Source organism: Kitasatospora sp. NPDC059795 (assembly GCF_042732175.1).
GTDB lineage: Bacteria > Actinomycetota > Actinomycetes > Streptomycetales > Streptomycetaceae > Kitasatospora.
This window is the reverse complement of the sequence record NZ_JBHWID010000007.1, coordinates 167,539-221,615: the sequence shown is the minus strand read 5'-3', so window position 1 is coordinate 221,615 and position 54,077 is coordinate 167,539. Positions and strand designations below refer to the sequence as shown.

The following is a 54,077-nucleotide window of genomic DNA, read 5'->3' as shown; positions in this document are numbered from 1 at the left end:
CCGCCCCGGCAACGGACGGCCCGCCCCGGTGGCAACCGCGCCGTCGGCGAGGCCGCGCCACCCGGATGCGTGCGCCCGCTAGCAACCTGCTTGCAATTGCAAGCAGGGCGGTGCAGACTGCGGGCATGGCGTCACTGAACGTGGGCTCGCTCGGCGAGTACATCCGGGAGCAACGGCGGAACGCGCAGTACTCGCTGCGGCAGCTGGCCGAGGTCGCCGGGGTGTCCAACCCGTACCTGAGCCAGATCGAGCGCGGGCTGCGCAAGCCCAGCGCGGAGATCCTTCAGCAGATCGCCAAGGCGTTGCGGATCTCGGCGGAGACGCTGTACGTACAGGCCGGGATTCTGGAGGAGCGGGACGAGCAGGGGCCGGGCCTGCGGGCCGCGATCCTCGCCGACCCGCAGATCAACGAGCGGCAGAAGCAGGTCCTGCTGGCGGTGTACGAGGCCTTCCTGAAGGAGAACCAGGCCGCCCGCCCGGCCGCCGCCGCCCACCCGACCGACCCCGCCCGCCCGACCGACCCCGCCTGACGCGGGCGCACCCCGACCGGAGGACCGACATGCCGATCAGCGACGAGCTCAAGAAGACCCTCACCGACCCCACCCCGCTGTACGCCCTGGCCGGCGCCGGCGACCTCGCCTACGAGAAGCTGCGCGAGGTCCCCGGCCAGCTGGAGGCGCTCGCCGCCGACCCCAAGGGCACCCAGGACAAGGCCGCCGCCGCCCTGCAGGACGCCGGCAGCAGGCTGGTCGAGGCCCAGGCCAAGGTCACCGGCGCGGTCACCGCGCTGCCCGCCGACGTCAAGGAACTCCAGGCCAAGGCCCAGGAGTTCGCGATGCAGCAGGTCGGCCGGGCGCTGGACTTCGCGGTCAAGGCCAAGGAGGTCTACGACGAACTGGCCGTCCGCGGCCGCACCGTGGTGGACGCCGCGAGCACCGCCCGTCCGGGCGCCGACCCGGCCGCCGAGGTCGAGGTCGAGGTCGGGGTCGAGGAGGTCGTGCTCGCCGAGGTCCTGGTGGACGAGCCCGCCGTCGAGGCGAAGCCGGCCGGTGCCAAGGCCGCGCCGAAGCCCGCCGCGCCGAAGTCCGCCGCGAAGAAGCCCGTCCGCGCGCACAAGGCCGCCGCTGCCGACGCCGCGGACTCCGAGTGACGGTCCTCCCGTGACGAGTGCGGGGAACGGCACACTGCCGAAGGCCGTTGAACCGGGCGCGGTCCGTGCCAGGATGGAGGAGAGAGTGAGGAGCACCAGGTGCCGTTCCTGTACATCGATCTCCTGAACCCGTTCTGGTGGCTGGCCACGGCGATCATCGGCTACAAGGCGTTCGCGTTCGTGGACGCGGCGATCCGGCGCGAGGACGCGTACCGGGCCGCCGACAAGAAGACCAAGGGGTTCTGGCTGGTCGTGCTCGGCCTCTCGCTGGGCGCGGACCTGCTGTTCGGCGCCAACCCGCTCACCGGCCTGCTGGTGCTGGTCGGCCTGGTCGCCTCGATCGTCTACGTGGTGGACGTCCGCCCCGCGATCAAGCTGCTCGGCGACGGGCGCGGCCGCGGCCGCAACCCCGGGCCGTACGGCCCCTGGTGAGCCACCGGGCACAACGAGAAGGGGCGGTCCCGTTCGGGGCCGCCCCTTCCGCATGTCCGACGGGCCGTCAGCCCATGATCACCGGCGTCGGGTTGCGCTCCAGCAGCAGCACCGCGACATCGTCGGTCAGCGCCCCGCCGTTCAACTCCTCGACCTCGGCGATCGCCGAGTCCACCAGCCGGCCCCTGGTCAGCCCGGCGGCCTGGTGGTCGGCGATCAGCTCGATCAGGCCCTCCTGGCCCAGCCGCGGCGAACCCGCCCCGACCTTCCCCTCGACCAGGCCGTCGGTGTACAGCAGCAGCCGCCAGCCGGTGGCCAGCCCCAGCCGCAGCGCCGGCCAGGTGGCCAGGGCGGCGTCGCACGGCAGCAGGCCCAGCGCCGGGCCGGCCTGCTCGGACGGCAGCAGCACCGGAACGGCGTCCGGCCCCAGCAGCAGCGGCGCCGGGTGCCCGGCCAGGAACAGCTCCGCCGACTCCGGCGTGCCCTGCTCGCCCGGCGCGTCCAGCACCACCATGCAGAGCGTCGCGAAGATCTCGTCGCTGCGCCGTTCGTACTCCAGGACGTGCTGGAGGGTGGTCAGCAGGTGCTGGCCGCTGAGCCCGGCGAACACCAGGGCCCGCCAGGCGATCCGCAGCGCCACGCCGAGCGCGGCCTCGTCCGGGCCGTGGCCGCAGACGTCGCCGATCACCACGTGCACCCGGCCGTCCTTGGTGCGGACGGCGTCGTAGAAGTCGCCGCCGAGCAGGGCGCGGCGGCGACCCGGGCGGTAGCGGCGGGTGAAGGACAGGCCCGCGCCGTCCAGCAGCGGGGTGGGCAGCAGGTGGCGCTGCAGGCGGGCGTTCTCCTGGCCGCGGATCTCTGCCTCCACCAGTCGGCGCTGCGACTCGTCGGCGCGCTTGCGCTCCACCGCGTAGCGCAGCGCGCGGGCCAGCAGCGGGCCGTCGGTGTCCTGCCGGACCAGGAAGTCCTGGGCGCCGGCGGCCACCGCGGCCGCGCCGAGTCCGGTGCCCGCGGTGTCGGTGAGGACCACCACGGCGGTGTGCGGGGCGCGCTGCAGCAGCTCGCGCAGCGCGTCCAGGCCGTCGCTGCCGGGCGGCAGTTCGCCGGGCGGCAGTTCGCCGGGCGCGCCGAGGTCGAGCAGCACGCACTGGAAGTCGGGGTACCGGGCGCCGCGCCGCCCGGCGCCGGGCGTCGGCGGCAGCAGGGCCAGCGCCGCGCGGATGCCGTCCACCCGGTGCAGTTCGGCGTGCCCGCCGAGCTCCTCGGCCAGCGACTCGAACAGCCGGTGCTCCGGCCCGTCGCCCTCGATCACCAGCACCCGGAAGTCCGTGGCCGCGGCCCGGGCCGGCTCGCCGCCGCCCGCGGGGGTGCTGCGCGGATGCGGTATCGCCGCGGCCCGCTGCTGCGTGCCGGGTCGGCTCTGACTGCGCTCGGCGGACCCGGCGTGGTCGGTCGCGTCGGGTGCCCGCCCGTCTCCCGTAGCGGGCATCGGTCGGTCCTTCCTTTCCCCGACAGGCCAACGGCCGGTGTCCGTCCACGGTGCCCGTGTGGCACCGGGCATCGGGGAGCTTCCCGCGACCATAACGTGATCTCCGAGGATTTCTTCGCCTGAGCGGCGGCGATGTGGTTATTGCCACGCGTGCGGTGGCCGGATTTCGTAGGGTTTCCGCCACCACAGAACCGGAGTTGACGGGAGTTGAGCAGCGGTGATGCGGATCACGCTGGTGCAGGGTGACATCACGGAGCAGGAGGTGGACGCCGTCGTCAACGCCGCCAACAGCTCGCTCCTCGGCGGCGGCGGGGTGGACGGGGCGATCCACCGCAAGGGCGGACCGGAGATCCTCGCCGACTGCCGGAAGTTGCGGGCCTCGCACTACGGCCAGGGCCTGCCGACCGGCCGGGCGGTGGCCACCACCGCGGGCCGTCTCCCGGCGCGCTGGGTGGTGCACACGGTGGGGCCGGTCTTCCGACCGGAGGACCGCCGGCAGCGCGCGGAGCTGCTGGCCTCGTGTTATCGGGAATCCCTTCGGGTGGCGGCGGAACTGGGGGCGCGGACGGTGGCGTTCCCGGCGATCTCGGCCGGGATCTTCGGCTGGCCGGTGGACGATGCCGCCCGGATCGCCCTGACGACCGTGGCCGAGGCGGCCCCCGACCTGGACGAGGTGCGTTTCGTGCTGTTCGGCGCCGAGACCTATGAGGTGTTCGCGGGGGTGCGGGACGAGCTGGGGGCGTAGCTGAGCAGGGGCGCTGACCGGCGCGCAGGGGGCGCGCGACGGCGCATTCGGGCGCTCCCCATGGTGGCGCGCCAGGGCGTCAACACGCCAGGGGTATTCGATAACTCGTTCGAGTGAACTGCCGAACGGATGACCGGACTTGGGCGGAGACCGTACCCAGCCCAGCCCAGCCCAGCCCGGCCCAGCCCAGCCCGGCCCAGCCCAGCCCAGCCTGGCCCCGGTCTCGCCCGGCCCGGACCCGGCAGCGCTCAGCGCGGTGCCAGCGCCGCCCAGTCCACCGTCAGCTCGCCCTGCCGCCGCCGGGTCGGCCCGTCCCGCAGCGGCCAGTCCGCGGCCAGCGCCGCGCACGCCGCCGCCCAGCGCTGCCGCGCCCCGAACGCCCCCAGCGGCGCGGCCGCCGCCCACGCCCGGTCGAAGTCCCGCAGGAAGGTGTGCACCGGCCGCCCCGGCACGTTGTGGTGGATCAGCGCCTTCGGCAGCCGCTCCGCCAGGTCCGAGGGCCGCTCCAGACTCCCCAGCCGGGCCGCGAAGGTCACCGTCCGCGGCCCCTCCGGGCCCAGCGCCACCCACACGTGCCGCCGCCCGATCTCGTCGCAGGTGCCCTCCACCAGCAACCCGTCCGGTGCCAGCCGCCCGCACAGCCGCGACCACACCTCGGCGACCTGGTCCTCGTCGTACTGCCGCAGCACGTTCGCCGCCCGGATCAGCTGGGCCCGCGCCCCGCCGGGCAGCGGCACCTCGAAGCCGCCGCGCCGGAACTCCAGCAGCGGCGGATCGGCCATCGGCAGCGCCGCCGCCACCCGCGCCGGGTCGATCTCGATGCCCACCACCCGGACGTCCGCCCGCACCGCCCGCAGCCGCGCCGCCAGCTCCACCGCCGTCCACGGCGCCGCCCCGTACCCGAGGTCCACGGCGACCGGCGGGGCCGTCGCCGCCCGCAGCGCCCGACCCAGGGTGTACGCGATCCAGCGGTCCATCCGCCGCAGCCGGTTGGTGTTCGTCGTCCCCCGAGTGATCGTCCCCACCGGCCGGCTCGACCGGCCCCGGGACGACGGCATGTCGCTTGCGGCCATGGTCACCAAGCGTACGCAGCGTCCCGGTGCCCCCGTCCACCGGCGGGAACACGGGTGGGAACGCGGGCCGGAACACCGGCCGGAACGCGGGCCGGAACGCGGGCGGGAATACGCGGGCGCGACGACGCGGTTGGGATGCTTGACGTCCATCCGCCCGCAGCTCCCGGCCGCGGGCGGCGGCGCGTGAACGGCCGGAAAACGGCCCGGACGCACCGACAGCACCACCGAGACAGGCGACGGGCAGCGCCCAGGGAGGCTTCCGCAGGTGACCGACCACCTCGTCCGCATGCCCCGCGGGGCGGCCCCCTCGCGTCCGCGCCGCCCCCGCCGGATCGCGATGCTGAGCGTCCACACCTCGCCGCTGCACCAGCCGGGCACCGGCGACGCCGGCGGCATGAACGTGTACATCGTCGAGCTGGCCAAGCGCCTCGCCGACCTCGACATCGAGGTCGAGGTGTTCACCCGGGCGATCAACTCCGACGACGCGCCGACCGTGCAGCTCGCCCCCGGCGTGCTGGTCCGGCACGTCACGGCCGGGCCGTACGAGGGCCTGCTCAAGGAAGACCTGCCCGCCCAGCTGTGCGCCTTCACCCACGGCGTGCTGCGCACCGAGGCCGGTCACCGCCCCGGCTACTACGACCTGGTGCACTCGCACTATTGGCTGTCCGGCCAGGTCGGCTGGCTCGCGGCGGAGCGCTGGGGCGTGCCGCTGGTGCACACCATGCACACCATGGCGAAGGTGAAGAACGCGGCGCTCGCCGAGGGCGACACCCCCGAGCCGCCCGCCCGGGTGATCGGCGAGACCCAGGTGGTCGGCGCGGCCGACCGGCTGATCGCCAACACCGCGGAGGAGGCCGCCGAGCTGGCCCACCACTACGCGGCCCGCCCCGAGCAGCTCGCCGTGGTCCACCCCGGCGTCAACCTCGACGTCTTCCGCCCCGGCGACCGCGCCGCGGCCCGCCACCGGCTCGGCCTGCCGCAGCACGCCGCGGTGCTGCTGTTCGCCGGCCGCATACAGCCCCTGAAGGCGCCGGACGTCCTGCTCAAGGCCGTCGCCCGGCTGCTGGAGCGCCACCCGGAGCTGCGCGAACGACTGGTGGTGCCGGTGGTCGGCGGCCCGTCCGGCACCGGCCTGGCCCGCCCCGAGAGCCTGCACAAGCTCGCCGCCCAGCTCGGCATCAACGACGTGGTGCGGTTCCGCCCCCCGGTCGGCCAGCAGCAGCTCGCCGACTGGTACCGCGCCGCGACCGCCCTCGTGATGCCCTCGTACAGCGAGTCGTTCGGCCTGGTCGCCCTGGAGGCGCAGGCCTGCGGCACCCCCGTGGTGGCCGCCGCGGTCGGCGGCCTGCCGGTCGCGGTCCGCGACGGCCGCACCGGCACCCTGGTGCCCGGCCACGACCCGGACGCCTGGGCGCAGGCCCTGCTGCCCTACGTCACCGACCCGGCGCTCGCCCGCGCCCGCGGCGCGGCCGCCGCCCGGCACGCGGCGGCGTTCGGCTGGCTGACGGCGGCCGGCGCCACCGCCGAGGTCTACGCAGGCGCGATGGCCTTCCGCGCGCGCCACCTCTGACGCCGCCTCGTCCGCGCGCACGGCGGGACCGGCCGCACGGCGTGATCGGCCGCACCGCGGGACCGGCCGCACCGCGGGACCGGCCGTACGGCGTGACCGGCCGCACGGCGTGACCGGGGCGACACCCCGCAGGGGCGCACCGCCCGTTAGCGTGGGGTCATGGCCGCCAAGGACGACGCACTGCCCCTCCTCCGTGCCGCGCTCGACGAGGCCGGTGTGGCCTGGGAGCCGGCCGCCACCGACCCGTACACGCTGGTCGCCACCCTGCCCGGCACCCGCAAGCTGTCCACCGCCTGCGCGCTGCGGGTCGGCGACCACACCCTGTCGGTGAACGCCTTCGTGATCCGCCGCCCGGACGAGAACCACGAGGGCGTCTACCGCTGGCTGCTGGAGCGCAACACCCGCCTGTTCGGCGTGGCGTACGCGATCGACCGGCTCGGCGACGTCTACCTGGTGGGCCGGCTGCCGCTGGAGGCCCTGACCGCCGACGCCGTGGACCGGCTGCTGGGCACCGTGCTGGAGAACGCCGACGAACCGTTCAACACCCTGCTGGAACTCGGCTTCGCCACCGCGATCCGCCGCGAGTGGGAGTGGCGCACCAAGCGCGGCGAGTCCACCCGCAACCTCACCGCCTTCGCCCACCTGGCGAGCGAGAACCCTCCCGCCGACAGCTGAGCCCGGTATCCTCCCGCCCGGGGAGGATACCGATGGACAACGAACACGCCGCCGCACAACGGAAGTTGGCCTGGCTGGAGACCGAGATCGGCGGCGAACTGAAGGAGCGCCGACGCCGTCGCGACTGGGACCGGCGGCGGGCCCTGAGCCTGCAACTGGCCACCGTCAGCCTGTCGGCGCTGATCACCGTGCTGCTCGGCCTCAAGGTCGACCAGCCGCTCGCCGACCGGCTCGCCGGCACCGCCCTGGCCTGCGGCGCACTGGTGACGGTGCTGGCCGCCTGGGCCGCGTTCTTCGGCTACCGGACGCTGTGGATCCAGCGCACCGAGACCGTCCAACGGCTGTCCACGCTGCGCCGCCGCCTCGACCTGCTGAAGGCCGAGTGCGGCGACACCCCCGCCGACCCCGCACAGGTGGCGGAGCTGGTGGAGGAGTACCAACGGATCCTGGCCGACGACCACGACAGCTGGGTGCGGCTGCGGCAGGCCGGCAGCGGCGACGCCGGGTCGTGAACGGCCGTCAGACCGCCGTGGCGACCGGCTCGGCGGCCTGCTCGGCCACCTGCTCGACCGGCCGGTGACGGCCGATCGGCAGGAACGCCGCGGCCGCCAGCGTCCCTGCGGCCGCGCACCCGCCCCACAGCGCCCAACTGCCCCCGTACTGCAGCAGCAGGCCGCCGGCCATCGGCCCGACGAAGGACGCCAGCGACCAGGACAGCGAGTACACGCCCTGGTAGCGGCCGCGGGCCCGGGCCGGGGACTGCTCGGCGACCAGCGCCATCATCGTCGGCGTGCTGACGATCTCGCCGAGCGTCCAGACCACCACCGTCATCGCGTACAGCGCGACGGACGAACCCGCCACCGCCGTCAGCCCGAAGCCCCAGCCGGTCAGCAGTGCGCCCGCCGCCAGCAGCGCGGTGCGGTCGCGGCCTTCCATCAGCCTGGTCAGCGGCAGCTGGAGCAGCACGATCAGCACCCCGTTGAGGCTGACCAGCAGGCCGTACTGGGACGACGAGATGCCGTGCCGCCCCATGTCCATCGCCAGCGTGGTGGAGCCCTGCTGGTAGACCAGCGCCAGCAGCAGGTTCACCCCGACCACCGCCATGAACCGGCCGTCCCCGAACACCGCGCCCAGACCGATCGGCGGGCCCGACGGCTCCTCGGCCGCCTCCGCCTCCGCGTGCGCCAGCGTCTCGGGGACCTTCGCGAACACCACCACCGCGCACAGCAGGGTGGTCAGCGCGTCCAGCAGGAACAGCGTCAGATAGCCGTGCGTCGCGATCAGACCGGCCACCGCGCCGGACGCGCCGAAGCCGATGTTGATCGCCCAGTAGTTCAGCGAGTACGCCCGCACCCGGTCCGCGGCCGGCACCAGGTCGGCGATCATCGCCGAGACCGCCGGACGGGAGGCGTTGTTCGCCAGACCCGCCAGGAACGCCACCACGGCGATTGCCACCGGCCCGTCCGTGAACGCCAGCACCGCCGTGAACACCGCCGTCGACACCTGCGCCGCCAGCAGCGTGGGCCGCCGCCCGAGCCGGTCGGTCAGCACCCCCGCCCCGATCGCGGCGACCGCCGACCCCGCCCCGAACAGGCCCGCCACCAGGCCCGCGTAGGCCGCCGAATAGCCTCGCTCGACCGTCAAATAGAGCGCCAGGAAAGTGACCACGAATCCGCCCAGCCGGTTCACCAGCGTGGACGTCCACAACCACCAGAACTGGCGCGGCAGCCCGCCCGCGGCCCTTCGGACTTCGGACACCAGGCGGGCGGCGAGGGGCATGGCAGGGCTCCCGGAACAGCGGAAACGGTAAGAAGTCAAATAGCTGGACGCACATTACGGCGCACATGGACAGCCCGGCCATCGAATTTCCCCCTCCACTAAGCTGGGCCCCATGGCTGACACGACCTACCGCTTGATCCTGCTCCGCCACGGCGAGAGCCAGTGGAACCAGAAGAACCTCTTCACCGGATGGGTCGACGTCGACCTCAACGAGAAGGGCGAGAAGGAGGCCGCACGCGGCGGCGAACTGCTGCTCGCCGAAGGCCTGCTGCCGGACGTGCTGCACACCTCGCTGCTGCGCCGCGCCATCCGCACCTCGCAGATCGCCCTCGACAAGGCCGACCGCCACTGGATCCCGGTCCGCCGCAGCTGGCGCCTGAACGAGCGCCACTACGGCGCCCTGCAGGGCAAGGACAAGGCCCAGACCCTCGCCGAGTACGGCGAGGAGCAGTTCCAGCTCTGGCGCCGCTCGTACGACACCCCGCCGCCGGCCCTCGCCGACGACGCCGAGTACTCCCAGGCCGAGGACCCGCGCTACGGCGAGATCCCGTCCGAGCTGCGCCCGCGCACCGAGTGCCTCAAGGACGTCGTCGAGCGGATGCTCCCCTACTGGTACGACGCCATCGTGCCGGACCTCGCCGACGGCCGGACCGTCCTGGTCACCGCCCACGGCAACAGCCTGCGCGCCCTGGTCAAGCACCTGGACGGCATCTCCGACGAGGCCATCGCCGGCCTCAACATCCCCACCGGCATCCCGCTGCTCTACGAGCTGGACGCCGACTTCAAGCCGGTCAACCCCGGCGGTCGCTACCTCGACCCGGAGGCCGCCGCCGCCGCCATCGAGGCCGTCAAGAACCAGGGCAAGAAGAAGTAACGCTTCCCGTCCTCCTCAGCCCCCTGCCCGGCGCAACGACGCCCCGGCCCAGGGGGCTGTTCCGTGCCCGGGCCGTCAACTGCCGGGCGGGGGTGAGTGGTTCAGACCACGAAGATTGGTTCAGACCATTGACGGGGGTCGGTGGGGGCTTCTAGCGTGGGGCCAATGTCAGCGCGGGCATGCCAATGACGGCCGCACCCCCACGCGGCTCCGCGCGTGCCCGTGCATGTACTCCATCCACCCCCACGGAGGAGCACCATGCGCAAGCGCAACATCCTCGCGGTCGGCATCGCCGCCGCGGCGGCGACCCTGGCGACGGCGATCCCCGCCAGTTCGCACGGATTCATCACCACCCCGCCCAGCCGGGCCGGCCTGTGCGGCGCGGGTGTGGTGAAGAAGTGCGGCGACATCCAGTGGGAGCCGCAGAGCGTCGAAGGCCCCAAGGGCTTCCCGGCGCAGGGTCCGGCCGACGGCACCCTGTGCGCCGGCGGCGACGCCCGCTGGGCCCAGCTGGACGACCCGCGCAGCGGCGGCTGGCCGACCACCAAGGTGACCGCAGGTCAGCAGCTCACGCTGACCTGGAGCATCGAGGCGCGGCACGCCACCACGTCGTTCCGGTACTTCATCACCAAGCCGGGCTACGCCGCCACCACGAAGATCACCCGGGCGAACCTCAACCCGACGCCGTTCCTGACCGTGCCGATGGGCGGCAAGCAGCCCCCGGCCACGCTCAGCCACACCGCGACGCTGCCCTCCGGCCTGACCGGCCACCAGGTGATCCTGGCGGTCTGGGACATCGCCGACACCGGCAACGCGTTCTACCAGTGCATGGACGTCACCTTCTGACGTCCCGCACGCACCACTTCCCCGCACCACTTCCCCGCACGACCTCCCCGCCCCACCTCCCCGCACGACAAAGGCCGGGCACCCTCACGGGTGCCCGGCCCTGTGCCGCGTCGTTCAGTGGCCGGCGGTCGCGCCGCCGCACTGGCAGGGCGCGCCGGATTGGCAGCCGCAGCCGCAGCCGGGCCCGCAGCCGCAGCCCGCGGCGAGGACCGGCAGCAGCTTCGCCGCGACCGGCGCGAGCGGGCTCGGCGGGGGAGTGGTCGGTATGCCGGTCGTCTTCATCGCGCTGCATCCTCCTCGTCCGGGCGGAGCCGGGCAGCCCGGTGGACGCCCGTCCCTTCGAGTGAAACGCTGCGCTGACGCGCCGTCAACGGGCGCGCGGGGGCTGATGGTTCGCGCGGCGTGCGCCCCCGTGGCGACTACTCCGCCGCGTCCGCGGTGGCCATGAACTCGTCCACGTGCTCGCCGGTGACCAGGAACACCACGCGCTTGGCGACCGAGACGGCGTGGTCGGCGAAGCGCTCGTAGTACCGGCCGACCAGGGTGACGTCCACCGCGGTCTCGATGCCGTGGTGCCAGCGGTCGTCCAGCAGGTGCGAGAACAGCTCGCGGTGCAGCGCGTCGATCGCGTCGTCGTCCGCCTCCAGCTCCAGCGCCTTGTCCACGTCCTTGGTGGCGATGACCACGCCGGCCTTGGCCACCAGACGCTGCGCGAGCTGCCCCATCTCCAGCACGATCGGGTGCAGGTCGTTCGGGACGGCGGTCTCCGGGTAACGCAGTCGGGCGACCTTGGCGACGTGCCGGGCCAGGTCGCCGCAGCGCTCCAGGTCGGCGCTCATCCGCAGCGAGGTGACCACGATCCGCAGGTCGGTGGCGACCGGCTGCTGGCGGGCCAGCAGGTCGATGGCCCGGTTCTCCAGGTCGTGGTGCAGGTTGTTGATCTTCTCGTCGGCGGCGATCACGCTCTCCGCCAGCTCCAGATCCGCGTCCAGCAGTGCGGTGGTGGCCCGTCCCATCGCCGAGCCGACCAGCCGGGCCATCTCGACCAGGCCGTCGCTGATCGAGTCGAGTTCCTCGTGGTACGCGTCGCGCATTGCGCTCTTCTCCTCCAGTACCGGTGTCGGTGGCGGTGCCGACCGGACGCCCTGCACCGGGCGGCCCGATGCGGGGCCGACCGTACGGACGGCCGCTGCTGGTGGCGCGAATGGTAGCCGCGTCACCGCCCACACGGGCTTGCACGGCCCAGACTGAGCCGTTCGTGCGACCCCCCGCGGCCTCAGCGGTGAATCGGCGGCATCGTGAAGGTGAATTCTCGGCAACGCCCGGCCGATGCCTTGATCGCACCCTTACAGAGCTTGCCCGGCCACCATTTACGCTGGCAGGCATGGACGTGAACGTGGCCGCCGCCGCTGCCTGCGCCATAGCCGGGCTCGGCGTCGGCCTCACCGCCTCCATCGCCTTCCGCTGGAGCGAGCGCGAGCAGGGCCGTGGCAAGGGCAGCAGCAGCGGCAGGACCCCAGGGCCGGAACCTCTTCAGGAGCCGGCCCTGCCGCCGGGCGTGGACACCGTGCTCTCGGTGCTGCGCTCCTGCGCGATCGTGCTCGGCGACGGCGACGAGGTGGTCAAGGCCTCCTCCGCCGCCTACGCGATGGGCCTGGTCCGCGGCGGCCGGGTCGCCGTGGACCAGATGCTCTCGCTGGCCCGCGCCACCCGTCGGGACGGCGAGATCCGGCAGATCGAACTGGAACTCACCCGCCCCGGCGCCTCCGCCCGGGCCGCCGAACCGCTGGCGGTCTCGGTCCGGGTCGCCCCGCTCGGCTCCCGGTTGGTGCTGGTGCTGGTCGAGGACCGCACCGAGCGCCGCCGGATCGAGGCGATCCGCCGCGACTTCGTGGCCAACGTCTCGCACGAGCTGAAGACCCCGGTCGGCGCCCTCTCCCTGCTCTCCGAGGCCGTCGCCGACGCCTCGGACGACCCGGAGGCGGTGCAGCGCTTCGCCGGCCGCATGCAGGTCGAGGCCACCCGACTGGCCAGCCTGGTCCAGGAGATCATCGACCTCTCCCGGGTCCAGGACGACCAGCTCAAGGTCGATCCGGAGCCGGTCGCGGTGGACGAGCTGATCGCCGAGGCGATCGACCGCTGCCGGCAGACCGCCGCCGCCAAGCAGATCGTCATCGCCGCGGGCGGCACCACCGGCCTGTACCTGGTCGGCAACCGCGGCCAACTGGCCGCAGCACTCGGCAACCTGGTGGAGAACGCGGTGAACTACAGCCCGCCGCGCACCAGGGTGGCGATCGCCACCCGCCGGATCTCCAGCGCCGCGGTGCTGGGCGAGGCGGACGGCGAACTGATCGAGATCTCGGTGACCGACCAGGGCATCGGCATCTCGGAGAAGGACCGCGAGCGGATCTTCGAACGCTTCTACCGGGTGGACCCCGCCCGCTCCCGCCTCACCGGTGGAACCGGCCTCGGCCTGTCCATCGTCAAGCACGTCGCCGCCTCGCACCGCGGCACCGTGTCGGTGTGGAGCGTCGAGGGCCAGGGTTCCACCTTCACACTGCGGCTCCCCGCCGGGCAGGCCCCGGTCGAGGACCGCGCATCCTCAGCAGCACCCACACTTCCTGCCCCGGAGGCCCGATCGTGACCCGTGTACTGGTGGTCGAGGACGAGGAGTCGTTCAGCGACGCCCTGTCGTACATGCTCCGCAAGGAAGGCTTCGAGGTGGCGGTCGCCGCCACCGGGCCCGACGCGCTGGAGCAGTTCGAGCGCAACGGAGCCGACCTCGTCCTGCTCGACCTGATGCTGCCCGGCCTGCCCGGCACCGAGGTCTGCCGCCAGCTGCGGGTCCGCTCCAACGTCCCGGTGATCATGGTCACCGCCAAGGACAGCGAGATCGACAAGGTCGTCGGGCTGGAGATAGGAGCCGACGACTACGTGACCAAGCCGTACTCCACCCGCGAACTGGTCGCCCGCATCCGCGCGGTGCTCCGCCGCCGCGGCGAGGACGCGAACGGCGACGGCGCCGCCACCCCCGGCGCGCTGGAGGCCGGCCCGGTCCGGATGGACGTGGACCGGCACGTGGTGACGGTGGACGGCGCCAAGGTCGACCTGCCGCTCAAGGAGTTCGACCTGCTGGAGATGCTGCTCCGCAACGCCGGCCGGGTGCTCACCCGGATGCAGCTGATCGACCGGGTCTGGGGCGCGGACTACGTCGGCGACACCAAGACCCTGGACGTCCACGTCAAGCGCCTGCGGGCGAAGATCGAGCCCGACCCGGGCGCCCCGCGCTACCTGGTCACCGTCCGTGGCCTCGGCTACAAGTTCGAGCCGTAAGCCGCACCCGCGACACACCACGAAGGGGCCCCGCCGCGGCGGGGCCCCTTCGTGCTGTCTGTGCCTGGTGTCAGTGCGCGGCGGGCGCGGACGAGCTGCCGGCGGGGGCGCTCGGCGAGCCGCTCGCACCGGTGCCGGCGCCGGCGCCCGGGGACGCGGGCGCGCTCGGGGAGGTGGCCGGCGACGGGGAGGTCTTGACCTGCGGGCCGAAGCCCTCGTAGTAGCCGGCGGCCGGCTGCACGTTGGCGTTGGCGGAGACGTCGCCGGCCTTCTCGAAGGTGAAGGTGGTGGGGCTGTAGCCGCCGACCGACAGCTTGGCGCTCGGCACCTGCGCGTTCGCGGCGCCGCCCTTGCCGCCCAGCAGCACCGACTCGCCCGCGTGGATGACGATCTGCGAGACCGGCGCGCCGTTCTCGTCGGTCAGCTGGGCAGCGGTGCCGCCGACCTTGATCCCGGTGAGCACCAGGTCGTCCTTCGGCGCGGTGTTCGCGATGTTCGCGGTGACCGAGGCCGGGCCCGAGTACTCGCCGGCCGACCCGGCGGGGGCGACCACGACGATGTTGTTCAGCTTGACCGAGTTGTCGATCGAGGTCGCCGCGTTGTCCGGCTTGATCTGCAGCGTGTCGGCGTCGTTGCCCGCGGCGCAGGCGGACAGCGGGACGATCGCAGCGAGGACGAGGGCGGCGGCTGCGCCGCGTCGAAGGCTCCGGCTCACGGCGGCGACTTCTCCTTGGTCGGGGATGATCCCCACGGAAAAGGGATCACGGTCGGTGGTCGAGGGCCACACTACCGACCACACATATCCGGCTCTCACGGGGTGGCCCCGTGTCGCGGTCCGATCACGATCCGGGACGCTCGGCGAGTCGGGGGCAAAAACTCAAGATCCAATCATGGTTTCGGGAGTGTGACCAGAGGTTTCGCCGCCCGGGTCAGACCGCCTCCGACCTGCGGGAAGCCCTCGTCGAACACCGGTCGCAGCACGCGACGGGGGTGGTTGTCAAGCCCTGGAACCCGCCCTGACCTGCGAAAACGCCCTTCGGGTCAGCCGAAAAGCGTGTTATTCTGGAAAGCCACGGAAGGGGTCCTGTCACATGACGTTCAAGGTTGGCGACACGGTGGTCTACCCCCATCACGGGGCTGCGCTGATCGAGGCCATCGAAACTCGCCAGATCAAGGGTGTGGACAAGACCTACCTGGTGCTGAAGGTGCAGCAGGGAGATCTGACGCTTCGCGTCCCCGCGGAGAACGCCGAGTTCGTCGGCGTCCGCGACGTGGTGGGTCAGGAAGGCCTGGACCGCGTATTCGAGGTGCTTCGTGCGCCCTACACCGAAGAACCCACCAACTGGTCTCGCCGTTACAAGGCGAACCTGGAGAAGCTCGCGTCCGGTGACGTGATCAAGGTCGCCGAGGTGGTCCGCGACCTGTGGCGTCGCGAGCGTGAGCGCGGTCTGTCGGCCGGCGAGAAGCGGATGCTCGCCAAGGCGCGCCAGATCCTGGTCAGCGAGCTCGCGCTCGCCGAGAACACCAACGAGGACAAGGCCGAGACGCTGCTCGACGAGGTCCTCGCCTCCTGAGCTCCAGCCGCCCGAGCGCCGATCTTCGCGCGCCCGACCCGGCGTGACGCAGCGCCCGATGGTGCCCGAAAGGGCGCCTCGGGCGCTTCGCCATGCCCGGAAGGGGGTCGGCACGGCGAAACGGTGGCGGAAGGGGCCGCGCGGTTCCACTAACGTGCAGTCAGGAAGGGGGCCTGCCCGCTCGCGAATCCGCGTTCGGCACGGGCCATACCCATCGCGACCAAGGAGCCAAACCTGAACGCCTCAGCACAGCTTGCGGCAGCGGTCGTTCCGGCCGCCGGACGCGGTGAGCGACTCGGCCCCGGCGCCCCCAAGGCGCTGCGCGAACTCGGCGGCGTCCCGCTGCTGGTGCACGCGGTCCGCGCGCTGGCCCGCAGCCGGGCGGTCGGCCTGGTGGTGGTGTGCGCGCCGCCCGGCGGCGTGGCGGAGGTCGTCGCGCTGCTGGACAGCCACGGCCTGGACGGCAAGGACGTCCGGGTGGTCCCCGGCGGCGCCAGCCGGCAGGAGTCGGTCCGGCTCGGCCTGGCCGCGATCCCGGCCGGCACCCGGGTGGTGCTGGTGCACGACGCGGCCCGCCCGCTGGTGCCCGTCGAGGTGGTGGACGCGGTGGCCGCCGCCGTCCGGGCCGGCGCCGAGGCGGTGGTCCCGGCGGTGCCGCTGGCCGACACCGTCAAGCGCGTCCAGCCGCAGCCGTCCGGCCCCGAACCGGTGCTGGACACCCCCGACCGCTCCACGCTGCGCGCCGTGCAGACCCCGCAGGGCTTCGACCTGCCCGGTCTGGTCGCGGCGCACGAGAAGGCCGTCGCCGAGGCCGTCGAGGTCACCGACGACGCCGGACTGATCGAGCGCTTCGGCGGCCGGGTCGTCGTGGTGCCCGGCCACGAGGAGGCGTTCAAGGTCACCCGCCCGCTGGACCTCGTGCTCGCCGAGGCCGTACTCGCCCGCCGGAGGGCCACCGATGCCTACTGACCGCACCGCTGAACCGATCCTGCCGCGGATCGGCATCGGCACCGACGTGCACGCCTTCGAGGACGGCCGGCCGCTGCGCGTCGCCGGGCTGGACTGGCCGGGCGAAACCGGCCTGGCCGGGCACTCGGACGCCGACGTGGCCGCGCACGCCGCCTGCGACGCGCTGTTCTCCGCCGCCGGGATCGGCGACCTGGGCGCGCACTTCGGCACCGACCGCCCCGAGTGGGCGGGCGCGGCCGGGGTGGCCCTGCTCGGCGAGGCCGCCCGACTGGTGCGGGAGGCCGGGTACGAGATCGGCAACGTCGCGATCCAGGTGATCGGCGTCCGCCCGAAGATCGGCAAGCGCCGCGCCGAGGCGCAGGCCGCGCTCTCCGCGGCGGTCGGCGCGCCGGTCTCGGTCTCCGGCACCACCACCGACGGCCTCGGCCTGACCGGCCGCGCCGAGGGACTCGCCGCGATCGCCACGGCGCTGGTCTACCAACGCCCGTCCGCCTAGCCTGAGCTGACGCAGCGTCACCGCTCGGACACAGGAGGAATCATGGGTGTGGAACTCGCCGATGGCGTGAAGAAGCTGTTGGACGACAAGAGCTTCGCCGTGGTCACGACGATCCAGCCGGACGGCAGCCCGCAGTCCTCGGTGGTCTGGGTGAAGCGGGACGGCGACGACATCCTGTTCTCCACCGTCCAGGGCCGCCGCAAGCACCTCAACCTGGAGCGCGACCCGCGGGTGACGTTGCTGGTCAACCCGCCGGAGAGCCCCTACCAGTACTTCGAGGCGCGCGGCGAGGCCAGCATGACCACCGAGGGCGGCCGCGAGCTGATCGACGAACTGTCGAACAAGTACCGCGGCCAGGACTACGCCTGGGACGAGCCGGACGCGGTGCGCGTGGTGGTGCGGCTCAGCCCGCGCAAGGTCGTCAACCACGTCTGACACCGGATCGAGCCGAGTGGGCGGAAGGTGGCGGGGCACCCCCTGCCGCCCACTACTCTGGACGCTGTGAGCCTTCGCCTGTACGACACCATGACCCGCCAGGTACGCGACTTCGTCCCGCTGGTGCCGGGCTGTGTCTCGATCTACCTGTGCGGCGCCACTGTCCAGGCGCCCCCGCACATCGGGCACATCCGGTCGGGACTCAACTTCGACGTGATGCAGCGGTGGTTCCGCTACCGCGGCTACGAGGTCACCTTCGTCCGCAATGTCACCGACATCGACGACAAGGTGATCGCCAAGGGGCGCGAGCAGTCCACCGAGTGGTGGAAGATCGCGCACGCCAACGAGCGTGCGTTCAACGAGGGTTACGACGCCCTCGGCTGCCTGCCGCCGAGCGCGGAGCCGCGTGCCACCGGCCACGTGCCGGAGATGATCGAGATGATGCAGGGGCTGATCGAGCGCGGCCACGCGTACGAGTCCGAGGGCAACGTCTACTTCGCGGTCACCACCTACCCGGACTACCTGGCGCTCTCCAACCAGGAGTTGGAGAACCTGCGGCAGCCGTCCGCCGAGGGCGAGACCGGCAAGCGCGACCCGCGCGACTTCGCGATGTGGAAGGCCGCCAAGCCCGGCGAGCCGAGCTGGGCCACCCCGTGGGGCCGCGGCCGCCCGGGCTGGCACCTGGAGTGCTCGGCGATGGTGCACAAGTACCTCGGCAGCGCCTTCGACATCCACGGCGGCGGGCTCGACCTGATCTTCCCGCACCACGAGAACGAGATCGCCCAGTCCAAGGCGTACGGCGACGACTTCGCCAACTTCTGGGTGCACAACGCCTGGGTCACCATGAGCGGCGAGAAGATGTCCAAGTCGCTGGGCAACTCGGTGCTGGTCTCCGAGATGGTGCAGCGCTGGCGTCCGATCGTGCTGCGCTACTACCTGGCCGGCCCGCACTACCGCTCGATGATCGAGTACAGCGAGGAGTCGCTGCGCGACGCCGAGACGGCGTTCGCCCGGATCGAGGGCTTCATCGAGCGCGCCGTCGAGCGCTGCGGCCCGGTCGACGCCGCACCCGAGGTGCCGCTGTCGTTCGCCGAGGCGATGGACGACGACCTGGGCGTGCCGCAGGCCCTCGCAGTGGTGCACACCGCCGTCCGGCAGGGCAACAGCGCGCTCGGCGCGGACGACAAGGAGTCCACCGCGGCCCGGCTGGGCGAGGTCCGGGCGATGCTCGGCGTGCTCGGCCTCGACCCGCTGGACGACATGTGGGCCGGCGGCGGCAACCAGGGCGAGGAGCTCACCGGCGTGGTCGACGCGCTGGTCGCGCTCGTCCTGGAGCAGCGCCAGGCGGCCCGCGCCCGCAAGGACTTCGCCACCGCGGACGCCATCCGCGACCAGCTCGGCCACGCCGGGCTGGCGATCGAGGACACCCCGTCCGGCCCGCGCTGGACGATCAACCAGTAGCCCCTCGGGGCGCATGGGGGCCGTACCTTTGTATGGGTGCGGCCCCCACGCACGAAGCAGACGCAGAGACAGGAAGTACAGCCATGGCCGGCAACAGCCAGCGCAGGAACCGCCGCAACCCCGGGTCGAAGAAGGGCGCGAGTGTCGGTACCGGCGGCCACAGCCGGAAGGCGCTCCAGGGCAAGGGCCCGACCCCGCGCGGCGAGGAGCGCAAGGGACACCCCAAGCAGCGCGCCGCCAACGCGGCGCTGAAGCGCGAGCGTGACGCCAAGTCCCGTGCGGGCATGCGCCGGGCCGGCGGTCCGCGCAGCGGCCGCGGCGGCGCGGGCGCGGCCGAGCTGGTGGTGGGCCGCAACTCGGTGGTCGAGGCGCTGCAGGGCGGCGTGCCCGCGACCGCGCTGTACGTGCAGCAGTTCATCGACACCGACGACCGCGTCCGCGAGGCCTTCCAGGCCGCCAACGAGCGCGGCATCCCGCTGATGGAGGCCCCGCGCCCGCAGCTGGACCAGATGACCGGCGGCCTGAACCACCAGGGCCTGGTGCTGCAGGTCCCGCCGTACGAGTACGCGCACCCGGACGACCTGCTGGACGGGGCCGCCGACGCGGGCCAGGACGCGCTGATCATGGCGCTGGACGGCGTCACCGACTCCCGCAACCTGGGCGCCGTGGTCCGTTCCGCCGCCGCGTTCGGCGCGCACGGCGTGGTCATCCCCGAGCGCCGCGCGGCCGGCATGACCGCCGGTGCCTGGAAGACCTCCTCCGGTGCCGCCGCCCGGCTGCCCGTGGCCCGCGCCACCAACCTCACCCGCGCGCTGGAGGCCTACCAGAAGGCCGGCCTGATGGTGGTCGGCCTGGCCGCCGACGGCGAGGCCGAGATCGGCGACCTGGACGCGCTGAACGGCCCCGTGGTGATCGTGGCCGGCTCCGAGGGCAAGGGCCTGTCCCGCTTGGTCTCGGAGACCTGCGACCTGCTGGTCCGGATCCCGATGCCCGGCCAGACCGAGTCGCTGAACGCCGGTGTCGCCGCCGGCATCGTGCTGTACGAGGCCGCCCGGCTGCGCGCCAAGCGCTGACCGTCACCGAGCGTGACGGGGGCTGCGGGCAGGACGTCGTTTTCGTGAGTCAACCGATCGGGTTCGGTCGAACCCGATCGGGTTTCTCATGATCGCTTCAAATCCTCGCCCGGAATGCACCCGGGAGAGTGTCCTCCGGGCCCGTCACCCGGTTAGAGGGGTGTGGACACCAGAACTCCTCGGCGTTTCGGGCAGCGCTCCGCCGGGATAGACGACGGCCCGGGCCTCAACACGGTCCGGGTTCCGTCCGACCCGGCGAAGCTCAGCAGCACCCAGGCAAGTTTCCGGGTCAGGCTCTCCGGCCCCGTGACCGCGTTGATCGACCCGCCGTCCGGCGCCGCGTTCGGCGACCCGTACGGCCGGCAGCACGGCACCCGTCCGATGGTCACCCCGCAGGTCGTGGTGCCCGCCGCCGCGGCGGTGCCCGCGCTGGCCGGGATCACCGCCGCCTCGGTCACCGGCACCGCACCCCGCCGCAAGACCCGGGTGGTCACCTGGAGCGGCCAGGCCGACCCCGACGACACTGCCGCGACCCGGCTGCTCGACGCCGTCCGGCTGAACACCGTGCCCGCCCCGGCGAAGTCCTTCGCCGACCAGGACACCCAGCAACTCCAGGCCGTCCCACGCCAGTACGGGGCCTCGGCGGGCTCCGGCTTCGGCACCGGCTCGGACCCGGACGAGACCTCGCGGGTGGGCATCGCCGAACTGCTGGACGACTCCGTGCGGGTCGGCGGACACAGCTGGCAGCCCGAGGGCGAGCTGCCCGAGCTGCCGTCGCTCGGCGAAGGCTCCAAGCACGCCTGGTACCCCGGCCGCCGGGTCGACCTGGGCCTGGTGCTGCTGCCGCTGCGGGTGCTGCTCGGCTCCCTCTCCGTGTACGCCGGGTTCAGCAAGCTGTGCGACCCCGTGTACTTCGACGGCGGCGAGCGCGGCTCGATGATGCGCTGGCTGTCCTCGCTGCACCCGTGGAAGGTCGCCCAGCCGCTGCTGGACTTCGCGATGGCCCACCCGGTCGGCGCCGGACTCGCGGTCTCCTTCGCCGAGATCGTGATCGGCGTGCTGTCCATCCTCGGCCTGTGGCAGCGACTCGCCGCCGGCGGCGCGATGGCACTCTCCGCGGCGCTGCTGTTCACCGTCAGCTGGAAGGCGGTGCCCGCCTACGACACCCCCGACCTGATCTTCCTCGCGGCCTGGAGCCCGCTGCTGATCGCCGGCGCGCCGTTCGCCTCACTGGACGGTCGGATCGCCCTCGAAGCGTTCCGGCGCCACGGGCCCGCCGAACCCGCCGCCGTCCGTCGGCGGATGCTGCGCCGCCGCTCGGTGGTCACCGCCGTCGTCGTCGGCCTGACCCTGCTGTCCGGCTCGCTGCTGGGCGCCGCCGTCCGCACCGGGCGCACCGCGCCGGTGCACCCGGCGACCGAGTACGGCACCCCCGTCTGGCCGAGCAACGGCCCCTCCACCCCCCCGGCCTCGCCCACCCCGACCCCCACGCCGTCCCCGATGCCCAGCAAGGCCAACCCGTCCGGGCACAGCACCACCAAGCCCAAGCCCAGCGCCGGCACCACCGGCGGCGGCACCGTCCCGTCCCCGCACGCCGGCGGGGGCAGTGGCAGCGGCACCGGGGGCACCGCCGGTACCGGCTCCTCCGGCTCCGCCGGCACCGGCGGAGCACCCGCCAGCCCGCGCTCACAGCCCTCGCACGGCGTCATCGGCGGGCTGCTCGGCAGCGGGCCGCCGCTGCTGGAACTCGGCATGCGGCCGGCAACCGCCACCGAGACGGCCTGACGGCGGCCCCACGGCACAACCAGCAGGGCCCCTTCCGGAACCTCCTCCGGAAGGGGCCCTGCTGGTTGTGCCGTGGGCGCTGGTTGTGCCGTGGGCGAGGAGGGCGCAAAGACAGGGGCGCGGGGAACTGCGCGAATCGGAAGGCGCCCAACCGCCGGATCGCGGTGCAGGGCAATGACCTGCACGTGATCGCGACCTGACGGTTGTGCGCTTCTTGCTCGCGCGGTTCCTCGCGCCCCTGAGGGTGTTCTGCCTGGTACCTCTAGCCGACTACACCTGCGGCGAAGGAGCCGTCGCAGACCGGGCGGGCGAAGGAGCGGGCGCGCTGGAGGTCGCCCTGGTACTTCTTGACCGCGGCGCGGCCGAGTTCGCCGGCCAGGGCGCTGCAGTACGGGGTGAGGGAGGGATTCTCGCGCATGGTGCGCTCGAGGAGGTCGAGTGCGGTGCCCGGGTTGTGGTTCTTGAGCTCCTCCATCAGGTCGACCCGGAGCGAGTCCTGCGCGGCGAGGCCCTGGGTGTTGGGGGAGGTGGAGGTCCGGCCGATGGAGCCGTCCCCACTGGATGCCGCGACCACCTGCTGGTCCAGGCCCGTCGGCGGGGCCCATGGAACGCGGGTGACGGCGAGGGTTCCGGTGGTCACCAGGATCACCGGCAGAGTGAGGGCAACGGTCTGGCCGATTCGGCGAACGAGCTGTTTCACGCACAGGACAGTAGCGGTGCGTGGTGGTTTGGGCGCGCCGCGTTACTCCAACGAGTGACCGGTGTCCTGTTTTGTTCCGCCATCGGGTTGACGAACGGGCCCGGGGAACGGCGGAACCCCCTGCCGACCGCCGTGGGCAGGGGGTTCCGGTGCGTCAGTCAGTGACCGCGGTCGCGTCGGCGGTCGCGTCGGCGACTCAGCGGCTGAGGCGCTCGCCGGTGGTGGCGAAGACGTGGGTCTCGGTGCCGACCGGGACGACGTGGATGGTCTCGCCGCGCTGCGGGATCTCCCGGCTGTGCACGCGCACCACGATGTCCTTGTCCTGGCCGGACACCTGGGTGGTGCCGTACACGAAGCCGTCGGCGCCGAGCTCCTCGACCACGTTGACGGTGACGGCGACGCCCTCCAGGCCGCCGGCCGGGACGATCTGGAAGTGCTCGGGGCGGATGCCCACCACGACGTTCTTGGCGTCGCCGGCCTTCGCCAGGTCGGCGCGGTCGATGTTGATGACCGAGCCGCCGAACTTCACGCCGCCGTCCACCAGCGGAACCTCGACCAGGTTCATCGCGGGGGAGCCGATGAAGCCGGCCACGAACAGGTTGGCGGGCCTGTCGTACATGGCGCGCGGGGCGTCGACCTGCTGGAGCAGGCCCTTGTCGAGCACCGCGACGCGGTCGCCCATGGTCATGGCCTCGGTCTGGTCGTGGGTGACGTAGACCGTGGTGATGCCCAGGCGGCGCTGCAGGGAGGCGATCTGAGTACGGGTCGAGACGCGGAGCTTGGCGTCCAGGTTCGACAGCGGCTCGTCCATCAGGAAGACCTGCGGCTGGCGGACGATCGCGCGGCCCATCGCGACACGCTGACGCTGACCGCCGGAGAGCGCCTTCGGCTTGCGGTCCAGGTACTCGGTCAGGTCGAGGATCTTGGCGGCCTCTTCGACCTTGGTGCGGATGTCCGCCTTGTTCACGCCGGCGATCTTCAGGGCGAAGCCCATGTTCTCGGCGACGGTCATGTGCGGGTACAGCGCGTAGTTCTGGAACACCATCGCGATGTCCCGGTCCTTCGGCGGCAGGTGGGTCACGTCCCGGTCGCCGATGCGGATGGCGCCCTGGTTCACGTCCTCCAGGCCGGCCAGCATGCGCAGGGAGGTGGACTTGCCGCAGCCCGAGGGGCCGACGAGGACGAGGAACTCGCCGTCGCCGATCTCCAGGTCGAGCGCGTCGACCGACGGCTTGTCGGCACCCGGGTAGACACGGGTGGCCTTGTCGTACGTCACAGAAGCCATGCTGCTTCGCTCCTTCACCGGCAGGAACGTGCCGGACGATCCGAGTAAAGGTTGAGTTGTCCCGATCGCCCCGAGTGGTCTGGACCACCGACCCTCCGGCGCGACTCCTCGTGACGCTACCTGGCAGTTCATCGTTTTGTCAGCCCTCGGCGGCCCTCGACTTCCGCATCGATCCGATCACACCCCCACCACCCACCCCTCCCTGCACCCGCACCGGCCCCCCAACCACCCGCATCCCGCCGCCCCCGCCCGGTACACTGCCCACTGGTGCCGACGCGTATCCCGCGGACGGCCACCTCGCCTCCTTAGCTCAGCTGGCCAGAGCACCGCTCTTGTAAAGCGGGGGTCGTCGGTTCGAACCCGACAGGGGGCTCAGCACTTTCCGCACGTCAGTGACCTGCGAACGCAGAAGGGCCCCCGACCGGTATCGGTCGGGGGCCCTTCTGACATCTCAAACTGACATCAGCGACCCGGCCGACGGCGCTTCAGCAGCCGGTCCATGTGGCTCATCGCCTCCCGCTGGTTGTCCTGCACCACGTGGGCGTAGATCTCCATCGTGACCGCGATCTGGCTGTGCCCGAGGATCGCCATCAGGTCCCGGGGCTGCACCCCGGCCGCCGCCAGCAGCGTCGCGCAGCCGTGCCGGGTGTCGTGCAGCCGGATCGGCGGCAGCGACTCGGACGCCGAGATCCGGGTGAACGACCGGCTGAGGTTGCGCGGCTCCACCGGCCGGCCGGACGCGGTGGTGAAGACGTACGGCGACTCCTGCCAGACCTCGCCTGCGGCCAGGCGCTGGCGCCGCTGCTCGGCCTGGCGCAGGCGCTGCCAGCGCAGCGGGGCCACGCACATCAGCGGCAGCGGAACCACCCGCACTCGGCGCGACTTGGGGGAGTCCTGGTACAACACGCCGTCCACGCGCTGGAGTTGGTGTCGGACCGTCAGGGTGCGGTTGTCCAGGTCCACGTCCGACCAGTGCAAGCCCAGGATCTCCCCGCGCCGCAGGCCGAGCGCCACGGCCAGCACGAACGTGGTGTACAGCGGGTCGCGCCGGGCGCCCTCCAGGAAGGTCAGGGTGTCGTCAAGACTCCAGGGCTTGATCACGCGGTACTCCACTCGGGGCGCTTGGACGAGCTTGGCGACGTTGCGGGCGATCAGTTCGTCCCGCACGGCGGCGGAGAGGGCGGTGCGCAGCACCAGGTGCGACTCCTTGGCGGTGGCCGCCGACACCTTCGTGGTCACGGTGGCGACGAGCTTGCGGACGTCCGCCGTGCCCACGCCCTCCAGCGACTTGGAGCCGAGCGACGGCAGGAGGTGCAACCTGATGTGCATCTCGTACTTGTCGTAGGTGGTCCGCTTCCGGTGGGGCTTGATGAAGTGCTCCAGCCAGTACGGCAGCCATTCGGAGAGCTTTGCCGATCGCGTCGGGGTCGGGACGTTCTGGCGGTCCCGGCGGACCAGTTCCTGACGCTTCTCGTCGCACTCCGTCCAGGTCTTGCCATAGACGTACTTACGGGCCCGAGTGCCGTCGGGCTGCGGGACGTAGACGGCGGCCTGGTAGCGACCGTCCTTTCGCTTGGTGACGGTGCCGGCGCCGTTCGGGTTGCGTTTGGGCATCAGGCGACCTCTTCCATCTTGGTGCGGACGTAGTCGTGGACGGCGGTGAGGGGGATGCGGCGACAGCGGCCCTCGGTGAAGCTCTTGAGCCTCTTGGCGCGGATGAGGTCGTAGACCTTTCCGCGACTCAGCCCAAGGGCCTCCATGACCTCGGGGACCTTCAGGACGACGGGTGCGACATGAGCCACGGCGGTCCTCTCGCGCGGATCGGGGTCTGGTTTGGCGCCGCAGAACCCGCAGAACCTGCAAAACCCCCTCTCGGGACCTCTGGCCTGCGGGTTTGTGGCGGCGGCTGGTTTCCGCAGAACCTCGGGAAACTCCGCAAAACCCCCGGGGCGGAATCGGCGGGTCCGGTTGGCTGGGGTTTTGCGGGGGTTTCCGGAGGTTCTGCGGGAGGCGATGGGTTTCGGATCGGTGCAGGTGGGAGGGGGTGTGGCGGGGTTTCGCAGGTTCTGCGGGTTCTGCGGCGGGGTGGGGGAGGGTCAGGTGGCGGGGTGGGTGACGGTGGGGTGGGTCTGGTAGCGGGGGGAGGGCGGCCGGCCGCCCCGGCTGGCCTTCTTGGGCTGCTCGGCGAGGCGGATCCAGCCGTGGTCCTCCAAGAGGGTCAGGACGGGGTCGAGGTCGGCGACGGTGGGGAAGTCGGCGCGGGGCAGGGCGTTGAACAGCTCGCGGCGGCTGATGGTCTCCCTGGGGTTCGCGCCGAGCCAGGCGAGGGCGGTGCGGGCCTTGGTGAGGTGGGCGTCGGAGCCCATGGCGTCGAACACGGCCAAGGCATGGGCGGTGAAGTAGTCGCCGATGGCGGTGGCGGCGGTGAGGGTGTCGGCGGAGATGGGCCGGGTCCAGCCGCCGGCGGGGTGGGTGGCAAGGTGGAGCAGGCCGGCGATGCGGCACACCGCGCCGTCGAGCTTGGGGGCCCAGGTGGCGACGTGGGCGAGGGCGGCGCCGGGGCGCTGGGCGTGCTCGGTGCGGTACTGGTAGGCGAGCAGGACGGCGTCCGCCTCGGGGCTGAGGGTGAGGACGGCGGGGTCGGTCCACTCGTGCATGGTCACGGCGAGGGCGGTGAGCTGGGCGACGTAGGTGTCGGCGACGTGTTCGGGGATCAGGTCGGGGGTGAGGTTGCGGAAGCCGACCATGGACTTGGGCAGGGAGTACAGGAAGCGGGCGAGCAGGCCCCGGTCCTCGAAGCCCTTGGCCTTGGCGATGTCGCGGAACACGGAGGGCTGGACGGCCAGGCCCATGGTGAGGGCGGGGGATTCGATGAACTGGGAGTCGCGGCCCTGCCGGTTGACGCGGAGCATGTCCCCGGCGTGGCCTTTGAGGAAGACCTCCAGGTTGGGGGTGCCGGAGTAGCGGCCGGCGATGGTGTCGAAGATGCCCCCTTCGGCGGAGATGACGGCCATGCGCCCGCCCTGCTCGGCAATCAGGGAGGCGAGGCTTTCGGGGGTGACGTCGTCGGCCATGAGCTGCGGACGCGGCGGGACGGTGCTGTGCTCGGCGGCCTGGGCGAGGTCGATGGCCTCGGCGGTGAGGGCATCGCGCTCGTCCGGGGCGGCGTTCGCTGCCTTGGCCGCAGCCTTCTCGGCGGCGGCGCGGGCGAGCTTGGCGGTGGTCTCGGCTTCGGCGCGCAGGTGGGTGCTGCGTTCGATCAGTACCTTCTCGACCGCCAGGAGCGGGCGGGTCATCTCGGAGACGACGGCGGACTTGCGGTTGCCCGGGGGCAGGGCGATCACGGTGTAGAGGTTCACCGACTCGCGCCACCGGCCGCGCACTGCGACGACGGCCCGTCCTCCACAGGCTGTGGACAGGGCGGCCAGGCCCATGCACCCGGCGAGGTCGGCGGGGGTCTGCGTCTCCTCTGCGACGGCGGCGACCATCTCGCCGAGCCACTCAGGCAGGGCGGCGACGGGGAACGCGGGCAAGGCGCGGGCCTGGCCGAGCGGGACGGGGGTATCCCACACGTCGGCGGGCTCGGCGGGGGGCTCCGTGTGCTCCCAGCCCTCGCCGAAGAGGGAGGTGACGTTCTCGTACGGCCCGTCAGGGAGGGGTGCGGGCTGGGACATCGGCGGGAAATCCCTTCTGTAGGTGCCTGGTTGGGCTTGTGGCGGCCTGTCGCGGGTCGGCGGGTGTTCGGCAGTCCGCTCGGCCCGGAGAGGGCAGGAGAGACGCCTCTCCGGCTCTCGGTCGGGTTGGCGACGAGGTCGGGGGTGGGCAGGCGTGGGCCGGAAGGCACGGGGGGCGGAGGAAGCGGCTTTCTCCGCCCCCGTTCCGGCATTGGCGGGTGGGTCAGGCGGCGGGCTGGTGGGTGGCGGAGCCGCGGGCGAGGCCGTTGGTGATGGCGCGTCGGCACTCGGTCTCACTGAGGCCGGTGGCGAGTCCGGCGTCCAGCAGGACATCGGTGGCCAGTGGTTCCGGGAGGGCTCCGGCGTGGATGAGGCGGGCCAGGGAGGCGGCGGAGGCGAACAGCCGCTTCGCCCGGCCGGGTTGGGTCTGGGCGCGGACCTTGGCGTCCTCCCCGGCCAGCGCGGCGCGCACGTAGGCGTCCTGCCGACCGATCCGCTCCCGCACCGCCGCCGTGTCCACCACCACCGCGACCGACGCGGCGGGAGGCGGGGTCAGCAGGGCGAGCAGTTCGGGCGGGCAGGGGACGACGACGCCGGGGTCGGCGCCGGGGGCGAAGTGGTAACGGCCCTTGTCCCCGAGGGAGTTGGGGCCAATCAGATACCCGGCGGGCCCGCGCACGTCGATGCCGGGCGCGAGGGCGCCCACCGAGTTGGGAAAGGCCGCGTCGGCGGGGGCGGTCAGCCACAGGTGCAGCCCGCCGGAAGGGGTGGCCACGGTCGCCGTCGGCGGGACCATGAAGCCGTGCTGCCGGGCGAGGCGGGACAGTTCGGCGACACCGTCCAGGCCGTTCTTGCGGTCGAGGTCGAGGCCGATCAGGTGGTGCGGGGCCCGGCCGCACGCGATGCCGTAGCCGGTGGCCCAGGGGGCGCGGGCGAACAGCAGGCCGATGCGGTCGTGGTCGGAGGTTGCGTCGTGGACGCCGTGTCCGGGCCTGCCGCACGCGGCCCGGCACTCCTTGCGCTCCCGGCTGCCCTCGGGGTGCGGGGAGGGCACAGCGGGCTTCTTGGAACGGGTGGTCGGGAACACCGCGAAGCCGCGGTCGGCGGCGTGATGCGCGGCGGCCAGCGCCCGGTGCCAGTCGGTCAACGGGGGCTCCTTCGTGCGGAGCGGAGGCGGCCCGCACCGGTCATAGGTGTCGGGTGCGGGCCGCCGGTGGAGGGTGGTCAGATGTCGAGGGCGGTCTGGCCGTCGCACGCGGCCGTCGGGGCGGGCGGCATCATCGCGACGAGGGCGGCCTGGTGGTCCGGGTCGGCGAGGAGGCAGATCACGCGGCCGTCGGCGGTCACCAGCCACTCGGGGTCGGTGTAGAGCAGGGCGATGGCGGACTCGCGGGTGGTGGAGTGGACGGCGCACTGGTCGGCGCTGTCGGAGCCGTAGGTGGTGCCGCAGACGTCGCAGGTGGCGACGTGGCAGGTCACGGGCTTGATGGGCACGGGCTCTCCCTGTGGGTCAGATGTCGAAGAGGGCGTCCGGTGCGGCCGGGGCGGCGGCCTGGGCGGCTTTGCGGGCGAGGCGGAGCGCGGCGTCGTGGCAGGTGGGGCACCACGCGGCGAGGGCCTGTTTGGGCAGGGCGGCGGCGTGGTGCGGGGGCAGGAGGAGGTCGGCCGGTTCGGCGGGGGCGGCGAGGAGGCGGACGGTGCCGCAGCCGTGGTGCTGCTGGTAGCCGCCGTGTTCCCGGCCGCACCTGCCGCTGTCCTTGGCGTGGGACTTTCCGCACGCGCCGGTGCACTGGCACTGGTTGCCTGCCGTGGTGATGACGGCCAGCCACAGGCCCGCGAGAGCGAGGGGCGGAGGTCCGCTCACGTCATGCACCATCCGGAGTCGCACAGGCCGTCGCCCGGGTCGGTGAGGCTGGCGAGGTCAAAAAGCGGGTCGACGCCATCGGGGATCGCCTCGCGCAGGGGCCTGCCGAACTGGGTCAGGTAGACCGCGTTCTTGCCGAGGCCGGCCTGCCGGGTGTTGAGGTGGTCTTCCAGCTGGCAGGCCCGCTCGAACAGTTCCGGCTCGGAGCGGCGCATCTCGTGCCAGGTCTCGGCCCGCTTGAACGGGCAGAACCAGCACGACGACTTCGGGGGGACGGGCAGGCCGGCGTCCCGGATGATCCTGGCGCAGTCGGTCCTGCGCAGGCCCAGTCGCAGCAGCGGGTAGTCGATCCGCTCGTACGGGCCAGCCTTGCGGTCATTGGCGCGGCCGATCTCGTCCAGGGAGATCCCGATGCCGACGGTGGCCGGCGCGTCGGGGGTCGCCCCGCGGCGCTTCAACTCCCGGCCGATCACGGCGATCTTGTAGTCGGCGGTGCAGGCCCGCTTGCCCGGGGCACCGTTCTTGAACCTGACCGGGATCTTCAGCGCCCTCGACCCGTCGCGGGTGATCTCGCTGAACAGGGTGCGGGTCTCCTTCGAGCGAACCATCACGCGGTGGAGGGTGGTCAGCTCGATGCCGTGCTCGGCGGCGAACGGCCGGGCGTACTCCTCCAGGTAGCGGAGGGTGTCGGGGTGTTCGGAGTCGTCGCCGACGTTCGCAAACAGGAACGTGCGGTAGTCGATCCGGCCCTGCGCGGCCAGCACCAGCGCCGCCATGGACTGGACACCGCCACCAAAGGAGAACGAGCGGATCGCCTGGACCTGCGCAGGGGCGCTCATCGGCCACCGCCCGAGATGAGGTCGTTGACGAAGGCGACATGCGTGTTCGCCCAGACCACCAGCGCGTTGACGGCGTTCTTGGCCTGGTCGGTCATCTCCCGGCCCGGGCGGGTGGCGGTCGGGGCGACGAGGGTGTGCTCGGGGATGGGGAGCAGGAGGGTGGTGGTGGTCAGCAGGGCGGGCCGGGTGGGGTGGCTCGGCTGGGTGAGGGCGGTGAAGCCGTCGGCGGTGGCCCACACGTCGCGCTGCCAGTCGGCGAGGCGGTGGTCGGGTCGGGCGGCGAGGTGGTGGTGGCGCAGGGGGACGTCGATGCGGAGTGCGACCTGGTCCATGTCCTCGCCGTGGGTGACGAGGGTGAGGGCGTGGAGGTCGGGGCGGTGGCGGACGTAGCCGGGAGACATGATCGGGGCGGTGGCGATCTGCCAGACGGAGAAGGCGAACTCGCGGGCGGACAGCGGGTCGCCGTCGTCGTGGAGCAGGCCGGTGTTTCGGGCGAGGTAGGTGCCGAAGCGGGAGCGGGCGTCGGAGGAGTCGCGCCGGTCGGCGACGTCGTCGGTGAAAGCCAGCGTGGAGCGGGTGAAGTCGGGCATGTGCTGTCCTTCCGGTCAGGCCGCGCGGCGGGCGGCGAGGTCGACGACCGGCGCGAGGCGCTCGACCGGGGCGAGGTGGACCACGGGGGCCTGCTGCGGGAGGGGCTCGCCCCCGTCGGGCGGGGCGGGGGTGCCGGTCTCCTGCTTGGTGTGGGCGCGGTCGTGGGCGGAGAGGTCGAGGACGGCGTTGACGCGGGCGGAGTCGGCGCGGGAGGCGCGCTGGGAGGCGAGGTGGGGGATGAGGGCGAGGGTGCCGGGGCCGAAGAGGACGGCGGCGGTGACCAGGTCGCTGGTGTTCATCGGGTTCCTCCGGTGCGGGCGGCGTGGGCGATCAGGTCGAGGACGCTGGTGCCGAGCTGGGCGGTGCGGTGCTCGATGGCCTGCCAGGAGTCGGGGTCGATGTTCATGAGCGCGGCGAGGGAGGAGGCGGGGTCGCGGTTGGCAGCGGCGGTGAGGGCGTCGCGCAGGTGGGCGGCGGCCAGCGGCCGGATGACGCCGGCCGGGGCGGTGGCGGCGGGGCTCATGCGCGGACCTTGGCGATGGCGTCCACCAGGGCGTGGATGAGGTTGTTGATCGGCCCGGCGACGCCGGTGGAGGCGAGCAGGAAGCCGAACAGGACGGCGACCAGGGCGGAGCCGACGCCGAGGGACTTGGCCTTCAGCAGGAGGCCGAGGACGATGCCGAACAGCACGACGAGCGAGACGGTCAGGGCCATGACACGGCCTTTCGTTCGACGGCCCGGGGGCCGGAGCGGGACGTGCGGGGTGGGTTCAGCGGGTGCCGGAGCGCCAGGTGGCGTGGGCGAGGTTGTAGAGGTGGCGGCCGATGCGGATCCGCTTTCCGGCGCCCTTGCAGCGGCGGCAGGTCCTGCCGCGCTTGGGGTTGCCGTGGCGGTCGCTCTTGAGGGCGAAGCCGAGTCCGGCGCACTTGCGGCAGTTCCCGAACGGGCTGGCCGCACACAGCGCGCTGTAACCGAGGGTGACGAGCAGGGCGGTGGCTATCGCGGGGAGCAGGAGGGGGGTCACAGTGGCCTCCGGAGCGGTTTCGGGGCTCTCATCAGGGGCTTTGCTAGACGCTAGGTCCCTGATCAGGCCTGTTTTGGGTCGCTAGCGGGGTCGCTAGGTCTAGCGAGGGTGCTTGCTAGGCCTAGCGACGGTTTCGGCGGTCAGGCGGCGCGCTTCTTGTCGCGTTCCGTAATCGCCTTGGTGAGGTCGGCGCGGTCGATGCCGCGCCGGTTCGCGCCCTTGCCGCCTTCGGGGGCGGTGCCCCAGACCTGGCCGGTGGTGATGCCGTAGGGCTTGAGCGCGGAGGCGAGCTGGTCGGCCTTGGCGCGGCCCTCCAGCTCGGCCCAGGGGCCGTAGACGTCGGGGCGGAGTTCGGCGAGGCGGGCTACGATCGTCTCCGACCAGAGCTTCGGCTCGTCGGGGCCCATGACGGCGAGGACGTCGGCGAGCAGGTCGTACGAGACAGTCGCGGCGGGGGTGGCGTCGGCGGTGCCGGCGGCGTAGCCGGTCAGCAGCCCGGCCTGTTCGCGGGCCCGGCGGCCGCGCGCGGCGATCGCTTCGGCCATGGGCGCGTCGGCGAACACGGAGCGGACGATCTGGGCGTCCGCGCCCTCGCCGCCGACGAAGTACGCGATGCCCCGGTCCTCCCGGGAGAACGTCGTGGCGCGGATGCCGCGCTTGTAGGAGCTGGTGCCGAGGACCATGTCGTTCTCGACCTGGCCCATCACCTTCAGGCACAGCCGCAGGATCGCGTTCGCGCTGATGCCGGTCGGCAGGGACTTGGCGTCGGGGCGCTGGGTGGCCAGCAGCAGCACGATGCCGGTGGCGGGGCCGCGCTTGACCAGGTCGGTGCAGATCTCCTCGAACTCCCCGCCGTACTTGGGGTGTTCGAACCACACCTGGCACTCGTCCACGCCGATCACGATCGGGTGCAGCCGCAGCGACTTGTTGTCCGCGAGCTGGGAGGTGACCTTGGACTCCGGGCAGACGTCGCGGGGCAGGGAGCGGATCACCTTGGTGCGGCGGCGCAGTTCCTCGCGGACCTCGCGCATGTCGGCGATGGCGTACTCGATGTCCTCGTCGTCGTCGCCGGCGCGGTGGCGGTGGCTGACCTGGCCGCCGACGGGGTCGAGGTCGCCGGTGCCCTTCAGGTCGTAGGTGTGCAGCTCGGCGCGGGGGTCGAGGGCGGAGATGAGCAGCAGCAGGCGGAGCAGGAAGGTCTTGCCCATGCGGGGGACGGCGCCGATGATCCCGGAGACGAACATCAGGACCACGTTCACCCAGTTGCCGCGCTGGTCGGTGGCGAAGGCGACGGGGTTGAACAGGTCGACGGTGCCGGTCTTGGCGAGCGGCCAGGCGGGCTGCTCGGCCTTGGCCATGTCCTGGTCTCCGACCCACAGGACCATCCGGCCGGGGTGCTCGCCCTTGGCCTGCTCGGGCCAGACGGTGCCGATCGGGCGGCGCAGGCCCGAGGCGAGGCGGCCCCGGCGCTCCATGACGTCGGTGACCTCCACACCGGCGGGGAGTTCGACGTCCGCGCGCCAGCCGGGGCCGTCGCGGGTGATCGGCGCGGGGAAGGTGATCCCGCTGTTCTTCGACCTGGCGGAGGTGATCGCGCCGATGCCGAGGGACTCCAGCGCGGCCACGACCATGTCGGAGGTGAGCTTGGGTGCCTTGGCCTTGACCACGGCCCGGGCGATGAGCGGCTCGTCCGCCGGCGCGCCCGCCGCACCAAGCGCCAGGACCACGGCCGCGGCGAGGGCCAGCAGCGTCCCGGTGGACGTCATCACCAGCAGCACGATCACGGCCGCGAGGCCGAACACCGAGGCCAGCAGGGAGATGACGCCGCGCAGCCGCACCCGGTTGTCGCGCTGCCGGCACAGCTTCAGGTACAGCTCGGCGTCCTCGCGGCGGGCGGCGGCCGACCGGAGCGGCTGGCCCTCCGCGTCGGAGGTCCACCGGCCCAGGAACGACAGCGAGCGCACCGCGCCGCGCGGCGAGCGGGCGGCGAGCTTCGCGGCGTAGAGCGGGGAGCGGACCGCGTGGTAGGCCAGCGAGTGACCGACATGGCCGGCCGCCCACCTGGTCTGCGCGGCCAGCTCCGACTTCGACAGCGCCCATGCCGGGAGGATCGGGCGCCGCGCACCCTCCGGGGTCGGCAGCGGCACCGTCAGGGGCTGGTCGACGTAGACGGACTGCCCGTCCACGCCGTCCTCGCCGTCGCCGTCGGCGAGGGCGGTGGCGGGGCGGCGCTCCGTGCGGGCCTTGTCCAGGTCGAGGACCTCGCCCCGGGCCTCGGCCTCGGCGCGCATCGACGCCGCCAGCAGCAGGAACAGTTCGTCGTCGCTGCCGCCGGATTCGGGCTGGTTGTTCTGGTTCACTGGGGTCTTCCCTTCTCACTGCGATGTGGTGCGGAAAGGAGCCCCGGGGCGGCCGGTCAGCTTGCCGGCGGGACGGCTGCCCCGGGGGTGATGGCGGGTGGTCAGATCTCGTCGCAGCGGTCGCCGTAGCAGTCCTTGCACAGCGGGATCAGCCATTCCTCGTCGTTGATTTCCTTCGCGAACGGGTCGGCGGCGACCTCGACGTCGGGCTTGGCGGTGCCGCAGAAGTGGCACGTCAGAACCTGTGCGGCCGTGGGTTCGGCGAAGGTGAAGAAGCCGGTCATCTCGACCGGCACGCCGCGCCAACTGCCCTTGACCTGAAGCCAGTTGGTGGTGGCGTCGCTGGTGTCGAGGGCGACCCGGTCGGAGTCGAAGCGGAGCGCGGCGCGCCACTGCTCGAAGTCGCTCAGGGAGTAGTGGTGGCGCACCACGATGCCCCATTCGAACGGCGTGCGGTCGCCTGCCTGGAGCTTCTCCAGGCAGGCGATGCCGGCGGGCAGGTCCGGGTGGGCGCTGAGGAGGGACAGCAGCGCGCCGGCCGCCTTGATCTGGGAACCTGCGATGATCGTGGCGTCGGACACGGAGACTCCAAACAGGCTGTGGTGAAGGGAAGTTGAGGGGTGGAGGTGCTCGGCTCGGGCGGTGAGCGGCGTGGCGTCGGCGCGGATGCCGTCCGGGTGTCGGACCGGGGCGACGAGCGTGTCGGCGCCCGGGTGGTCAGGCGCGGCGCTCGGAGTCGGCCTTGGCGATCTGGTCCGACCAGTCCTCGGGCTCCGGCACGTGGTTCCCGAAGACCTCGTAGACCTGCTCCTGCCGCTGCTGGTCGAAGTCGTTGTCCAGGTGCTTGTAACCGGTCCAGCCCATCGGTCTCTCCTCTTGGTCGTGGTGTTCGGGGGTGGTGGTGGCCCGGCCGGATCGGTCGGGCGGGCCCGTGTGGGTCAGTTGCCGGCGAGGCGGGCCAGGGCCCGGGCGATCAGCGGGCGGTGGGCGGCGTACAGGGTGCGTCCGGCGGCGGTGACGGCGGCGTCCAGGGCGGCCATTGAGCCGAACGGGTACCACCCGGCGTTGAGGGCGTCGTCCTGGCCGACCGCGTGGACGGCGGCGGGCAGCTGGTAGAGCGCGGCGGTGGAGGCGACCCAGGCGTGGTCCGAGTTGCGCCAGTCGTCCACGACGCCCGTGCCGAGGATCACCGGGTGCTGGCCCCGCAGGTCGACGGTGGTCTCCTCGCGCAGCTCGCGCAGCAGGGCGCGGGTCACGGTCTCGCCGGGGTCGACCATGCCGCCGGGGATCGCCAGGACGCCGATGTCGTCCCGGGTGATCAGCAGGATCTTGCGCTCCGCCCCGGCGCCCGCGACCACGATCGGGTCCGCCGCCGCGTTCTCGCCCCACTTGCCGAGGTTCCGGCCACAGGCACCGGTCCGGCCGGCGGGGTTCAGCGGCCGGCCGTGCTCGTCCAGCTCGAACGGGACCAGGGCGGCGGCCCGGCGTTCGGCCCAGTCGGCCACGTCCTCCGGGGTGGCCGCGCCCTCGGCCCAGCCGGGGACCTCGACGGCCAGGGCGGCGGGCAGCAGCTCGGCCGGGGTGACGTCCAGCGGCGTGTACTGCGGCCAGCTCACGGCCCAGTCGCGCAGGCCGGCGGGGACGATGGTGCTCTTGATCTCGGACATGCGAAGTCTCCAAACAGGTTTCGGTGTAGGGAAGTTGAGTGGGATTGCGCCGCGCTCAGGCGGCGAGTGGCGCGGAGTCGGCGACGGCCAGGTCCCGGCCGGCCCCCGACTCCCGGAAGCGGGCGGCGACCCAGCCGGTGGACCAGCCGGTCAGCTCGACCACGCGCCGCTGCGTCGTGCCCGGCGCGCCGAGCGCGGCCCTGACGATCTCGACGGCCAGGTCCTCCGGCAGCTTCTCGGCGGCGGCGGGGCCGGACAGCAGCTCGTCCCGCCGAGCCTTGACGGCGGCGAGCCGCTGTTGCTCACGCTGTTCGCGTTCGCGCTCACGATCGCTCGCGAGGCGCTCACGGCGCTCCCTGTCGGTGCGCTCGTCGGCTTCCTTCCGGGCCCGCTCGGCGCGTTCGGCGGCCTCCCGGCGCTCCTGCGCTTCGTTGGTCTCGCGCAGCACCTTCAGGTCGTGCTCACGCTGCTCGCGTTCGCGCTCACGCCGACGCTCGTCGGCCTCACGGGCGAGGCGCGCGGCGGTTTCGGCGACTTCCTTCTGGTCGGCCCGGGCCCGCTCCTGCGCCTGCTCGGCGCGCCGCCGGCGCTCGTCGCGCTCGGCCCGCTCATGGGCCTCTCGGGCGGCCACGGCGCGGGCGATCGACCGCCGGTAGGCGAGCGAGGTCTCCGCCGTGACGATCAAAAGCAGCGGCGCGACCGCGTGGACCGCGACCCCCACGGCGTCCCGCTTCAGGGCGGATTCGCCCACGTTGAGCAGCACCGTCGCCACACCGGTCATCCAGCGCAGCACCACCGGCCACCGGCCGCCGTCACCGCCGAGACGGGCCAGGAGGCCGTCCATCCGCACCACGATCACCACCGCCGCGTCCACGACCAGCGGCAGGATCGGAGCCGTCCAACCCCAGCCCTCCGGCGAGTGCGCGGACATCAGCGGCGTCACCGTGAGCATGCTGTACAGCACCGCCCCGAACGTGATCGTCCACGTTCCGAAGCTCAGGATCTTCTCCGCCGACCGGACCTGCTGTGGCGTCACCAGAGCGTTCACCGAACGCCCCGCTTCCCGCCCGACGAGCGGGCGATGAGCACGAACACGCGCTTCGTGAGCACGAGCAGGCGGCGGTGAGCACGACGCTTCAACGCACTCACGCCGCCACCGCCGAGACGACCGGCCGACGGGCGGCGGCCTTGCGTGCGGCGAACAGCGGCACCGGCGCCGCGTCCATCAGCCGCCGCGCGAACGCCGCAAGCTCCAGGTCCTCACGGTCCAGCTCCGCCAGCACCGCCAGCGCCACGTCCATCCGCGTCGCGTACTCCAACGGGCTCTCGCCCGGCACGCCGGCGAACAGCTCGCAGTCCACACCCAACGCCAACTCCGCGAACTCCTCCGAGTCCACGGCAACCTGCCCTGCAACAATCGACCTCACGGGTCTCTACCTCTCTGTCAGGTGAACAGGCCCGCAGGGCTGCCGCGCGTTCCTTGGCCGGAGCGCGGCAGCCCGCTTTGCGGGCCTGGACCACTCGGTGCGTCACGAGCAGCCGCGGCACCCGACGCGCGCCAACCGCCCACCGTGGGGCGGGTGTTGCGCGCCGAGCACCGTGATCACTGGTGAAGCGGCCTGGTCGGCAAGTTGCGCCGGGGCCGCTCGTGTAAGCGCGGCCCATAGGGCCGATGGCGATGCGGGTCCATGGGCACCTCCTCTCTGTACGGGCGGACACGGGGAACAGCACTGCAAGGGGGATCTCGTCCCCACTCTCCGGCCGTTGCTCGCGGTCGCCGGGCCACCTCGCCAGTCAGGGCCGAAGCCCCTATCCCCTGGCCTTTGCGGAGATTGCAGCGTCCTCCGCCTCAGCTCACGCCCTCTCGAAAGGGGCGTATTTGTGCAGGTAGCAACGCTTTTGGGCATAGCCCATCGGCGGTATCTTGTCCCTCTTGAGCCTCTGGCTCAACTGGTAGGTACAAGCTGCTGAACATGACTCTGCACTCACGCAGAGCGATCGTCAAGCCCATTGGTTCAACATGTAGGAACCAGTTGACCCAGTGGGGCATTATGAGAGGTATGAGTAGCCAGCCGCTGTACCGCCGAGTCGCAGACGCGCTCCGGATCGAGATCGGCCCCGGAAAGACGTTCCCGCCCGGGGCGCGACTGCCCTCCGAGCGCGACCTGTGTGATCGGTTCGACGCCTCCAGGAACACGGTGCGCGCGGGCCTGAACGTCCTCGTGGCACAGGGATTGATCTCGGCCAGCCAAGGGCTCGGCTACGAGGTCCGTTCACACGAGGTGTTCAGCCTGAACGCGTCGCGCTTCGAGAACCTCACGTTCCCTCAGAACGGCGACGCCTACAACACCGATGTGACGCACGCTGGCCGGCGGCCTCACCAGGAGTTCCGTGTAGAGATGCAGCCGGCATCTGCGGTCGTCGCGGAGCAGCTTCAAGTAGCCGAGGGGGCGACGACAGTCCTGCGGTTCTGCCACCGCTACGTTGACGGCGTGCCGTGGTCCACCCAGGCCACGAGCTACCCGATGTGGTTGGTCGAGAGGGCGCCGCGGCTGGCCGAACCGGGCGACATCGAAGAGGGGACCACTCGGTATCTGGCCGGGCTCGAAGTGGAGCAGGTCGGCTACTTCGACGACATCTCCACCCGGATGCCCACGCCGGACGAAGCGCGGCTCCTTCAGATGGGGGCCGGTGTGCCGGTGCTGGTGTGGGTGCGGACCGGCTACTCGCTGGAGAAGCCGATTCGATGCACCATCACGACGTTCCGAGGCGACCTCAACCACATGAACTATGAGATCGGCAACCTTGTAGGCCGGGAGGTCGAGGCGTGATCGTCAAGCCAGCGACAGCAGCGGACCTTGGGCAGCTCCTCGCTTTCCGGAAGGAGGCGGCCGGCTGGTTGAGTGCGCTGGGCAGCGACCAGTGGAGTCGTCCCTACCCGGCAGACAAACTGCTGGCCACGATCGAGGCCGGCACCGTTTTCATGCTCTGGGACGGCCCGGAGATCGTGGGCACCATCACGCTCACACCCGACGCTGAGGATGGTCTCTGGACATCAGGCGAACTCAGCGATCCCGCGCGCTACGTCAACAAGTTGACTGTCTCGCGAGCCTATGCGGGCCGCGACCTCGGCGGGCGGTTGCTGAACTGGGCGGGTGCCCGCGCGGCCGGCGAGGGTGCGAAGTGGCTGCGGTTGGATGCCTGGACGACGAACGAGCGCCTTCAGCAGTACTACGTCGATCACGGGTTCACGCACGTCCGCACCGTTCGTGAAGGCGGGGCGGTGAACGGCGGACCGCGCGTCTCCGGGTGGGTCGCGCAGCGACCTGCGGTGGCTGCTGAGCACGGTTTTGAGGACGCCACCGCGATGGGGTTCACCAGCAGCAATCGCTGACGCAGTGACATCACCGGCTGACATCAACGTGCTTGAACACCTGCGAGTAGTGGATGCCACTGGTGGATCGGCTGGCTTCTGCCCGCTGGGGCCGAGGCAGGTTGATCGAACTGGTGGCTGAACTTGTAAAGCGGGGGTCGTCGGTTCGAACCCGACAGGGGGCTCGTTTCAGGAGTGCTGTGGCAGAGGGCCCTTCCGTCGGGTGACGGGAGGGCCCTCTGGTGTTTGGGGCGGGTGGGGTGGGGGTCAGGCGTGGGGGGTGAGGGGGTTGGGGAGGTGGCCGATGAGTTGGAGGGCGGCGGAGGGGTCGGTGAGGTCGACCATTTGTTGGTTGTTGCGGAGTTGGAGGCGGTTGAGACAGGAGAGCGGGAACGTTTCGGTGAAGGGGTCGAAGCGGGCGAACTTGTGGGCGAGTTCGGGGACTTGGGCGCGGTAGTCGGTGACGGTCCCGGCGACGGTGCGCCAGAAGGCGTCCTCGGGGAGGGTGCCGGCCTCGTCGAGGGTGGCGGCGAGGTAGCGGAAGAAGCAGTCGAAGACGTCGGTGAAGATCGACAGCAGCTTCATGTGGTCGGGGACGTCCGCGCGCACCCGTTGGACCGGTTCGGGGAGGTCCGCGGTGGGGTTCATCACCACGATCTCCTCGGCGATGTCCTTGAAGATCGCGCGCTGCACGGTGCCGGCCTCGTCCAGGACCAGGATGACGTTCTCGCCGTGCGGCATGAAGGCCAGGTCGTGGGCGTAGAAGCTGTGCAGCAGCGGGGTGAGGTAGGCGTCCAGATAGCGGCGCAGCCACTGCTCGGGGGGCAGGCCGGAGCGTGAGACCAGGGCGGCGGCCAGGGAGTCGCCGTGGCGGTCGGTGTGCAGCAGGGAGGCCATGGTGGCGAGGCGTTCGCCGGGGGCTAGGGAGGGTACGGGGCTCTCCCGCCAGAGGGCGGCGAGCATCTTGCGGTAGGGGGAGTACCGGTCGGTGGCGGCCTCGAACTGGCGGTGCCGGTAGCCGATGGCGGCGTGTTCGCGGATGATCGTCAGGCCGGTGCCGCGCAGGATGTCGTCCTGCTCGATCAGTTCGGCGAGCCAGTCGTTGATCGCCGGGGTGGCCTCCATGTACGCGGCGGACAGGCCGCGCATGAAGCCCATGTTGAGCACCGAGATGGCGGTCTTGACGTAGTGCCGGGTCGGGTCGGTGGTGTTGAAGAAGGTGCGGATCGACTGCTGGGCGAGGTATTCGTCGTCGCCCTCGCCGAGCAGTACCAGGCGGCGGGCGGCCAGTTCCCCGGCGAAGGTGACGGAGAGCTTGTTCTCCCACTGCCAGGGGTGGACGGGCAGCAGGTGGTAGTCGGCCGGGTCGAGTCCGAGGGCGGTGAGCCGGGCCGCGAAGCGGTCCCGTTCGGCGGGGCTCAGCTCCTGGGCGATGTGGCGTTCGTAGTCGGTGTCCGCGCCGCAGGTGAAGACCGAGTGGGCGCGTTGGGCGGCCAGCCAGACCAGGCGTACCGGGTGGGCGGCCTCGGGGGCGTAGCGGTGGTACTCCTCGCCGTTGAAGCCGATCCGGCCGTTGTTGGCGACGAAGCCCGGGTGGCCCTCCGTCATGCCGGTCTCGACGGTCTGGAAGTCGGCGCCGGCGAGTTCGGCGGCGGTCGGTTCGGGACGGTCCAGTTTGTAGGCGGTGCCGGCCAGGGTGGAGGTGATCTCCTCCAGGTAGACCGGCAGCACCTGGTCGGAGAGGCCGAGGGTGGTGCGCATCTCGATGAAGAAGTCCACGGCGTCCAGCGGGAGTTCGCCGCCGTCGCGGTGCCGGGTGATCGAGTCGGCGGGGATCTGCCAGTGGTCGAGCCGGAGCCGCCGGGCGGTGAAGCGGTACTCGACGGCACCGTCGTCGGACCGGACCAGGTAGCGGCCGTCGCCGAGGTCCTCGGGGGTGAGCAGCCGTTCGTGGGTGAACTCGGCCAGCGCCTTGCGGACCAGCCGCCGGTTGGCCTCGGCCCAGGTGTCGGGCCGCAGATGGGCGAGGTGACGGTCGGCGAGGTGGCGGTCGGTGGCGGTCATGCGCGGGCTCCGGTGGTGGCGGCGAGGAACTGCTCGCGGGTGCAGAAGCTGAGCAGTGCTTCCTTCTCGGGCTTGGTGATCGGGCCGTCCGGGACGAAGCCCACGGCGGCGTTGAGCGCGTGGACGGCGGTGTTGCGCAGGTCAGGTTCGACCACCGCCCGGCGGGCGGCCGGGTCGTCGAACAGGAAGCCGACCACGGTGGTGATCACGGCCAGCGTGAAGCCGTGCACGGGCTGCTCGGCGGCCGGGCAGAGGAAGTGCATGCCGACGTCGCCGGGCTGCGCCGGGTACAGGCCGACCAGTTCGGCGCGGGCCGGGTCGTAGCGCTCCAGCAGGAAGGCCGGGCGGCCCTGCCACAGGCCGATGAAGGCGTCGTGGTGGGGGTGCTCGACGATCCTGCGGTACTCGGCGGCGACCTCCTCCTCGGAGAGGCCCTGCATCATCCAGTAGGTCGCCTTGGGGTGGGTGACCCAGGCGTGCAGCAGCGCCGCGTCGGTGTCGAGGTCGAGCGGGCGGACGGCGAACGCGCCTAGCCGCTCGTCGGTGCGGGAGTACAGGACGGTCATGGGGTGCTCACTCACGCGACGAGGCCCTCGGGAGCGCCGAACTCCTGGAAGGCGATGGACTTTTCGATCGGGTAGACCTCACGGCCGGTCAGCTCGCGGAGGATCCACGAGTTGCGGTACGGGCCCATGCCGAGGTCGGGCGAGGTGATGCTGTGGGTGTGGGTGCCGCCGTTCTGGAGGAAGATCCCCCGGCCGGTGGTGTCGATGCTGTAGTTGCGGGCCACGTCGAAGCGGCCCTGTCGGTCGTGGCGGATCCGGTCGAGCACCGGGGCGAGGAAGGCGGGGACGGTGTACCGGTAGCCGGTGGCCAGCACCAGGCCCTCGGTCTCCAGGGTGAAGCCGCGCTGCTGTTCGGCGTGGTGCAGGCCGAGGGTGTAGCGGCCGGTGCCGGCGTCCCAGGAGGCGGTCTCCAGCGCGGTGTTGGTGAACAGGCGGGTGGGGACGGGGCCGGTGACGCTCTTCTGGTACAGCAGGTCGTAGATGCTGTTGATCAGGTCGGCGTCGATGCCCTTGAACAGGCCCTTCTGCTCGGCCTCCAGCCGGTACCGGGTCTCCTCCGGCAGCGCGTGGAAGTAGTCCACGTACTCGGGGGAGGTCATCTCCAACGTCAGCTTGGTGTACTCCAGCGGGAAGAACCGCGGCGAGCGGGTGACCCAGTTCAGCTTGTAGCCGTGCACCTCGGTCTCGGCCAGCAGGTCGTAGTAGATCTCGGCGGCGCTCTGGCCGCTGCCGACCACGGTGATGCTCTTCTTGCGCTGGAGGGCCGCCTTGCCGTCCAGGTAGCGGGAGTTGTGCAGCAGGTCGCCGCCCAGGCCCCGGCACGGCTCGGGCAGGTGCGGCGGGGTGCCGGTGCCGAGCACCAGGTGGCGGGCGCGGTACCGGGCGGTGGCGCCGTCGGCGGTGGTGGCGGTGACGGTGTAGAGGCCCTCGGCCTCGTCGTACTCGACCAGGGTGACGTGCTGTCCGAAGCGCACCGAGTCGAGCTTGCCGGCGGCCCAGCGGCAGTACTCGTTGTACTCGGCGCGCACCGGGTAGAACATCTCGCGGATGTAGAAGGGGTAGAGCCGGCCCTTCTCCTTCAGGTAGTTGAGGAAGGAGAACGGCGAGGTCGGGTCGGCCAGGGTCACCAGGTCGGCCATGAACGGGGTCTGCAGGGTGGAGAAGTCGAGCAGCATCCCGGGGTGCCAGTCGAACTGGTCCTTCTCCTCCAGGAACAGGCCGTCGAGGTCCTGGATCGGCGCGGTCAGGCAGGCGAGGCCCAGGTTGTAGGGGCCGAGCCCGATCGCGATGAAGTCATGGGTGGACACAGGCGTCTCCGGGGCAGGCGGTGGTGGGAGGACGGGCGGGCTCAGGCGGCGGACGCGGCCAGGTGGCCGGCGGCGTGGCCCGCGAGCAGGTCGAGCACGTGCGCGATGTCGTCGAGCGTCGTCTCGGGGTTGAGCAGGGTGAACTTGAGGTAGTGCCGGCCGTCGACCCTGGTGCCCGCGACCACGGCCTCGCCGGAGGCGGCCAGCGCCTCCCGGGCGTGCAGGTTGGCGCGGTCGAGGTGCTCGCCGTCCGGTGCGCCGTCCGGGCGGTAGCGGAAGACGACGGTGGACAGCTGCGACCTGGTCACCACCTCGAAGCGCGGGTCGGTGCTCAGCAGGTCGTGGGCGGCGGCGGCCCGGTCGACGACCTCGTCGAAGAGGCTGCCGACGGCGTCCGCGCCCATGATGCGCAGGGTCAGCCAGAGCTTGAGGGCGTCGAAGCGACGGGTGGTCTGGAGCGACTTGTCCACCTGGTTGGGGATGCGCTGCTCGACCGCCCGGGCCGGGTTGAGGTAGTCGGCGTGGTGGGTGGCGTGCCGCAGCACGGCGCTGTCGCTGACCACCAGGGCGCTCGAACTGACCGGCTGGAAGAAGGACTTGTGGTAGTCGACGGTGACCGAGCGGGCCCGCTCGATGCCGTCCAACAGGTGCCGGCGGGTCGGGGAGACCAGCAGGCCGCAGCCGTACGCGGCGTCCACGTGCAGCCAGACGCCGTGCTGCTCGCACAGGTCGGCGACGGCCGGCAGCGGGTCGATGGTGCCGAAGTCGGTGGTGCCGGCGGTGGCGACCACGGCCAGCACCGGCAGGTTCTCGGCGCGGCAGCGCTCCAGTTCGCGGGCGAGTGCCGCGGTGTCCATCCGGCGGTCGGCGCCGGTGGGGACGGTGACGACCGCGTCCGGGGCCAGGCCGAGCAGCTTGGCGGACTTCTGCACGCTGAAGTGCCCGGCCCGGGAGGCCAGGATGCGCAGCCGGGGCAGCAGGGCGGTCCGCTCCTCGGCGGTGGCGGTGGCGGTGGCGGCGGCGGTGGTGAGCGCCTCCTCGCGGGCCAGCAGCAGGGCCTGGAGGTTGGACTGGCTGCCGCCGCTGGTGAAGACGCCGTCCGCGTCCACGCCGAAGCCGATCCGGCCGGCCGTCCAGTCGATCAGGCGGCGCTCGATCAGGGTGGCGCCGGCGCTCTGGTCCCAGGTGTCCAGCGAGGAGTTGACGGCGGTGAGGACGGCCTCGCCGAGCAACGCCGGTATCACCACGGGGCAGTTGAGGTGGGCGAGGTAGCGCGGGTGGTGGAAGTAGACCGCGTCGCGCAGGTAGACGTCCTCCAGCTCGTCCAGGGCCGCGGCCGGGTCCTCCAGCGGGCGGTCCAGGTCGATGTCCACGATCTCCGGGGCCAGTTGCTGCGGGGAGATCCCGCTGAACGGCCGGTCGGCGCGGGCGATCCGGTCGCCGACCCGGTCCACCCCGGCGGCCAGCGCGTCGCGGTAGGCGTCGAGCGTGCGGTCGTTGAAGAGGTGCTGCCGTGCGCGGACCGCGCTGCCGGCCGAACGGTTCTGGACGGCAGGTCCCTGAAAGCTCATCAATTCGGTCCTCAACGGTCACGGGGCACGGAGGGCTGGAAGACGGGGGCGGGCAGGCATGGTCATTTCCGCCCGACTTAGGTAAGCCTATCCTAATTTTCTGACGACGCGAAGGCCCGCCCCCGGGTGCGGGAGCGGGCCTTGCGGAAGGTGTGACGCCAGGTCAGGAGGCGGCGGCTGCCAGCCTTTCCGCGCGGAGCTGCTCCTCGGAGGCACCGCGACGCCAGTAGCCGGAGAACTCCACCCGGGCGCGGTCCACGCCGATCTCCCGGATCAGGTGCCGGCGCAGCGCGCGCACGGCGGACGACTCGCCCGCCAGCCACGCGTACGGCGTGCCGGCGGGGAACGCGGCCGCGCGGACCGCCTCGGCCAGCGGGCTCCCGTCGGCGCCGGGTTCGCGGACCAGCCAGGTGATCTCGGACTCCGGCCCGTGCGGCAGGTCCTGGATGTCCTCCGGGTCCGGCACCTCGATCCAGGCCCGGACCGCGGTGCCGGCCGGGAGGTGCTCCAGGATGCCGCCGAGCGCGGGCAGCGCCGTCTCGTCGGCGGCCAGCAGCACCCAGTCGGTGTCGGCGGGCGGCCGGAAGTCGACACTGCGGTTGTCCTCGACGACCGGGCCGAGCAGCGTCACCCGGTCGCCCGGTGCGGCGTCGGCCGCCCACCGGGACGCGGGCCCGGCCGCACCCGGCGCGGCGTCGGGGCCGGTGCCGTGCAGGGCGAAGTCCACGTCCAGCTCGTCCGGGTCCCGGCGCTGGGCGCGGATCGTGTAGGAGCGCACCACCGGCCGCTCGTCCTCGGGCAGCGCCCGCCACGCGCCGTACCAGCCCTCGCCGGTGCGGTCCGGCAGCAGCGGGGCGGCCTGGCCGGGGCGGGGGAGGAGGAGCGAGAAGCTCTGGTCCCGCCCGCCGGAGGCGAAACCGGCCAACTGCGGGCCGCTGAAGGTGATCCGGGTCAGCGTCGGGCCGAGCCGGCGGGTGCGCAGCACCTCGGCGTCGAAGAAGCGGAACTGCCCGGAGACCAGGCTCGGGTCGTCGGTGTCGGTGCGGGGGGTGCTGGCGACGGTCACGGTGTTCTCTCTCGACGGGTGCGCGCGGGGTTCGCAGGGCTGAGGTGCCGAACAAAGGGTAGGCTAACCTAATTCGAAATTCCGTCCAGTGCCGAGCCCGGAGCCGATCCCGTGTCCGACCCCCAGCCACCACCCCTGCCCGGCACGCCGGTTGACGCCCGGCTGTACCGCGACGCCCACGGCATCCCGCACCTGTGGGCCGCCGACCCGCTCGCCCTGGCCCACGCCCAGGGCCGCAACGCCGCCACCGACCGCAGCTGGCAGCTGGAGGTCGAACGCCACCGCTCCCAGGGCACCTCGGCCGCCTTCCTCGGCCTCGACCACCTGGACTGGGACGTCTTCGCCCGGCAGGTCCGGCTCGCCGACACCGCCCGCCGCTGCTTCGCCGCCCTGGACGCTCCCACCGCCGCCTGGGTGCGCGCCTACGTCGCCGGCGTCAACCGCGGCCTGCGCGAAAGCGCCCACCTGGCACCGGAGTTCGACACCGCCGGGCTCGCCCCCGGCCAGTGGCAGGAGTGGACGCCGCTCGCGCTCTGGCTCTCCCACCACATCCTGTTCGCCGGCTTCCCCGGCAAGCTCTGGCGGGAGCGGGTCGCCCGGGTGCTCGGCGACCACGCCGTGCACCTGTTCGCCACCGACGGCCTGCCCGCGTCCGGCAGCAACGGCTGGCTGGTCGCCCCCGAACGCACCGCGTCCGGCGCCGCCCTGATCGCCGGGGACCCGCACCGCTTCATCGAGACACCCGGCGTCTACCAGCAGATCCGCCTCGCCTGCCCCGAGTACGACGTGGTCGGCCTGGCCGTCCCCGGCGTACCCGGCATCGCGCACTTCGGCCACACCGGCGGCGTCGCCTGGGCCATCACCAACTCCATGGCGGACTACCAGGACCTCTACCGGGAACGGCTGCGCCGCACCCCGGACGGCGTCGAGGCACTCGGCCCCGACGGCTGGCAGCCCGCCGCGGCGCACACCGAGACCGTCGAGGTCGCCGGGGCCGACCCCGTCACCGTCGAGGTGGTCGAGACCGCGCGCGGCCCACTGATCGCCGGAAGCCCCGACGGCGCCGGGGACGCCGTCAGCCTCCGCCACCCGCCCCGGGTCACCGGCCGGCTCGGCTTCGAAGCGCTGCCCGCCCTGCTGCGGGCCCGCACCGTCGCCGACCTCGACCGGGCCCTGGACGACTGGGCCGAACCGGTCAACGTCGTCCTCGCCGCCGACACCGCCGGCGCCCTGCTGCACCGGGTGGCCGGCACCGTCCCGGCCCGCGACCCGCGCAACCTGGTCCGACCCGTCCCCGCCCCGGAACCCGGCCACGAGTGGCACGGCCTGAGGCCGCTGCCCCGCGCCGAGGTGCGCGGCTGCGCTGTGATGGCCAACGAACGCGGCCTGGCCGGGCCGCTCGGCATCGAGTTCTGCGCCCCGCACCGGGCCGAGCGGATCGCCGAGCTGCTCGCCGACGGCGACGACTGGACCACCGACCGGATGGCCGCCGTCCACACCGACACCCTGCTGCCCTCCGCCCGCCCGCTGCTCGACCTGCTCGCGCAGCTCCCCGACCTCGGCGCCCGCGCGGCCGAACTGCGCGACGAACTCCTCGGCTGGGACCGGCGGATGGACGCCCACTCGGTCACCGCCGCACGCTACGCCGAGCTGCGCTCCGCCGTGGTGCGCCGCTACGCGGCCACCCCCGAACTGGCCGCCCTCGCCGAACCCGACGGCCTGCCGCCGGTCTTCGCGCCCTGGCTGTCGGCCACCGCCCGGATCGGCTTCGCCCTGGAACACCTGCTCGCCACCGAACTGCTGCCCGGGATCGACCCGGCCGCGCTGGTCCGGGCCGCCGTCGAGGAACTGGCCGCCGCCGGCTCGACCGAGGACACCTGGGGCGAGCGGCACCGGCTCTTCGCCTGGTCCGCACTGCCCGCACTGCCCGCCGGGCCGGCCGGGCCCGGCCCGGGCCTGTCCGGCGACCACGACTGCGTGCTCGCCACGTCCTCCGTCCCCGGCGTCACCGACGTCAGCGCCCGCGCCTCGGCGGCCCGCCTGGTCTGGGACCTCGCCGACCGGCAGCGCAGCGCCTGGATCGTGCCGCACGGCGCCCACGGCCACCCCGGCCACCCCCACCACCGGGACCAGCACCGGCTCTGGCTGAGCGGCGCGCTCACCCCGGTGGTCACCGACTGGAACCGACTGACCGAGGAGAACAGTGACCACTGACCCCACCCGCCCCGCCGTCGACCACCGCGCACCGGACGGCGCCCGCCACGAGCAGACCGTCCCCGGCTTCGGCGCCGTGACGATCCGTCCGCTCGACCCGGCGGGCGACGCCGAGGTGGTGCACCGCTGGGTCGACGACGAGCGGGCCCGGTTCTGGGGCATGGTCGGCCGGAGCCGCGAACAGGTCCGGGAGACCTACGAGTTCGTCGACTCCCTGGACACCCACCACGCCTACCTGGTGCTGCGCGACGGCGAGCCCGCCGCGCTCCTCCAGACCTACCTGCCCGAACACGACCCGCTCGGCGAGCACTACCCCGTCCAGGACGGCGACCTGGGCCTCCACCTGCTCGTCGCCCCCGCCGCGGGCCCGCTCCGCCACGGCCACACCCAGGCCCTGGTGAACACCCTGCTCGGCTTCGTCTTCGCCGACCCGTACGTCCGCCGGGCCGTCGCCGAGCCGGACGTCCGCAACGAGCGGTCCGTCGCCCGCCTGCGGGCCAGCGGATTCGAGATCGGCCCCGTGCTCGAACTCGCCGAGAAGCATGCGCAGTTGGTGCATCTGACGCGGGAGCGCTTCCTCGCCGGTCCGGCCGCCTGACGTCGGTGGGAGCCGGTCAGGCGGCGCCGGTGGCGGATTCGGCCGTGGCGAGCAGGGCGTGCAGCTCGGCGACGACCGGGGTGTCGGCGGCGGCGAGGCGGGCGAGGGCGTCGCGCCAGTGGCCCACGGCCCGGTCGGTGCGGCCCTGGTCGTGCAGGACGCGGCCGTAGGCGTGCTCGGCGAGGCCGGTGCCGTAGCCGTCGTCGAGCTCGGCGGTGTGGTCGAGCAGCCGGCGACCGAGGACGGCGGCCTCGTCGAGGCGGCGCAGGCGGCGGAGGGATTCGATCTCGCGGAGGCGGCACTCGCGCTTGGTGTTCCACGGGGCGTTCTCGGCGAGGTCGAGCGCGGCGCGGAAGTGGCCCAGCGCCTCGGCGGGCTGGTTGAGCCGCAGGTGGGCGTTGCCGATGTTGCAGCGGCCGGCCATCTGCATCGGCACCGGGTCCGGGAGGCGCAGGGCGGCGCCGATGCTGCGGGTGTGCAGCGGGATGGCCAGCTCGGGGTCCTCGGGTTCGAGCAGGTTGCCCAGGGCGGACAGCGCCCGGGCCTCGTTGAGCGCGTCGTTCTGCTCGACGGCGAGGTCGAGGGCCTGGTGCAGGGTGAGAACGGCCTCCCGGGGTCGGTCGAGGAGCTGCAGCAGCATGCCGCGGTTGTTCAGGGAGATCTGGAGGCGGTGCTGGTTTCCGGTGCGCTGCCAGAGCGGGATGGACCGGTCGACCAGGTCGAGGGCGTCGGCGAAGCGGCCGGTGTCGAAGTGGGCGCTGGCCAGGTCGACCAGGGCAAGGCCCTCGGCCGCGGTGCGGTCCTCGCGGCGGGCGACCCGGAGCGCGATCTCGTTCAGGTGCACCAGTTCCGGGGTGCGGCCGCGGGCCCGCAGGTAGGGGAGCAGGGCCTGGACCAGGTCGAGCAGGGCGGGGGCGGCCCAGTGCTGGTCGGCCAACCGCTCGACCAGCACGGTGAGGTTGGTGTACTCGCCGTCGCCGAAGGCGAACGCGCTCTCCTGGTCCCGGTCGGCGGCGTCGCTGCCGGCGGGCAGTCCGCGCTCGCGGTGCAGCGCCGGATCGAGGACGCGGGCGGTGCCGGCGGCGGCGTCGAGGTACCAGTGCAGCGCGTCGGCGACGGCACGGGTGCGGGCGTCCGGGTCCTCGGTGAGTTCGCGGGCGAAGTCCCGGACCAGGTCGTGCGGGGCGAACCGGCCCCCGCCGAGTTCGTCGACCAGGGCGACGTCGGCCAGCCGGTCGAGGGCGGCGCCGGCCTGCGAGTCGCTGATCCGCAGCACGCCGGAGAGCAACCCGGGGGAGTACTCGGGCAGGTCGAGCGCGCCGACGGCGATCAGCGCGTCGGCGGCCCGGCGGTCCAGTCGGCGGTCGGAGCCGCGCAGCGCCTCGTGGGCCAGGGAGAGTGATTGGCGGACGCTCAGATCGTCGAGTTCGAGTTCGTCGAGCCGGTCCTCGTCGTCCTCCAGGCGGCCGACCAGGTTGCGGACGGACGGTGCGGTGCGGGCGGCCAGCCGGGCGGCGACGATCCGCAGGGCGAGCGGGAGCCGGCCGCAGAGTTCGACCAGGCGGGCCAGATGGGCGTGTTCGATGCCGGCGAGTTGGAGTCCGCGGCCGGCCCGGCCGGCGGCGAGTTCGACCAGCGCGATGCTCTCGTTGGTGGTGAGCGTGCCGAGGCGGAGGTGGACCGCGCCGTCGAGGGCGAGCATCGGCGTCCGGCTGGTGACCAGGACGCCGCAGCCGGGGCCGGACGGCAGCAGCGGGCGGACCTGGGCGAGGTCGGCGGCGTCGTCCAGCAGCAGCAGGGTCCGGGTGCCGCTCAGGGTGGAGCGCAGCAGGGCGGCGGCGCCGTCGACCTCGTCGGGGACGTCGGCGGGGTTGGTGCCGAGGCCGCGGAGCAGCGCGGTGAGGGCCTGGTGAGGTCCGAGCGGGGTGAGGCCGGCGGTGGCGCCGCGCAGGTTGAGGAAGAGCTGGCCGTCGGGGAAGCGCCCGCGCAGTGTGTCGGCGCAGTGGACGGCGAGCGCGGACTTGCCGACTCCGGCCATCCCGCTGAGCACGGCCAGGCCGGGGCGGTCGGTGCCGGCCAGCAGGGCCTGCCGGAGGGCGTCGAGTTCGTCCGGGCGGCCGACGAAGTGGGCGGGCGGGGTGGGGAGTTGGGCGGGGATTGGACGGGCCGGCCGGGGTGCGGGTGCGGGTTCGGGCTGGTCGGCGAGGATCCGGGCGTGCAGGGCGCGGACGGCGGGTCCGGGTTCGATGCCGAGTTCGTCGATCAGGGCGCGGCGCAGCCGCTGGTGGACGGTGAGGGCCTGGGCGCGCTGGCCGGCACCGTGCAGGGCGAGCATCAGCTGTCCGTGGAAGGCCTCGCGCAGCGGGTGTTCGCCGACCAGGCGGGTGAGTTCGGCGACCAGCCCGTGCGGGCGGCCCTGGTGCAGGTCGGCGTCGAAACGCCACTCCAGGGCCTGGAGCCGGTTCTCGTGCCACTGGTCGCGGCGGGCCTGGGCGTCGGCGCTGTCCGGCAGGTCGGCGAGCGGGTCGCCGCGCCACAGGTCGAGGGCGGCGGCGGTCTCGGCGAGCACCCGGGGCCAGTCGGCGGCCTCGTGCGCGGCGCGGGCCCGTTGGACCGCCAGTTCGAACTGACGGCTGTCCAACTCCTGGTCCGCGACCACGAGTCGGTACCCGGAGGGGGCGGCGCGCAGCCGGTTGCCGGTCTCGTCGCCGAGCGACTTGCGCAGCCGGGCGACCAGGTTGCGCAGCGAGGCCTCGGCGGTGCTGGGGGCCTCCTCGCCCCACAGGGCGTCGATCAGCCGGTCCAGCGAGACCGGCTGGTTGGCGTGGATCAGCAGCACCGCCAGCAGGGTCCGGGCCTTGGGGCCCCGCACCGGGCAGTCCCGGGTGCCGTCGTGTGCCTGGAGACTGCCGAGCAACCCGAACCGCATGGTTCTACCCCCACGTCCGTTGCGACCCCCCAACGGCCCCACGGGACGCGTTAGGTCGATGTTATCGGCGGATTATGTGTGTGACCCAAGCTCTTTCATGTCGGCAGGTGAAGCCAGCTGACGGAATGTCAGAAATGGCGGCTTTGCCTCATGAGGGGCGGCCGGCCGACCGGAAGAGCCCAGGGAGACTGCCATGACTCGCTCGAACACCGCTCGTCGTACCGTCGCCGCGCTGCTCACCGCGGGGGTGGCGACGGTCCTGATGGCCGCGACGCCGGCCCACGCCGACAGCAACGACAGCTGCCACCCGTCCGGGGTGATGCCGAGGGTCGGAGTGTTCGGGAACCTCGCCCCGACGCCGTCCGACCCGCTGGTCCGGGCGCAGGGCTGGGTCGGAGCGGGCCCGGCCTGCTCCCCGACGGGCAGCTTCGACGGGTACCGGACCGACGCGGGCGGCTACGCGGCGATGGCCTGGCGCCTGACCGAGTCGATGGAGCCGTCCGAGTTCCTCTCCACCGGGTCCGTGACGCCGCTCGTCGGCCGCGACGACCTGGCCCCCGGCGACGGGCTGCTGAACCCGGCGGGCTTCGGCCACGCGGTGGTCTTCGACCGCTGGGCCGACGACGCGCACACCTCCTACCTGGGCTACGAGTTCACCGCGGCCGGTGTGCAGCACCGCACCATCCCCTACCCGTACTTCGCGGGCCACGGCGACTTCCAGCCCGTCCGCGCGGCGCACTGACCGCCGCCGCTTCCCCTCCCCTCTCCACCGCGTCACCCAGAACCCACACCGACCGGCACCCGTACGGCAGTTGACGCCGTCGGCGGGTCGGCACCGGCACGCCGAAATCGAGAAGGAGCTGTCCGCCGTGAAACCGCACCGCCGGGCCCTGGCCACCGCGGCCACCGCACTGGCCCTGGCCGCCACCGCCCTCGGAACCGTCCCCGCGTTCGCGGCGGAGCAGGGCGCCGACACCGCCAAGAACGCCACCAAGAACGTCGACTACCTGGGCCGGACGTTCGCGATCCCCGCCGACTGGCCGGTGATCGACCTGTCCGCCGACCCCCGCACCTGCGTCCGCTTCGACCGGCACGCCCTCTACCTCGGCGCCCCCGGCGCGGACCAGGACTGCCCGTCCCACCTGATCGGCCGCACCGAGGCCCTGCTGGTCCAGCCCGCCGCCGGCGAACCGGCCGGCACCACCGTCGACGAGACCGGGCACGAGATCGACGCCGCCGACGGGACGGTGCGGATCACCGCCGGCTACGACACCGACCGGTCCCTGGTCACCGGCATCCTGACCGGTGCCGCGATCCCCGCGAAGGCACCGGCCAAGGCCGCCACCCTCGGGGCCAAGGCGCTGACGGCCGCGGCCGTACCGGCGACCAGCACCAACTACACCGGCAAGGGCTTCGACGCCTGCGCCGCCCCCAGCAGCTCCCTGATGGCGGGCTGGATGGCCGACTCGCCGTACCGCGCCGTCGGCATCTACATCGGCGGGTCCAAGCGGGGCTGCCCCCAGCCCAACCTGACCCCCGGCTGGGTGAGCCAACAGGCCGCCGCGGGTTGGCACTTCATGCCGCTGTACGTGGGCCTGCAGGCCCCCGACATCACCTCCCCCGCCGGCCAGGGCGCGGCCGCCGCCGACGACGCGATCAACAACGCGGTCGCCCTCGGCTTCGGCCCCGGCAGCGTCCTCTACTACGACATGGAGGCGTACTCCTCGGGCTACAGCAGCAAGGTGCTGGCCTTCGAGTCGGCCTGGACCGAGCGGCTGCACGCCCGCGGCTACCTCTCCGCCGTCTACAGCAGCTCGGACAGCGGCATCGCCGACCTGGCGAACCACATCTCCGGCTACACCATGCCCGACGTGGTGTACTTCGCCCGCTGGGGCCGTCCCGCCGACACCAACGACCCGGCGATTCCCGCCTCGTACTGGGCCGGCCACCAGCGGGTGCACCAGTACTCGGGAAACGTCACCGAGAGCTACCACGGCTACTCGCTGGAGATCGACGCCGACTACCTGGACGTCCAGGTGGCCCAGGAGCCCACCGTTCCGGCCGGTGCGCTCTACCACAGCATCGTTGCCGGGAACGGGAGTTGGGCCGGGTTCGGGGCGCTCGCCGGGGTGGGCACGCCGACCATGCTGGCCCGCGAGAGCGCCATCACCGGAATGCCGGACGGCACCGCGCAGGTGGTGGGAATCGGCAGTGACGGCAACGTCTACCACGAGGCCCGGCTCACCGACGGGACGTGGAGCGGCTTCGCGCCGCTCGCCGGGGTCGGCACGCCGACCATGCAGGCGAGCAAGGTGGCGATCGCCGGACTGCCGGACGGCAGCGCCCAGGTGGTGGCGATCGGCAGCGACGGCAACGTCTACCACGAGATCCGTCTCCCGAACGGGAGTTGGAGCGGCTTCGCGCCGCTGGCCGGGGTCGGCACGCCGACCATGCTGGCCCGCGAGGTGGCCATCACGGCGATGTCGGACGGTACCGCGCAGGTGGTGGCGGTCGGCAGTGACGGCAACGTGTACCACGAGGCCCGGCTCACCGACGGGACGTGGAGCGGCTTCGCGCCGCTCGCCGGGGTCGGCACGCCGACCATGCAGGCGAGCAAGGTGGCGAT

Annotated in this window: 56 protein-coding genes and 1 tRNA gene; 25 read left to right on the top strand and 32 right to left on the bottom strand. The window is 72.6% G+C overall.

What is annotated here, in order from left to right:
• Positions 1–125: 125 nt before the first annotated feature.
• The 3 genes from ACFV4P_RS17020 (at position 126) to ACFV4P_RS17010 (ending at position 1,582) form a co-directional block, all read left to right on the top strand.
• Complete coding sequence (locus ACFV4P_RS17020; RefSeq protein WP_380471794.1) at positions 126–530, top strand: helix-turn-helix domain-containing protein; 405 nt, start codon at positions 126–128, stop codon at positions 528–530.
• 29 nt (positions 531–559) lie between these two features.
• Positions 560–1,150, top strand: a complete 591-nt coding sequence (locus tag ACFV4P_RS17015) for a hypothetical protein (RefSeq protein WP_380471792.1) — start codon at positions 560–562, stop codon at positions 1,148–1,150.
• A gap of 99 nt (positions 1,151–1,249) precedes the next feature.
• Positions 1,250–1,582 (top strand): DUF2516 family protein, encoded by a 333-nt coding sequence (locus tag ACFV4P_RS17010; protein ID WP_241844202.1) that lies wholly within the window; start codon positions 1,250–1,252, stop codon positions 1,580–1,582.
• Between the two features lie 67 nt (positions 1,583–1,649).
• Here ACFV4P_RS17010 and ACFV4P_RS17005 read toward each other — a convergent pair whose 3' ends face one another.
• Positions 1,650–3,071: a PP2C family protein-serine/threonine phosphatase gene (locus ACFV4P_RS17005; protein WP_380471790.1), complete on the bottom strand. Its 1,422-nt coding sequence runs from the start codon at positions 3,069–3,071 to the stop codon at positions 1,650–1,652.
• A 217-nt stretch (positions 3,072–3,288) separates the two neighbouring features.
• Here ACFV4P_RS17005 and ACFV4P_RS17000 point away from each other — a divergent pair, with 217 nt between their 5' ends.
• Entirely contained in the window at positions 3,289–3,816 is a 528-nt protein-coding gene (locus tag ACFV4P_RS17000; RefSeq protein ID WP_380471788.1) for an O-acetyl-ADP-ribose deacetylase, read from the top strand.
• A gap of 248 nt (positions 3,817–4,064) precedes the next feature.
• Here ACFV4P_RS17000 and ACFV4P_RS16995 read toward each other — a convergent pair whose 3' ends face one another.
• Entirely contained in the window at positions 4,065–4,889 is an 825-nt protein-coding gene (locus ACFV4P_RS16995; protein ID WP_380471785.1) for a class I SAM-dependent methyltransferase, read from the bottom strand.
• Positions 4,890–5,175: 286 nt separating this feature from the next.
• Between ACFV4P_RS16995 and mshA the strand changes: the two genes are divergently transcribed.
• The 3 genes from mshA to ACFV4P_RS16980 all read left to right on the top strand — a co-directional run bounded on the left by mshA (position 5,176) and on the right by ACFV4P_RS16980 (position 7,646).
• Positions 5,176–6,459 carry a D-inositol-3-phosphate glycosyltransferase gene (gene mshA / locus ACFV4P_RS16990; protein WP_380472056.1) on the top strand — a complete coding sequence of 428 codons (1,284 nt, stop codon included), beginning with the start codon at positions 5,176–5,178 and terminating at the stop codon, positions 6,457–6,459.
• Positions 6,460–6,618: 159 nt separating this feature from the next.
• A complete protein-coding gene (locus tag ACFV4P_RS16985; RefSeq protein WP_380471783.1) occupies positions 6,619–7,134 on the top strand; it encodes a YbjN domain-containing protein in 516 nt (171 codons plus the stop codon).
• 32 nt (positions 7,135–7,166) lie between these two features.
• The gene (locus tag ACFV4P_RS16980) at positions 7,167–7,646 is read left to right on the top strand and encodes a DUF4231 domain-containing protein (protein ID WP_380471781.1); all 480 of its coding nucleotides are present in this window, start codon (positions 7,167–7,169) and stop codon (positions 7,644–7,646) included.
• 7 nt (positions 7,647–7,653) lie between these two features.
• Here the strand turns inward: ACFV4P_RS16980 and ACFV4P_RS16975 are convergent, their stop codons facing one another.
• Positions 7,654–8,913, bottom strand: a complete 1,260-nt coding sequence (locus tag ACFV4P_RS16975) for an MDR family MFS transporter (RefSeq protein ID WP_380471779.1) — start codon at positions 8,911–8,913, stop codon at positions 7,654–7,656.
• A 112-nt stretch (positions 8,914–9,025) separates the two neighbouring features.
• On the opposite strand from ACFV4P_RS16975, the gene ACFV4P_RS16970 reads away from it, so the two are divergent.
• Positions 9,026–9,787 carry a phosphoglyceromutase gene (locus ACFV4P_RS16970; protein ID WP_380471776.1) on the top strand — a complete coding sequence of 254 codons (762 nt, stop codon included), beginning with the start codon at positions 9,026–9,028 and terminating at the stop codon, positions 9,785–9,787.
• 258 nt (positions 9,788–10,045) lie between these two features.
• On the top strand, positions 10,046–10,633 hold the full coding sequence (locus tag ACFV4P_RS16965) for a lytic polysaccharide monooxygenase (RefSeq protein ID WP_380471774.1): 588 nt from the start codon (positions 10,046–10,048) through the stop codon (positions 10,631–10,633).
• Positions 10,634–10,747: 114 nt separating this feature from the next.
• Here the strand turns inward: ACFV4P_RS16965 and ACFV4P_RS16960 are convergent, their stop codons facing one another.
• A complete protein-coding gene (locus ACFV4P_RS16960) occupies positions 10,748–10,915 on the bottom strand; it encodes a hypothetical protein (RefSeq protein ID WP_380471772.1) in 168 nt (55 codons plus the stop codon).
• 137 nt (positions 10,916–11,052) lie between these two features.
• Positions 11,053–11,727 carry a phosphate signaling complex protein PhoU gene (phoU, locus tag ACFV4P_RS16955; RefSeq protein ID WP_380471769.1) on the bottom strand — a complete coding sequence of 225 codons (675 nt, stop codon included), beginning with the start codon at positions 11,725–11,727 and terminating at the stop codon, positions 11,053–11,055.
• Between the two features lie 290 nt (positions 11,728–12,017).
• Between phoU and ACFV4P_RS16950 the strand changes: the two genes are divergently transcribed.
• Both ACFV4P_RS16950 and ACFV4P_RS16945 read left to right on the top strand, forming a co-directional pair.
• Positions 12,018–13,277, top strand: coding sequence for a cell wall metabolism sensor histidine kinase WalK (locus ACFV4P_RS16950; RefSeq protein WP_073807623.1), 1,260 nt, complete (start codon positions 12,018–12,020; stop codon positions 13,275–13,277).
• Positions 13,274–13,966 carry a response regulator transcription factor gene (locus ACFV4P_RS16945; RefSeq protein ID WP_073807625.1) on the top strand — a complete coding sequence of 231 codons (693 nt, stop codon included), beginning with the start codon at positions 13,274–13,276 and terminating at the stop codon, positions 13,964–13,966. The genes ACFV4P_RS16950 and ACFV4P_RS16945 overlap by 4 nt, the downstream gene beginning before the upstream one ends.
• A gap of 70 nt (positions 13,967–14,036) precedes the next feature.
• Here ACFV4P_RS16945 and ACFV4P_RS16940 read toward each other — a convergent pair whose 3' ends face one another.
• On the bottom strand, positions 14,037–14,681 hold the full coding sequence (locus tag ACFV4P_RS16940) for a DUF461 domain-containing protein (RefSeq protein ID WP_380471765.1): 645 nt from the start codon (positions 14,679–14,681) through the stop codon (positions 14,037–14,039).
• 376 nt (positions 14,682–15,057) lie between these two features.
• Here ACFV4P_RS16940 and ACFV4P_RS16935 point away from each other — a divergent pair, with 376 nt between their 5' ends.
• The 7 genes from ACFV4P_RS16935 (at position 15,058) to ACFV4P_RS16905 (ending at position 21,759) form a co-directional block, all read left to right on the top strand.
• Positions 15,058–15,540 carry a CarD family transcriptional regulator gene (locus tag ACFV4P_RS16935; RefSeq protein WP_014136563.1) on the top strand — a complete coding sequence of 161 codons (483 nt, stop codon included), beginning with the start codon at positions 15,058–15,060 and terminating at the stop codon, positions 15,538–15,540.
• Between the two features lie 213 nt (positions 15,541–15,753).
• Positions 15,754–16,509, top strand: coding sequence for a 2-C-methyl-D-erythritol 4-phosphate cytidylyltransferase (gene ispD / locus ACFV4P_RS16930; protein WP_073807628.1), 756 nt, complete (start codon positions 15,754–15,756; stop codon positions 16,507–16,509).
• A complete protein-coding gene (gene ispF / locus ACFV4P_RS16925; protein ID WP_073807629.1) occupies positions 16,499–17,005 on the top strand; it encodes a 2-C-methyl-D-erythritol 2,4-cyclodiphosphate synthase in 507 nt (168 codons plus the stop codon). The genes ispD and ispF overlap by 11 nt, the downstream gene beginning before the upstream one ends.
• A gap of 42 nt (positions 17,006–17,047) precedes the next feature.
• The gene (locus ACFV4P_RS16920) at positions 17,048–17,440 is read left to right on the top strand and encodes a PPOX class F420-dependent oxidoreductase (RefSeq protein WP_073807631.1); all 393 of its coding nucleotides are present in this window, start codon (positions 17,048–17,050) and stop codon (positions 17,438–17,440) included.
• A gap of 66 nt (positions 17,441–17,506) precedes the next feature.
• Entirely contained in the window at positions 17,507–18,901 is a 1,395-nt protein-coding gene (gene cysS / locus ACFV4P_RS16915; protein ID WP_380471763.1) for a cysteine--tRNA ligase, read from the top strand.
• An 83-nt stretch (positions 18,902–18,984) separates the two neighbouring features.
• A complete protein-coding gene (gene rlmB, locus ACFV4P_RS16910) occupies positions 18,985–19,974 on the top strand; it encodes a 23S rRNA (guanosine(2251)-2'-O)-methyltransferase RlmB (RefSeq protein WP_380471761.1) in 990 nt (329 codons plus the stop codon).
• A 306-nt stretch (positions 19,975–20,280) separates the two neighbouring features.
• Entirely contained in the window at positions 20,281–21,759 is a 1,479-nt protein-coding gene (locus ACFV4P_RS16905; protein ID WP_380471759.1) for a DoxX family protein, read from the top strand.
• A gap of 262 nt (positions 21,760–22,021) precedes the next feature.
• Here the strand turns inward: ACFV4P_RS16905 and ACFV4P_RS16900 are convergent, their stop codons facing one another.
• Together ACFV4P_RS16900 and ACFV4P_RS16895 are read right to left on the bottom strand one after the other, a co-directional pair.
• Positions 22,022–22,459 carry a hypothetical protein gene (locus tag ACFV4P_RS16900; protein ID WP_073807638.1) on the bottom strand — a complete coding sequence of 146 codons (438 nt, stop codon included), beginning with the start codon at positions 22,457–22,459 and terminating at the stop codon, positions 22,022–22,024.
• Positions 22,460–22,655: 196 nt separating this feature from the next.
• A complete protein-coding gene (locus tag ACFV4P_RS16895; protein WP_380471757.1) occupies positions 22,656–23,744 on the bottom strand; it encodes an ABC transporter ATP-binding protein in 1,089 nt (362 codons plus the stop codon).
• 299 nt (positions 23,745–24,043) lie between these two features.
• Here ACFV4P_RS16895 and ACFV4P_RS16890 point away from each other — a divergent pair.
• Positions 24,044–24,117: transfer RNA gene (locus ACFV4P_RS16890), tRNA-Thr, on the top strand.
• Between the two features lie 89 nt (positions 24,118–24,206).
• Here the strand turns inward: ACFV4P_RS16890 and ACFV4P_RS16885 are convergent.
• The 18 genes from ACFV4P_RS16885 to ACFV4P_RS16800 form a co-directional block, all read right to left on the bottom strand.
• Positions 24,207–25,358: a tyrosine-type recombinase/integrase gene (locus ACFV4P_RS16885; RefSeq protein WP_380471754.1), complete on the bottom strand. Its 1,152-nt coding sequence runs from the start codon at positions 25,356–25,358 to the stop codon at positions 24,207–24,209.
• On the bottom strand, positions 25,358–25,546 hold the full coding sequence (locus tag ACFV4P_RS16880; protein ID WP_380471751.1) for a helix-turn-helix domain-containing protein: 189 nt from the start codon (positions 25,544–25,546) through the stop codon (positions 25,358–25,360). Before ACFV4P_RS16880 ends, ACFV4P_RS16885 begins: the two co-directional genes overlap by 1 nt.
• Positions 25,547–25,840: 294 nt before the next feature.
• On the bottom strand, positions 25,841–27,418 hold the full coding sequence (locus ACFV4P_RS16875) for a YfjI family protein (RefSeq protein WP_380471749.1): 1,578 nt from the start codon (positions 27,416–27,418) through the stop codon (positions 25,841–25,843).
• A gap of 223 nt (positions 27,419–27,641) precedes the next feature.
• Positions 27,642–28,565 carry a bifunctional DNA primase/polymerase gene (locus ACFV4P_RS16870; RefSeq protein WP_380471747.1) on the bottom strand — a complete coding sequence of 308 codons (924 nt, stop codon included), beginning with the start codon at positions 28,563–28,565 and terminating at the stop codon, positions 27,642–27,644.
• A gap of 77 nt (positions 28,566–28,642) precedes the next feature.
• Complete coding sequence (locus ACFV4P_RS16865) at positions 28,643–28,912, bottom strand: hypothetical protein (RefSeq protein WP_380471744.1); 270 nt, start codon at positions 28,910–28,912, stop codon at positions 28,643–28,645.
• 16 nt (positions 28,913–28,928) lie between these two features.
• Complete coding sequence (locus ACFV4P_RS16860) at positions 28,929–29,282, bottom strand: hypothetical protein (RefSeq protein WP_380471742.1); 354 nt, start codon at positions 29,280–29,282, stop codon at positions 28,929–28,931.
• The gene (locus tag ACFV4P_RS16855; protein WP_380471740.1) at positions 29,279–30,121 is read right to left on the bottom strand and encodes a phosphoadenosine phosphosulfate reductase; all 843 of its coding nucleotides are present in this window, start codon (positions 30,119–30,121) and stop codon (positions 29,279–29,281) included. Before ACFV4P_RS16855 ends, ACFV4P_RS16860 begins: the two co-directional genes overlap by 4 nt.
• A complete protein-coding gene (locus ACFV4P_RS16850) occupies positions 30,118–30,711 on the bottom strand; it encodes a hypothetical protein (RefSeq protein WP_380471737.1) in 594 nt (197 codons plus the stop codon). The genes ACFV4P_RS16855 and ACFV4P_RS16850 overlap by 4 nt, the downstream gene beginning before the upstream one ends.
• A 15-nt stretch (positions 30,712–30,726) precedes the next feature.
• A complete protein-coding gene (locus ACFV4P_RS16845) occupies positions 30,727–31,011 on the bottom strand; it encodes a hypothetical protein (RefSeq protein ID WP_380471735.1) in 285 nt (94 codons plus the stop codon).
• Positions 31,008–31,235 (bottom strand): hypothetical protein, encoded by a 228-nt coding sequence (locus tag ACFV4P_RS16840; RefSeq protein ID WP_380471733.1) that lies wholly within the window; start codon positions 31,233–31,235, stop codon positions 31,008–31,010. Before ACFV4P_RS16840 ends, ACFV4P_RS16845 begins: the two co-directional genes overlap by 4 nt.
• Entirely contained in the window at positions 31,232–31,426 is a 195-nt protein-coding gene (locus ACFV4P_RS16835; protein WP_380471731.1) for a hypothetical protein, read from the bottom strand. Before ACFV4P_RS16835 ends, ACFV4P_RS16840 begins: the two co-directional genes overlap by 4 nt.
• Before the next feature lie 55 nt (positions 31,427–31,481).
• Positions 31,482–31,736 (bottom strand): hypothetical protein, encoded by a 255-nt coding sequence (locus tag ACFV4P_RS16830; RefSeq protein WP_380471729.1) that lies wholly within the window; start codon positions 31,734–31,736, stop codon positions 31,482–31,484.
• A gap of 140 nt (positions 31,737–31,876) precedes the next feature.
• Positions 31,877–34,027: a cell division protein FtsK gene (locus ACFV4P_RS16825; protein WP_380472054.1), complete on the bottom strand. Its 2,151-nt coding sequence runs from the start codon at positions 34,025–34,027 to the stop codon at positions 31,877–31,879.
• A 170-nt stretch (positions 34,028–34,197) separates the two neighbouring features.
• Entirely contained in the window at positions 34,198–34,677 is a 480-nt protein-coding gene (locus ACFV4P_RS16820; RefSeq protein ID WP_380471726.1) for a hypothetical protein, read from the bottom strand.
• Between the two features lie 136 nt (positions 34,678–34,813).
• Positions 34,814–34,960 carry a hypothetical protein gene (locus ACFV4P_RS16815; protein WP_380471723.1) on the bottom strand — a complete coding sequence of 49 codons (147 nt, stop codon included), beginning with the start codon at positions 34,958–34,960 and terminating at the stop codon, positions 34,814–34,816.
• Positions 34,961–35,034: 74 nt separating this feature from the next.
• Positions 35,035–35,763, bottom strand: a complete 729-nt coding sequence (locus tag ACFV4P_RS16810) for an NUDIX domain-containing protein (RefSeq protein WP_380471721.1) — start codon at positions 35,761–35,763, stop codon at positions 35,035–35,037.
• Positions 35,764–35,818: 55 nt separating this feature from the next.
• Complete coding sequence (locus ACFV4P_RS16805) at positions 35,819–36,811, bottom strand: DUF2637 domain-containing protein (protein WP_380471719.1); 993 nt, start codon at positions 36,809–36,811, stop codon at positions 35,819–35,821.
• 97 nt (positions 36,812–36,908) lie between these two features.
• Positions 36,909–37,160: a hypothetical protein gene (locus ACFV4P_RS16800; protein WP_380471717.1), complete on the bottom strand. Its 252-nt coding sequence runs from the start codon at positions 37,158–37,160 to the stop codon at positions 36,909–36,911.
• Positions 37,161–37,823: 663 nt separating this feature from the next.
• Between ACFV4P_RS16800 and ACFV4P_RS16795 the strand changes: the two genes are divergently transcribed.
• Both ACFV4P_RS16795 and ACFV4P_RS16790 read left to right on the top strand, forming a co-directional pair.
• Entirely contained in the window at positions 37,824–38,594 is a 771-nt protein-coding gene (locus ACFV4P_RS16795) for a GntR family transcriptional regulator (protein ID WP_380471713.1), read from the top strand.
• Entirely contained in the window at positions 38,591–39,157 is a 567-nt protein-coding gene (locus tag ACFV4P_RS16790) for a GNAT family N-acetyltransferase (protein WP_380471711.1), read from the top strand. The genes ACFV4P_RS16795 and ACFV4P_RS16790 overlap by 4 nt, the downstream gene beginning before the upstream one ends.
• A gap of 246 nt (positions 39,158–39,403) precedes the next feature.
• Here the strand turns inward: ACFV4P_RS16790 and ACFV4P_RS16785 are convergent, their stop codons facing one another.
• The 5 genes from ACFV4P_RS16785 to ACFV4P_RS16765 all read right to left on the bottom strand — a co-directional run bounded on the left by ACFV4P_RS16785 (position 39,404) and on the right by ACFV4P_RS16765 (position 45,710).
• Positions 39,404–41,200, bottom strand: a complete 1,797-nt coding sequence (locus tag ACFV4P_RS16785) for an IucA/IucC family protein (RefSeq protein WP_380471709.1) — start codon at positions 41,198–41,200, stop codon at positions 39,404–39,406.
• Positions 41,197–41,766, bottom strand: coding sequence for a GNAT family N-acetyltransferase (locus tag ACFV4P_RS16780; protein WP_380472052.1), 570 nt, complete (start codon positions 41,764–41,766; stop codon positions 41,197–41,199). The genes ACFV4P_RS16785 and ACFV4P_RS16780 overlap by 4 nt, the downstream gene beginning before the upstream one ends.
• Positions 41,767–41,777: 11 nt before the next feature.
• Entirely contained in the window at positions 41,778–43,073 is a 1,296-nt protein-coding gene (locus ACFV4P_RS16775; RefSeq protein ID WP_380471707.1) for a lysine N(6)-hydroxylase/L-ornithine N(5)-oxygenase family protein, read from the bottom strand.
• A 41-nt stretch (positions 43,074–43,114) separates the two neighbouring features.
• On the bottom strand, positions 43,115–44,644 hold the full coding sequence (locus tag ACFV4P_RS16770; RefSeq protein ID WP_380471704.1) for a pyridoxal phosphate-dependent decarboxylase family protein: 1,530 nt from the start codon (positions 44,642–44,644) through the stop codon (positions 43,115–43,117).
• A 163-nt stretch (positions 44,645–44,807) separates the two neighbouring features.
• Positions 44,808–45,710: a siderophore-interacting protein gene (locus tag ACFV4P_RS16765; RefSeq protein WP_380471703.1), complete on the bottom strand. Its 903-nt coding sequence runs from the start codon at positions 45,708–45,710 to the stop codon at positions 44,808–44,810.
• 111 nt (positions 45,711–45,821) lie between these two features.
• Here ACFV4P_RS16765 and ACFV4P_RS16760 point away from each other — a divergent pair, with 111 nt between their 5' ends.
• On the top strand, positions 45,822–47,924 hold the full coding sequence (locus tag ACFV4P_RS16760; protein WP_380471701.1) for a penicillin acylase family protein: 2,103 nt from the start codon (positions 45,822–45,824) through the stop codon (positions 47,922–47,924).
• Complete coding sequence (locus ACFV4P_RS16755) at positions 47,914–48,522, top strand: GNAT family N-acetyltransferase (protein ID WP_380471699.1); 609 nt, start codon at positions 47,914–47,916, stop codon at positions 48,520–48,522. Before ACFV4P_RS16760 ends, ACFV4P_RS16755 begins: the two co-directional genes overlap by 11 nt.
• 16 nt (positions 48,523–48,538) lie before the next feature.
• Here ACFV4P_RS16755 and ACFV4P_RS16750 read toward each other — a convergent pair whose 3' ends face one another.
• Complete coding sequence (locus ACFV4P_RS16750) at positions 48,539–51,451, bottom strand: BTAD domain-containing putative transcriptional regulator (protein ID WP_380471696.1); 2,913 nt, start codon at positions 51,449–51,451, stop codon at positions 48,539–48,541.
• Between the two features lie 193 nt (positions 51,452–51,644).
• On the opposite strand from ACFV4P_RS16750, the gene ACFV4P_RS16745 reads away from it, so the two are divergent.
• Together ACFV4P_RS16745 and ACFV4P_RS16740 are read left to right on the top strand one after the other, a co-directional pair.
• Entirely contained in the window at positions 51,645–52,193 is a 549-nt protein-coding gene (locus tag ACFV4P_RS16745; protein ID WP_380471694.1) for a hypothetical protein, read from the top strand.
• A 127-nt stretch (positions 52,194–52,320) separates the two neighbouring features.
• The coding region (locus ACFV4P_RS16740) for a glycoside hydrolase domain-containing protein (RefSeq protein ID WP_380471692.1) at positions 52,321–54,077 on the top strand (1,757 nt) is incomplete at its 3' end.

Bases quoted from the DNA above. Each gene is read 5' to 3' on its own strand.
- ACFV4P_RS16840 (WP_380471733.1), bottom strand. From the start codon at position 31,235: ATGAGCCCCGCCGCCACCGCCCCGGCCGGCGTCATCCGGCCGCTGGCC.
- ACFV4P_RS16850 (WP_380471737.1), bottom strand. From the start codon at position 30,711: ATGCCCGACTTCACCCGCTCCACGCTGGCTTTCACCGACGACGTCGCC.
- ACFV4P_RS16920 (WP_073807631.1), top strand. From the start codon at position 17,048: ATGGGTGTGGAACTCGCCGATGGCGTGAAGAAGCTGTTGGACGACAAG.
- ispF (WP_073807629.1), top strand. From the start codon at position 16,499: ATGCCTACTGACCGCACCGCTGAACCGATCCTGCCGCGGATCGGCATC.
- ACFV4P_RS17005 (WP_380471790.1), bottom strand. From the start codon at position 3,071: ATGCCCGCTACGGGAGACGGGCGGGCACCCGACGCGACCGACCACGCC.
- ACFV4P_RS17015 (WP_380471792.1), top strand. From the start codon at position 560: ATGCCGATCAGCGACGAGCTCAAGAAGACCCTCACCGACCCCACCCCG.
- ACFV4P_RS16985 (WP_380471783.1), top strand. From the start codon at position 6,619: ATGGCCGCCAAGGACGACGCACTGCCCCTCCTCCGTGCCGCGCTCGAC.
- ACFV4P_RS16965 (WP_380471774.1), top strand. From the start codon at position 10,046: ATGCGCAAGCGCAACATCCTCGCGGTCGGCATCGCCGCCGCGGCGGCG.
- ACFV4P_RS16770 (WP_380471704.1), bottom strand. From the start codon at position 44,644: ATGAGCTTTCAGGGACCTGCCGTCCAGAACCGTTCGGCCGGCAGCGCG.
- ACFV4P_RS16785 (WP_380471709.1), bottom strand. From the start codon at position 41,200: ATGACCGCCACCGACCGCCACCTCGCCGACCGTCACCTCGCCCATCTG.
- ACFV4P_RS16875 (WP_380471749.1), bottom strand. From the start codon at position 27,418: ATGTCCCAGCCCGCACCCCTCCCTGACGGGCCGTACGAGAACGTCACC.
- ACFV4P_RS17020 (WP_380471794.1), top strand. From the start codon at position 126: ATGGCGTCACTGAACGTGGGCTCGCTCGGCGAGTACATCCGGGAGCAA.
- ACFV4P_RS16815 (WP_380471723.1), bottom strand. From the start codon at position 34,960: ATGGGCTGGACCGGTTACAAGCACCTGGACAACGACTTCGACCAGCAG.
- ACFV4P_RS16935 (WP_014136563.1), top strand. From the start codon at position 15,058: ATGACGTTCAAGGTTGGCGACACGGTGGTCTACCCCCATCACGGGGCT.
- ACFV4P_RS16975 (WP_380471779.1), bottom strand. From the start codon at position 8,913: ATGCCCCTCGCCGCCCGCCTGGTGTCCGAAGTCCGAAGGGCCGCGGGC.
- ACFV4P_RS16810 (WP_380471721.1), bottom strand. From the start codon at position 35,763: ATGTCCGAGATCAAGAGCACCATCGTCCCCGCCGGCCTGCGCGACTGG.
- ACFV4P_RS16895 (WP_380471757.1), bottom strand. From the start codon at position 23,744: ATGGCTTCTGTGACGTACGACAAGGCCACCCGTGTCTACCCGGGTGCC.
- ACFV4P_RS16845 (WP_380471735.1), bottom strand. From the start codon at position 31,011: ATGAACACCAGCGACCTGGTCACCGCCGCCGTCCTCTTCGGCCCCGGC.
- ACFV4P_RS16835 (WP_380471731.1), bottom strand. From the start codon at position 31,426: ATGGCCCTGACCGTCTCGCTCGTCGTGCTGTTCGGCATCGTCCTCGGC.
- ACFV4P_RS16825 (WP_380472054.1), bottom strand. From the start codon at position 34,027: ATGCGCGCCGAGGCCGAGGCCCGGGGCGAGGTCCTCGACCTGGACAAG.
- ACFV4P_RS16750 (WP_380471696.1), bottom strand. From the start codon at position 51,451: ATGCGGTTCGGGTTGCTCGGCAGTCTCCAGGCACACGACGGCACCCGG.
- ACFV4P_RS16960 (WP_380471772.1), bottom strand. From the start codon at position 10,915: ATGAAGACGACCGGCATACCGACCACTCCCCCGCCGAGCCCGCTCGCG.
- ACFV4P_RS16885 (WP_380471754.1), bottom strand. From the start codon at position 25,358: ATGCCCAAACGCAACCCGAACGGCGCCGGCACCGTCACCAAGCGAAAG.
- ACFV4P_RS16745 (WP_380471694.1), top strand. From the start codon at position 51,645: ATGACTCGCTCGAACACCGCTCGTCGTACCGTCGCCGCGCTGCTCACC.
- ACFV4P_RS16950 (WP_073807623.1), top strand. From the start codon at position 12,018: ATGGACGTGAACGTGGCCGCCGCCGCTGCCTGCGCCATAGCCGGGCTC.
- ACFV4P_RS16995 (WP_380471785.1), bottom strand. From the start codon at position 4,889: ATGGCCGCAAGCGACATGCCGTCGTCCCGGGGCCGGTCGAGCCGGCCG.
- ACFV4P_RS16855 (WP_380471740.1), bottom strand. From the start codon at position 30,121: ATGAGCGCCCCTGCGCAGGTCCAGGCGATCCGCTCGTTCTCCTTTGGT.
- ACFV4P_RS16780 (WP_380472052.1), bottom strand. From the start codon at position 41,766: ATGACCGTCCTGTACTCCCGCACCGACGAGCGGCTAGGCGCGTTCGCC.
- mshA (WP_380472056.1), top strand. From the start codon at position 5,176: ATGCCCCGCGGGGCGGCCCCCTCGCGTCCGCGCCGCCCCCGCCGGATC.
- ACFV4P_RS16970 (WP_380471776.1), top strand. From the start codon at position 9,026: ATGGCTGACACGACCTACCGCTTGATCCTGCTCCGCCACGGCGAGAGC.
- ACFV4P_RS16980 (WP_380471781.1), top strand. From the start codon at position 7,167: ATGGACAACGAACACGCCGCCGCACAACGGAAGTTGGCCTGGCTGGAG.
- rlmB (WP_380471761.1), top strand. From the start codon at position 18,985: ATGGCCGGCAACAGCCAGCGCAGGAACCGCCGCAACCCCGGGTCGAAG.
- ACFV4P_RS16795 (WP_380471713.1), top strand. From the start codon at position 37,824: ATGAGTAGCCAGCCGCTGTACCGCCGAGTCGCAGACGCGCTCCGGATC.
- phoU (WP_380471769.1), bottom strand. From the start codon at position 11,727: ATGCGCGACGCGTACCACGAGGAACTCGACTCGATCAGCGACGGCCTG.